This is a genomic window from Psychrobacter sp. AOP7-A1-24, from assembly GCF_052376235.1.
GTDB lineage: Bacteria > Pseudomonadota > Gammaproteobacteria > Pseudomonadales > Moraxellaceae > Psychrobacter.
In genome coordinates, this window is record NZ_JBQSVM010000003.1 from 57,672 (window position 1) to 115,342 (window position 57,671).

Annotated in this window: 49 protein-coding genes and 1 riboswitch (2 of these 50 cut by a window edge); of the genes, 36 read left to right on the forward strand and 13 right to left on the reverse strand. The window is 42.1% G+C overall.

What is annotated here, in order from left to right:
• The 6 genes from truB to pnp all read left to right on the forward strand — a co-directional run.
• Positions 1-326: the 3' end of a tRNA pseudouridine(55) synthase TruB gene (gene truB / locus ACT3QQ_RS02065; RefSeq protein WP_444526716.1), read on the forward strand. Its footprint begins 772 nt before the window's first position; 326 of the gene's 1,098 nt are visible here — the last part of the coding sequence; its start codon lies beyond the left edge, outside the window; it ends in the stop codon at positions 324-326.
• A gap of 387 nt (positions 327-713) precedes the next feature.
• Positions 714-1,238: a type 1 glutamine amidotransferase domain-containing protein gene (locus ACT3QQ_RS02070; RefSeq protein WP_444526717.1), complete on the forward strand. Its 525-nt coding sequence runs from the start codon at positions 714-716 to the stop codon at positions 1,236-1,238.
• Between the two features lie 80 nt (positions 1,239-1,318).
• The gene (locus tag ACT3QQ_RS02075) at positions 1,319-1,480 is read left to right on the forward strand and encodes a hypothetical protein (protein WP_444526718.1); all 162 of its coding nucleotides are present in this window, start codon (positions 1,319-1,321) and stop codon (positions 1,478-1,480) included.
• Positions 1,481-1,599: 119 nt separating this feature from the next.
• A complete protein-coding gene (locus ACT3QQ_RS02080) occupies positions 1,600-1,776 on the forward strand; it encodes a hypothetical protein (RefSeq protein WP_444519989.1) in 177 nt (58 codons plus the stop codon).
• 382 nt (positions 1,777-2,158) lie between these two features.
• A complete protein-coding gene (gene rpsO, locus ACT3QQ_RS02085; RefSeq protein ID WP_045443035.1) occupies positions 2,159-2,425 on the forward strand; it encodes a 30S ribosomal protein S15 in 267 nt (88 codons plus the stop codon).
• 689 nt (positions 2,426-3,114) lie between these two features.
• A complete protein-coding gene (pnp, locus tag ACT3QQ_RS02090) occupies positions 3,115-5,217 on the forward strand; it encodes a polyribonucleotide nucleotidyltransferase (protein WP_444526719.1) in 2,103 nt (700 codons plus the stop codon).
• A gap of 119 nt (positions 5,218-5,336) precedes the next feature.
• Here pnp and ACT3QQ_RS02095 read toward each other — a convergent pair whose 3' ends face one another.
• From ACT3QQ_RS02095 to ACT3QQ_RS02110, 4 genes are all read right to left on the reverse strand, one after another.
• Positions 5,337-5,900 (reverse strand): hypothetical protein, encoded by a 564-nt coding sequence (locus tag ACT3QQ_RS02095; RefSeq protein ID WP_444526720.1) that lies wholly within the window; start codon positions 5,898-5,900, stop codon positions 5,337-5,339.
• Positions 5,901-5,929: 29 nt separating this feature from the next.
• Complete coding sequence (locus ACT3QQ_RS02100; protein ID WP_444526721.1) at positions 5,930-6,478, reverse strand: hypothetical protein; 549 nt, start codon at positions 6,476-6,478, stop codon at positions 5,930-5,932.
• A 127-nt stretch (positions 6,479-6,605) separates the two neighbouring features.
• Entirely contained in the window at positions 6,606-6,863 is a 258-nt protein-coding gene (locus ACT3QQ_RS02105) for a YheV family putative metal-binding protein (RefSeq protein WP_444526722.1), read from the reverse strand.
• Positions 6,864-9,050 carry a M3 family metallopeptidase gene (locus ACT3QQ_RS02110; RefSeq protein WP_444526723.1) on the reverse strand — a complete coding sequence of 729 codons (2,187 nt, stop codon included), beginning with the start codon at positions 9,048-9,050 and terminating at the stop codon, positions 6,864-6,866.
• Positions 9,051-9,558: 508 nt separating this feature from the next.
• On the opposite strand from ACT3QQ_RS02110, the gene ACT3QQ_RS02115 reads away from it, so the two are divergent.
• From ACT3QQ_RS02115 to ACT3QQ_RS02130, 4 genes are all read left to right on the forward strand, one after another.
• On the forward strand, positions 9,559-10,671 hold the full coding sequence (locus ACT3QQ_RS02115; protein WP_444526724.1) for an AOC03_06830 family ribosome hibernation factor: 1,113 nt from the start codon (positions 9,559-9,561) through the stop codon (positions 10,669-10,671).
• A 193-nt stretch (positions 10,672-10,864) separates the two neighbouring features.
• Entirely contained in the window at positions 10,865-11,620 is a 756-nt protein-coding gene (locus tag ACT3QQ_RS02120; protein WP_444523578.1) for an endonuclease/exonuclease/phosphatase family protein, read from the forward strand.
• A 122-nt stretch (positions 11,621-11,742) separates the two neighbouring features.
• On the forward strand, positions 11,743-12,768 hold the full coding sequence (locus ACT3QQ_RS02125; RefSeq protein ID WP_444526725.1) for an NADP-dependent oxidoreductase: 1,026 nt from the start codon (positions 11,743-11,745) through the stop codon (positions 12,766-12,768).
• Between the two features lie 196 nt (positions 12,769-12,964).
• Entirely contained in the window at positions 12,965-13,807 is an 843-nt protein-coding gene (locus ACT3QQ_RS02130) for an EcsC family protein (protein WP_444526726.1), read from the forward strand.
• A gap of 63 nt (positions 13,808-13,870) precedes the next feature.
• On the opposite strand, the gene ACT3QQ_RS02135 is transcribed toward ACT3QQ_RS02130, so the two are convergent.
• The 3 genes from ACT3QQ_RS02135 to ACT3QQ_RS02145 form a co-directional block, all read right to left on the reverse strand.
• Positions 13,871-14,488: an alpha-ketoglutarate-dependent dioxygenase AlkB family protein gene (locus tag ACT3QQ_RS02135; protein ID WP_444526727.1), complete on the reverse strand. Its 618-nt coding sequence runs from the start codon at positions 14,486-14,488 to the stop codon at positions 13,871-13,873.
• Positions 14,489-14,508: 20 nt separating this feature from the next.
• Entirely contained in the window at positions 14,509-15,399 is an 891-nt protein-coding gene (locus ACT3QQ_RS02140) for an alpha/beta fold hydrolase (RefSeq protein WP_444526728.1), read from the reverse strand.
• 79 nt (positions 15,400-15,478) lie between these two features.
• A complete protein-coding gene (locus tag ACT3QQ_RS02145; RefSeq protein WP_444526729.1) occupies positions 15,479-17,395 on the reverse strand; it encodes an ABC transporter ATP-binding protein in 1,917 nt (638 codons plus the stop codon).
• 370 nt (positions 17,396-17,765) lie between these two features.
• Between ACT3QQ_RS02145 and ACT3QQ_RS02150 the strand changes: the two genes are divergently transcribed.
• Together ACT3QQ_RS02150 and ACT3QQ_RS02155 are read left to right on the forward strand one after the other, a co-directional pair.
• Entirely contained in the window at positions 17,766-18,614 is an 849-nt protein-coding gene (locus ACT3QQ_RS02150; RefSeq protein ID WP_444526730.1) for an EamA/RhaT family transporter, read from the forward strand.
• 175 nt (positions 18,615-18,789) lie between these two features.
• Positions 18,790-19,680 (forward strand): fructose bisphosphate aldolase, encoded by an 891-nt coding sequence (locus tag ACT3QQ_RS02155; RefSeq protein WP_444526731.1) that lies wholly within the window; start codon positions 18,790-18,792, stop codon positions 19,678-19,680.
• 95 nt (positions 19,681-19,775) lie between these two features.
• Here the strand turns inward: ACT3QQ_RS02155 and thiC are convergent, their stop codons facing one another.
• Positions 19,776-21,902: a phosphomethylpyrimidine synthase ThiC gene (thiC, locus tag ACT3QQ_RS02160; protein ID WP_444526732.1), complete on the reverse strand. Its 2,127-nt coding sequence runs from the start codon at positions 21,900-21,902 to the stop codon at positions 19,776-19,778.
• Between the two features lie 248 nt (positions 21,903-22,150).
• Positions 22,151-22,295, reverse strand: a riboswitch (TPP riboswitch).
• A 291-nt stretch (positions 22,296-22,586) separates the two neighbouring features.
• On the opposite strand from thiC, the gene pstS reads away from it, so the two are divergent.
• From pstS to phoU, 5 genes are all read left to right on the forward strand, one after another.
• On the forward strand, positions 22,587-23,753 hold the full coding sequence (gene pstS, locus ACT3QQ_RS02165) for a phosphate ABC transporter substrate-binding protein PstS (RefSeq protein WP_444526733.1): 1,167 nt from the start codon (positions 22,587-22,589) through the stop codon (positions 23,751-23,753).
• A 209-nt stretch (positions 23,754-23,962) separates the two neighbouring features.
• Positions 23,963-24,916, forward strand: a complete 954-nt coding sequence (pstC, locus tag ACT3QQ_RS02170) for a phosphate ABC transporter permease subunit PstC (protein ID WP_444519972.1) — start codon at positions 23,963-23,965, stop codon at positions 24,914-24,916.
• Between the two features lie 61 nt (positions 24,917-24,977).
• Positions 24,978-25,883 carry a phosphate ABC transporter permease PstA gene (gene pstA / locus ACT3QQ_RS02175; protein WP_444523567.1) on the forward strand — a complete coding sequence of 302 codons (906 nt, stop codon included), beginning with the start codon at positions 24,978-24,980 and terminating at the stop codon, positions 25,881-25,883.
• Between the two features lie 167 nt (positions 25,884-26,050).
• Complete coding sequence (gene pstB, locus ACT3QQ_RS02180; RefSeq protein WP_165597107.1) at positions 26,051-26,887, forward strand: phosphate ABC transporter ATP-binding protein PstB; 837 nt, start codon at positions 26,051-26,053, stop codon at positions 26,885-26,887.
• A 119-nt stretch (positions 26,888-27,006) separates the two neighbouring features.
• The gene (phoU, locus tag ACT3QQ_RS02185) at positions 27,007-27,789 is read left to right on the forward strand and encodes a phosphate signaling complex protein PhoU (RefSeq protein ID WP_444526734.1); all 783 of its coding nucleotides are present in this window, start codon (positions 27,007-27,009) and stop codon (positions 27,787-27,789) included.
• A 95-nt stretch (positions 27,790-27,884) separates the two neighbouring features.
• Here the strand turns inward: phoU and ACT3QQ_RS02190 are convergent, their stop codons facing one another.
• Together ACT3QQ_RS02190 and argH are read right to left on the reverse strand one after the other, a co-directional pair.
• On the reverse strand, positions 27,885-28,175 hold the full coding sequence (locus ACT3QQ_RS02190) for an oxidative damage protection protein (protein ID WP_057757820.1): 291 nt from the start codon (positions 28,173-28,175) through the stop codon (positions 27,885-27,887).
• A 316-nt stretch (positions 28,176-28,491) separates the two neighbouring features.
• Entirely contained in the window at positions 28,492-29,865 is a 1,374-nt protein-coding gene (gene argH / locus ACT3QQ_RS02195; protein WP_444526773.1) for an argininosuccinate lyase, read from the reverse strand.
• Positions 29,866-30,104: 239 nt separating this feature from the next.
• On the opposite strand from argH, the gene ACT3QQ_RS02200 reads away from it, so the two are divergent.
• The 6 genes from ACT3QQ_RS02200 to ACT3QQ_RS02225 all read left to right on the forward strand — a co-directional run bounded on the left by ACT3QQ_RS02200 (position 30,105) and on the right by ACT3QQ_RS02225 (position 36,213).
• On the forward strand, positions 30,105-31,130 hold the full coding sequence (locus ACT3QQ_RS02200; RefSeq protein ID WP_444526735.1) for a histidine kinase: 1,026 nt from the start codon (positions 30,105-30,107) through the stop codon (positions 31,128-31,130).
• Positions 31,131-31,458: 328 nt separating this feature from the next.
• Positions 31,459-32,196, forward strand: coding sequence for a LytR/AlgR family response regulator transcription factor (locus tag ACT3QQ_RS02205; RefSeq protein ID WP_444526736.1), 738 nt, complete (start codon positions 31,459-31,461; stop codon positions 32,194-32,196).
• A gap of 228 nt (positions 32,197-32,424) precedes the next feature.
• Complete coding sequence (hemC, locus tag ACT3QQ_RS02210; protein ID WP_444526737.1) at positions 32,425-33,459, forward strand: hydroxymethylbilane synthase; 1,035 nt, start codon at positions 32,425-32,427, stop codon at positions 33,457-33,459.
• A gap of 119 nt (positions 33,460-33,578) precedes the next feature.
• Positions 33,579-34,577 carry a uroporphyrinogen-III synthase gene (locus ACT3QQ_RS02215; RefSeq protein WP_444526774.1) on the forward strand — a complete coding sequence of 333 codons (999 nt, stop codon included), beginning with the start codon at positions 33,579-33,581 and terminating at the stop codon, positions 34,575-34,577.
• Between the two features lie 60 nt (positions 34,578-34,637).
• A complete protein-coding gene (locus tag ACT3QQ_RS02220; protein WP_444526738.1) occupies positions 34,638-35,669 on the forward strand; it encodes a hypothetical protein in 1,032 nt (343 codons plus the stop codon).
• A 52-nt stretch (positions 35,670-35,721) separates the two neighbouring features.
• Positions 35,722-36,213 carry an acyl-CoA thioesterase gene (locus ACT3QQ_RS02225; RefSeq protein ID WP_444526739.1) on the forward strand — a complete coding sequence of 164 codons (492 nt, stop codon included), beginning with the start codon at positions 35,722-35,724 and terminating at the stop codon, positions 36,211-36,213.
• Positions 36,214-36,355: 142 nt separating this feature from the next.
• Here ACT3QQ_RS02225 and ribBA read toward each other — a convergent pair whose 3' ends face one another.
• Positions 36,356-37,468 carry a bifunctional 3,4-dihydroxy-2-butanone-4-phosphate synthase/GTP cyclohydrolase II gene (gene ribBA, locus ACT3QQ_RS02230; RefSeq protein ID WP_444519963.1) on the reverse strand — a complete coding sequence of 371 codons (1,113 nt, stop codon included), beginning with the start codon at positions 37,466-37,468 and terminating at the stop codon, positions 36,356-36,358.
• Between the two features lie 324 nt (positions 37,469-37,792).
• Complete coding sequence (locus tag ACT3QQ_RS02235; RefSeq protein ID WP_444526740.1) at positions 37,793-39,082, reverse strand: replication-associated recombination protein A; 1,290 nt, start codon at positions 39,080-39,082, stop codon at positions 37,793-37,795.
• 422 nt (positions 39,083-39,504) lie between these two features.
• Between ACT3QQ_RS02235 and ACT3QQ_RS02240 the strand changes: the two genes are divergently transcribed.
• Positions 39,505-40,038, forward strand: coding sequence for a type IV secretion protein Rhs (locus ACT3QQ_RS02240; protein WP_444526741.1), 534 nt, complete (start codon positions 39,505-39,507; stop codon positions 40,036-40,038).
• Positions 40,039-40,230: 192 nt separating this feature from the next.
• Positions 40,231-41,172, forward strand: coding sequence for a hypothetical protein (locus ACT3QQ_RS02245; protein WP_444526742.1), 942 nt, complete (start codon positions 40,231-40,233; stop codon positions 41,170-41,172).
• A 140-nt stretch (positions 41,173-41,312) separates the two neighbouring features.
• On the opposite strand, the gene gltA is transcribed toward ACT3QQ_RS02245, so the two are convergent.
• On the reverse strand, positions 41,313-42,593 hold the full coding sequence (gene gltA, locus ACT3QQ_RS02250; protein WP_444523555.1) for a citrate synthase: 1,281 nt from the start codon (positions 42,591-42,593) through the stop codon (positions 41,313-41,315).
• A 1,018-nt stretch (positions 42,594-43,611) separates the two neighbouring features.
• Between gltA and sdhC the strand changes: the two genes are divergently transcribed.
• The 11 genes from sdhC to ACT3QQ_RS02305 form a co-directional block, all read left to right on the forward strand.
• Positions 43,612-43,998, forward strand: coding sequence for a succinate dehydrogenase, cytochrome b556 subunit (gene sdhC / locus ACT3QQ_RS02255; protein WP_444526743.1), 387 nt, complete (start codon positions 43,612-43,614; stop codon positions 43,996-43,998).
• Between the two features lie 2 nt (positions 43,999-44,000).
• Entirely contained in the window at positions 44,001-44,405 is a 405-nt protein-coding gene (gene sdhD, locus ACT3QQ_RS02260; RefSeq protein WP_444520101.1) for a succinate dehydrogenase, hydrophobic membrane anchor protein, read from the forward strand.
• Between the two features lie 351 nt (positions 44,406-44,756).
• On the forward strand, positions 44,757-46,607 hold the full coding sequence (gene sdhA, locus ACT3QQ_RS02265) for a succinate dehydrogenase flavoprotein subunit (protein ID WP_444526744.1): 1,851 nt from the start codon (positions 44,757-44,759) through the stop codon (positions 46,605-46,607).
• 224 nt (positions 46,608-46,831) lie between these two features.
• Positions 46,832-47,542: a succinate dehydrogenase iron-sulfur subunit gene (locus ACT3QQ_RS02270; RefSeq protein WP_444523554.1), complete on the forward strand. Its 711-nt coding sequence runs from the start codon at positions 46,832-46,834 to the stop codon at positions 47,540-47,542.
• A 930-nt stretch (positions 47,543-48,472) separates the two neighbouring features.
• Positions 48,473-51,352 carry a 2-oxoglutarate dehydrogenase E1 component gene (locus ACT3QQ_RS02275; protein WP_444526745.1) on the forward strand — a complete coding sequence of 960 codons (2,880 nt, stop codon included), beginning with the start codon at positions 48,473-48,475 and terminating at the stop codon, positions 51,350-51,352.
• 155 nt (positions 51,353-51,507) lie between these two features.
• The gene (gene odhB, locus ACT3QQ_RS02280) at positions 51,508-52,755 is read left to right on the forward strand and encodes a 2-oxoglutarate dehydrogenase complex dihydrolipoyllysine-residue succinyltransferase (protein ID WP_444523552.1); all 1,248 of its coding nucleotides are present in this window, start codon (positions 51,508-51,510) and stop codon (positions 52,753-52,755) included.
• 261 nt (positions 52,756-53,016) lie between these two features.
• Complete coding sequence (gene lpdA / locus ACT3QQ_RS02285; protein ID WP_444526746.1) at positions 53,017-54,471, forward strand: dihydrolipoyl dehydrogenase; 1,455 nt, start codon at positions 53,017-53,019, stop codon at positions 54,469-54,471.
• A gap of 158 nt (positions 54,472-54,629) precedes the next feature.
• The gene (sucC, locus tag ACT3QQ_RS02290; protein ID WP_444523550.1) at positions 54,630-55,796 is read left to right on the forward strand and encodes an ADP-forming succinate--CoA ligase subunit beta; all 1,167 of its coding nucleotides are present in this window, start codon (positions 54,630-54,632) and stop codon (positions 55,794-55,796) included.
• 151 nt (positions 55,797-55,947) lie between these two features.
• A complete protein-coding gene (gene sucD, locus ACT3QQ_RS02295) occupies positions 55,948-56,823 on the forward strand; it encodes a succinate--CoA ligase subunit alpha (RefSeq protein ID WP_444526747.1) in 876 nt (291 codons plus the stop codon).
• 181 nt (positions 56,824-57,004) lie between these two features.
• The gene (gene tagD, locus ACT3QQ_RS02300; protein ID WP_444526748.1) at positions 57,005-57,394 is read left to right on the forward strand and encodes a glycerol-3-phosphate cytidylyltransferase; all 390 of its coding nucleotides are present in this window, start codon (positions 57,005-57,007) and stop codon (positions 57,392-57,394) included.
• Between the two features lie 57 nt (positions 57,395-57,451).
• Positions 57,452-57,671, forward strand: partial view of a CDP-glycerol glycerophosphotransferase family protein gene (locus ACT3QQ_RS02305; RefSeq protein WP_444526749.1) — the beginning only. The gene runs 2,327 nt beyond the window's last position; the window shows 220 of its 2,547 coding nt (coding positions 1-220); the start codon lies at positions 57,452-57,454; the stop codon falls past the right edge of the window.

Genomic DNA, 57,671 nt, shown 5'->3' on the forward strand with positions numbered 1-57,671 from the left:
CTGAGCTAACTCTGACAGAGGAGCAATGCGCTCGTGTACATATGGGACAGCGTCTAAACGTATTTAACGAGCTAACAGTTAATCTTAAGGATTATATTGTTAGTATGGTTGCTAACCAACTGTCTAATAATAGTTCTAGTGATATCGACGATAACGCTATCACTAGTAGTGAAGTTGGAGCTGATACTGAGCCTGATGTACCTCAGCTACTAGAGCATGAAATACCTATTGATATACGTTTACTCAATGAGCAGGGAGAGTTCCTTGGTTTGGGGTCTGTGAGCTTAAATGGCCGTCTACAACCTAAGAAATTGATTCAGCGCTAATATGACGTTTTCATTAAAACTACTTAGATAGAGAAACTACCATCTAATATTCGTCTGATTTACTAACAGTTTACACTAATCACATATCCTCACATTTTATTGCAGGTTTCGCCTATAGTGAAACCTGCTTTTTTTGTAATCTAGATTTATCAGATAGGGAATGCTGAGCTAAAAATAAAACGGATAAAGATTATAAAAATAATAAAAAATTACTGCAAAAGTAAATAATTAAAAAATAGATGATTAAGAATAAAAACTAGTGCAAGCAGGACGTATTTTAATAACAATAAAACGGTTCAAAGGAAAATTTATTATCAAACAATAATAATATTAGCTCATAAAAATATACTAACTTATAAAAATCAACAGATAAGAAAAAGGAAAGTTATGAAAACGATCGCTTTTTTACTACATAACCACTTCGAACAAGCAGAGTACGAAGATGTTAATAATCAACTAAAAGATAAAGGCTATAAGACACTTCTCATAACAACAAATGATAAGAAAGAAGTGCAAGCCATGCAAGGAGACGTAGACAAGAGTGATACTTTCACTGCTGATATCTTATTAGAAGATGCGAATGTTTCTGACTACGATGCATTGGTCTTACCAGGTGGTACTGTAAATGCTGATACTATTCGTGGTAATGGAAAAGCACATCAAATTATCAACGCTATTTATGAAGCAGGAAAGCCATTAGCTGTTATATGTCATGCGCCTTGGGTTCTTATAAATACAGGTATTGCAAAAGGTAAAACTCTTACTGCTTATCCTACGTTGCAACTAGATTTAGAAAATGCTGGAGCAAACTACGTAGATAAGACTGTACAAGTAGATGGTAATCTTATTACCTCGCGTAACCCAGACGATATACCCAACTTTGTTGATGCCATAGATAAAGCATTGTCTTAAAATCTTATTTTCTAATTAATTTTAGTTAACTAATTATTATTAAATCTCAACTATTTATAATCATAACTAAGGAAAATACTATGTCAAACTCTAATCCAAATGATACTAAGCTTGAGCAACAACGTTCTGATTCAGCAGAAGCAGCGCTTAAAGGTCAAACTGAAGACAATTATAATGAAGATAGCGAAGCAGCAGCAGAACGTATCTCAGCTAACTTAGAAGACGCGAAAGAAGACAAATAAGTTTTTTATATGTCATCTATAGTAGGGTGGCATCGATACGTTTACAGTATAGTTTGCACGTTTTATTATCGATGAGTGCAACTACAGTTAGTCCACAAAATAATAATTCAGGAGCTAATATGAGTAATTCACCGAATAATATGGACGAGCAAGAAAAAGAGATTGAAAAGCTAGCAGAAGAAATCAATCCGAGTGAGCATACTGCCCCAGACAGTCTGGCGGAAGTGACTACTGCCGCGCCTCTTGAAGATGATGAACTAGGTGGCAATGCGAAAGAGTCTGACGCTAAAAAATAGTCTGCTTAGATAAGGTTTAGTGGGTAGTTATCTGCTGAATACTAGCTACTAAAGATTAAATCTAGCTTCATAAGTATTACGAAAAACTGCTGCTAGTTCAGCAGTTTTTTGTTATAATTACCCCCGCATTTAAATTAGGTTTTGAATGATGTGTTGTAATTAGCCCATTACTTTGGTTAAGTAGTGATATAGCTAAATGCAATGTATGTTTCAAAATATATTAAGTGGTTGTTAACTGAGCTTGTCGTACACTAGGTCAACTCTAGTAATGCAGGGTTGTCCTGAATGGCGTACAGGTTATTTTATTTATTATTCTATTGCTTTAATACTGACTCAAATTGCAGTCAGTTTTTTAAAGTTTTTAGCATTGCCGGAGATATTTATGCTAACTAATACCGATCGTGAACAAATCATCGCTCAATACCAACGCGGCGAAAATGACACTGGTTCTCCAGAAGTTCAAGTAGCTTTGTTGAGTGCTCGTATCAATGATTTGCAGAACCACTTTAAAGCACATAAAGCTGACCATCATAGCCGTCGCGGTCTTATCCGTATGGTTAACACGCGTCGTAAACTGCTTGATTACTTAAAAGGTAAAGACCTTGGTCGTTACACTACTCTAATCAGCCAGTTAGGTCTACGTCGCTAATCTAACGGCAATAGTACGAGTGGATGCTAAGTTTTTTAGTCAACCGTTTGGAACTTGTTTATTGATATCGATAAAATAGATTTTTCTAAAAACGGTGTGGAATAGTTTCACGCCGTTTTTTTATGCTTATTCGTTTTAGGTACTGTGCTCAAATAGTAAAAGTTATAGCTTCTTCCATATAATAGCTAAGAGGCATATTGGTATAAACTGTACTAACCAAGCTTTAAATACGGTATTCTTTGTCGATAATTGCGCTACTGTGCAATTAATTGGTCAATGGCTATAAATCACTGTAAAATAATGCCTTGTGAGTTTGATAGCGCATCTGCTACAGATATGGCTATTATTGATAGAATACTTATTGTTTAGCTTAGTAACCGGCGCAGATAGTTGATATTTGAAACCTAGAAAATAGCCTATAGGGTTTTTAGCATCGAAGTCTTTTGACTTAATGTCTTTTTGATAGTATTTATAGTAAAGCCAAAGTTGCACGACCGAATATACATAATAGTACGATGTCCAACTCAGACAAATATATGAGATAACCAAGTAACGTTATTGGCATTGGTTGAGATGATTTCTGACAGAAAGCATATTAATTGATAGCCATATACACAGAATTTTAATGACAGATATTAGCTTTTTTTGACGCTGATATCAGTTTTGTCAGTCAACATTAGGAAGATTATATGACAATGTTTAACACCATTAAGCGTGAATTCCAATATGGCAACCAGCAGGTTGTTATCGAGACAGGCCGTGTAGCCCGTCAAGCAAACTCTATTTTAGTCCATATGGGCGGCGTAACAGTATTAGTTGCAGCAGTCGTGAAGTCAGAAGCTAAAGAAGGTCAAAACTTCTTTCCGCTAACGGTTAATTATCAAGAAAAAATGTATGCAGCGGGTAAAATTCCAGGTGCTTACGGCAAACGTGAAGGCCGTGCGAGCGAATTTGAAACGTTAACTTCACGCTTGATTGACCGTCCGATTCGTCCGCTATTCCCAGAAGGCTACGTAAACGAAATTCAAATTACCGCGACTGTAGTATCTTCGGACAAAACTCAGTCAGCAGATATCGCCGCACTAATCGGTGCATCAGCAGCGTTGGCCATCTCTGACGCACCATTCAATGGTCCTGTTGCGGCTGCTCGTGTTGGTTTCATTAACGGTGAATACGTACTAAACCCAACGTCTGAACAGCTTGAAACCAGTGATCTTGATTTGGTTGTCGCTGGTACTAAATCTGCTGTATTGATGGTTGAATCTGAAGCGGCAGAGCTGTCAGAAGACCAGATGCTAGGTGCAGTATTATACGGTCATCAACAACAACAAATCGTTATTGATAACATCGTATCAATGGCGGAAGAAATCGGTACTGCGAAGCAGCAGTATTCTGCTCCTGAGCGTGACCAGTCACTTACTAGCAGCATGAAAGATCAGTTCGGTGAGCAAGTTGCTGACGCTTATACCATTACTGACAAGCAAGCACGTTATACTAAGCTTGATGAAATCAAGCAATCAATTATCGATGCACTTGCTGGTGATGCTGAATCAGAAAATTATGCTGATACCGTATCTGAGCTTAAAGAAATTTATAACGACCTTAAATATCGTACGGTTCGTGACAACATCTTGTCAGGTAAGCCGCGTATTGATGGCCGTGACCCTGAAACAGTTCGTGCGCTTGACGTACAAGTTGGTGTATTGCCATATACGCATGGTTCAGCATTGTTCACACGTGGTGAGACGCAGGCATTGGTTACGACTACATTGGGCAACAGCCGTGACGTTAATATGATTGACTCATTGGGTGGCACGATTCGTGATCATTTCATGTTGCATTACAACTTCCCACATTTCTCAGTAGGTGAAACAGGTCGTGAAGGTATTCCAAAACGTCGTGAAATCGGTCACGGTCGTCTAGCACGTCGTGGTGTACAAGCAATGCTTCCAGATAGCGAACGCTTCCCGTACGTTATCCGTGTGGTATCAGAGATTACTGAATCAAACGGTTCATCTTCTATGGCATCTGTTTGTGGTGCAAGCTTGGCATTGATGGATGCAGGCGTACCATTAAAAGCACCAGTCGCGGGTATCGCGATGGGTCTGGTTAAAGAAGGCGAGCGTTTTGCTGTATTGTCAGATATCTTAGGTGATGAAGATCATCTTGGTGATATGGACTTTAAAGTGGCTGGTTCTAAAGACGGTATCACTGCGCTACAGATGGATATCAAAATCGAAGGTATTACACCAGACATTATGGAGCAAGCGCTTAAGCAAGCCCATGCTGGTCGTATCCATATCTTAGAAGCAATGAACCAAGTATTGCCAGAGAGCCGTACTGAAATCAATGCTCATGCGCCTAACTATGCGGTTATCGAAATCAATCCAGATAAGATTCGTGATGTAATCGGTAAAGGTGGCGCGATGATTCGTCAGCTAACTGAAGAAACTGGTGCAGTGATCGATATCGATGATGGTGGTACGATTCGTATCTTTGGTGAAAACAAAGCAGCGACCAAAGCGGCAATCGGTAAAATCGAAGCTTTGACTGCTGAAGTTGAAGTGGGTAAGACCTATGAAGGTACAGTTGCTCGTATCGTTGATTTCGGTGCATTTGTAAATGTCTTGCCAAACACTGATGGCCTAGTACATATCTCACAAATCGCAGAAGAGCGCGTTGAGAATGTATCAGACTATTTAAAAGAAGGTCAGGTCGTCAAAGTACTCGTACAAGACGTTGACAACCGTGGTCGTATTAAACTGACTATGAAAGGTGTTGAGCAGAACTAATACTCAATATCTGATGTGGTTTAAGTAATAAAAAACCGCCTTGAAATGCTCTTTATGAGTATTCAAGGCGGTTTTTTTATGTGCTCAAAGAGACGATAACAGGCTAGCTAAAAAGTCACTTATAAATTAATGCTTTTGGGCAGATGTATGTCGATATGAAGTTTTGATAAGTCTTGTAAGTATTCAGTCAGTAATGGCAAAGTATCAGCATACCAGTCCAAAGGCAAGGTGTCTGCTGTATCACCCTGATTGGATACGATATCACGTGGTTTGCCTGAGATCAGCGGCCGTGCAAGTAATGCAACTCTGCGTATGCCTTGGTAACGTATGAGTGGCATCATTTGCTGTTGTAGATCAATCAAAGCAGCAGTCAGCCAACGCGTGCGCACTGGATGATAAGGGTGGTTTGATATTACGAGGTTAGCAATATAGCTTGGCTGGTTGCCGTTACTACTGATACCAAGACCAACTTGCTCACGTGTAAGCTTATTAAGTAAGCAGCTACCGACATTTAGACTACCATCGCGGCACGCACGATGATAGCGGCTGTAGTTGTCAGGAAATAGTGTTTTAGCTCGTGTGAGTACAGGATCTAAAACGACACCAGCAGTATTAACAGGAAAAACAAGCAGCTGTGCATTGCTATTTAAAATAGAGGTATGTGTAAGTTGCAAAACTGCCATCGTAAGCCTCTCTATAAGAAAGTACGCAGCTACTGAACCGTTGCTTTATTAGAGTCGTTTGCTTCTAGCTGAGCAATTTGTTGTTCGAGTAGTGCAATTTGTTCGGCCTTCATATCAGTCAATTGCTTATTCATAGCGACTTGTTCAGCGGCTAATTTTTCTTGTTCGGCCAGTCGCTGACGCTCATCTTCTAAACGATCAATCTCTTCTTTCGCCAAGCTATCACTTTCTGGTAGAGGCGCATCTAATATAGCAGTAGGATTTGGTATCACGTCACTGTCATTATTTGCTTCCTCAGAGTTTTCATCCATGAGCACACCATCGTTAATCACAGACTCATCTGCTATATTAGGTGTATTATCTGTGGTTAACTCTGTCGACGTTTGCTCAGTTGCTGGCACTGAAGCAGAGACATCTACAGGGAGTGTAGACTGGGTGTTAGATCTACCTACAATAAGGTAGGTAATGACAATAAGCAGCAATAAGGAGATAAGTACTGCCAACATTTTCTGATGTGATTTAGTCGGATTTTTATTGGAGGCGTGGGTTGATGAAGGCCGGATATTGTCTGGTTTCATATTATGATCGATTCATGTCAAGAATATAAGTAGCCATACTATAGCAAACTCAAAATAAAAAGCCTATCTATTGATAGATAGGCTTAATAGAGCGTTTAATCTGTTTGCGAGTATAAGTACCAGATAACTAAGACTTAAATTTCACGGTGCCACTGGTACCAGTTGCCATAGCATCACGCGCCATTTGATCCTCCAAATGGTTCTTTGCACTAATAGCATCAGGATCGGGACGATGCTCCGTGTGTCCGCATTGAGTACACTCAATATACTCATCTGGGGTAGGAGTGACGATATTAACTTGCACGACAGCGTCCATTTCCTGACATTTCGGACAACGTACTCCTGCTAAAAACCGGCGTTTAGGACTAGATGACTGATAACGCATTTAAATGACCTCGCGAGTCGTTTGAGTGTTTGCCGCATCAATATTTTCAAAACCGTTATGACGTAGTAAGGCGTCGATACTAGCGCTACGGCCACGGAAGTTTTCAAAATTGGTTTTCGCTGGGAAGCTTCCACCAACAGATAAGATAGACTCACGGAACGCTTTACCTGTTACCGGATTAAAAATACCTTCTTCTTCAAATTTGCTAAACGCGTCGGCTGACAACAGTTCTGCCCACTTGTATGAGTAATAGCCTGCAGCATAACCACCCGCGAAGATATGGCTAAAGCCATTAGCAAAGCGGTTATAGTCAGGTGTTTGCATGATAGAAATATCATTACGAACAGTATTGAGCGTCTCCAAAATGCCATCATAATTCAGCGCTGGTGTATGAGCATGAATCAGTAAATCAAACAGAGCAAATTCAATTTGACGTAGCGTTTGCATACCGCTTTGGAAGTTTTTCACTGCCAATAACGCATCAAGCTTGTCTTTAGGTAATGGCTCACCAGTCTCAACATGGCTGCTGATAAGGGCAATACTTTCAGCGTCCCAAGCCCAGTTCTCCATAAACTGGCTAGGAAGCTCGACGGCATCCCACTCGACGCCATTGACACCAGCGACATCGCCGACCGTCACTTGGGTTAATAGATGATGTAAGCCATGACCGAACTCATGGAATAGGGTCAGTACTTCATCATGCGTCAATAAACTAGGTTTGCCATCAAGTGCTGGCGTAAAATTACCAACCATAAAACAGACGGGTAGCTGCTGGTGATTTTTTTCCTCATAACTATAGCGAGATTGGAAACCGTTCATCCATGCACCGCCACGCTTACCACTGCGCGCAAACAGGTCGAAGTAGAAACCACCAAGCAAGCGATCGTCTGCATCGAATAATTGATAAAAACTCACATCATCATGCCAGCGAGATGTTGAATCACTTTCTGCATCTTTACGGCTTTGCTCTTGTACTTTGATACCGTATAGACGCTCAACGATAGTGAACAAACCATTAATTACTGTTGGTAATGGGAAGTATGGACGAATTTCCTCTTGCGATAAACTGAACTCACTTTGTTTTACCTTTTCGGCAATGTAGGCACTATCCCACGGTTGTAATTCGTCAATGCCATAATCGCTCGCGTATTTTTGTAGTTGTGCCAAATCTGCTTTGGCAGCAGGGGTCGCTTGTGCTGCTAGGTCACGTAAGAATGTTTCAACTTCCGAGACACTGTCTGCCATCTTGGTCGATAACGATACTTCGGCATAATTTGCAAAACCAAGCAACTTGGCTTTTTGCTCACGTAATGTGAGGATTTGACTCATGTTATCAGCGTTATTTAATGATTTGCCTTTTGCGTTGGTATGCGTATCAAATTCAGAGGCCCGCGTGACGTAGGCATTATAGAGCGTCTCACGCAGGCTACGATCATCCGCATGAGTCATAATCGCTAGATATACAGGAATATTTAAACTTGCCACATAATAAGGCGTTGGCAGTGCATCTACATTAGCTTGGCTAAGAGTACCGTGAGCAAGCTCACGCGTTTTGTACTGCTCGCCTGCATCTGCCAGTAGTGCCAAACCACTTTCTGTTAAGCCCTTTAACTGTGAGTCTTCTAAAGGCAAGGCAAATGCTTGCGTCGCATCTAAGATATTGTCCGAGAAAGTTGCAGACAAGGTAGATAGCTCACTTTGGGTGGCGGCAAATTTTTCTTGTTCAGCTTGAGGTAGAGCAACGCCTGATAGCTCAAAGCTACGCAATGCCAGTTCGATCGCACGTGAACGAGCAGGCTCTAGTGTGGCAAAGAAGTCCGCATCATTGACAATAGTTTGATAGCGATTAAACAAAGGTTGATGCTGGCCAACTCGCGTACCGTAAGCAGATAATTTTGGTAGCAGCTCATGATGAACATGGCGAGTCTCGTCGTTGCTCATTACACTATTGAGATGCGACAAAATACCCCAGCTACGATCTAATGCCAAATTGATATGATCAAACCTCACAACATCTGCTAAAGCTTGTTCAGCGCTTATTTTTTCAGCGCCATTCTTTTCTATTACTGTCAGTGTATCTAAAAAAGTATTGGCAGCATCAATAGCGTCAATCACTTGGCTCTGTAACTTATGTGGCGCAGTATCGGCAAAATCGACAAGGTGTAAATCTGAAGGAGAAAGTGTCATATAGGTATCCAATATCGATGAGTTATCATGAAGAAAAATGAGATAGGGCTGGCTACGATTAAAATATATAGTGTGTTCTTATTTTATATATAGATTATATAAAAGATGGGTTCGTTTAGTAAAAATACAACCTAAGCATTTTTATACGATTCGAATGATTAAAACAATATTAGCAATCTAAAAATAAATATCGAAATTCTGATACTTAGATGTAAGCGTTTAAAGATAGCTATCTGGATATATAGGTATGTTAGATAAAGCATCTCTTTAACAATATAGAGTATTCTATTTACAAAGCGCTATCATTTGCTTGCAAATTAACCCTACAGGGAGTGGGGTATAGCTGTTAGCATTAAGATAATGGAATCTGAAAATAATGCACCGACAAGGTGTAAGAAAAACACGGATAGAGATTTTTAAACTCAGATATTTTTAAACTTATAAAAAGTATATGAGTAGAGAAATATACAAAGTTGAAAATGAATGATAATAAAACAAGGAGCAATATATGAAAGCGACTCTTAAAAGTTTACGTGAGACAAAAGCTAACCCTGCAGTAAGTATCTTTGTTAAAACGCATCGTGAACATCCAGCCAACGAGCAGGATCCTATCGCTCTAAAAAATCAACTAAAAGTTGCCGAAGAGCGTTTGACCAATGAATACGATAAACGCACAGCGACCACCATTCTAGATAATATCCAAAATAAAATCAGTGAACTTAATCACAATTATAACCTCGATACCTTAGCCATATTCGCTAGTACAGATGACGTGAAAGTCGTTCGTATGCCAATCGATACAACAGAACGCGTTGTGATTTCAGATAGATTTGCTACTCGTGATTTGGTTCGTGATATGGCAAGTGCCGTTCATTACTACACCGTGGTCTTAACTCGCGATAATGCTCGTCTAATTGAGGCATCTAACGACCGTGTCGTGCGAGAATTTGATAAAGATGACGATGCACAAAACAACATGGAGAACATTCAGTTCCCTGTCGAAAACAACGGACTATACACAACAGGTGACGGTGGCTCAGATCGTTCATCAAATAACGAAAGCAGTCACTTGAAAGAATTCTTTAACCAAGTAGATAAGAGCGTCCAAGAACTGTGGGGCGAGCACAAGATGCCTCTTGTCATCGTTGGCGATGCAAAAAATATTGGTTACTACAAAGAAGTATGCGATCGTCCAGACAATGTCATCGCTACAGTGTCAAACGCTACCAATCTAGAAGACGGTAGTGCTCAACATATCGTAGATAGTGTGCAAGAAGCTGTGGAAGAATATCGTACATCACTACATAAAGCGGCATTGGGTGAAATTGACAAAGCCCGTGGTGCGAATATGCTGCAAACGGATTTACAGGAAGTATATCGTAGTGCTTTCCAAGGCGCTGGCGAAACGCTTTATGTACGCCGTGGCTATATACAGTCCGCCAAAATTGATGAAAAAGCGCAGACGTTGAGTCCTGCTAACGACGCTACTGCAGAAGGCATTACAGATGATGCAATCGGCGAAATCATTGAGCATGTTATTCACAATGGCGGTGAAGCTGTGTTTATGCCACAAGACGTCATGGGCGAAGATCAGCCAATTGCGCTAGTGACTCGCTATTAACTTGAAGATAACACCTATGCGCGATATTCATTTATGAATTAGCCATTAATAATACATAGGTGTAATATGAGAGCATTGGTTCAGTATGAGCCAGTGCTCTTTTTATGTCTGTCATTACCATCACTATGGGTGTTATCGTAGCTGAGCTATTGATCTTTACTCTATAAATAATGAGCGTACAACGAACCACATTATGACTACCACCTCTTTTGTTTTAACCAGCTACAACATACATAAAGGCATGTCACCGCTGAATCGCCAAGTAAAAATGCAGGGTATTGCTCAAGCATTAGAAACAGCTGGTGCTGATATATTGTGCTTACAGGAAGTGCAGGGGCAAAATCTCAAACGCAATCTGCAATACAACGAATATCCAGATCAGTCTCAACATGAATGGTTTGGTGAGTTTTTAGATTTGCAAAACAGTTATGGCAAGAATTCAGAATATGATAATGGGCATCACGGTAACGCGGTGTTGAGCCGCTTCCCGCTGGATCCGAAACACAACGTAAATATTACTGTAAATCGTCTTGAACAGCGTGGTGTTTTACATTGTGAGGTGCAACCTTGGGGTTGGGAGAGACCGGTGGTCGTCCTGTGCGCCCATCTTAATCTTTTTGAGCGGGACCGTATCAAGCAGTATCAAGCGATTAGTGACTATGTTCGAAATGAGATTGCACCGGATCAGCCACTTATTTTGGCAGGTGATTTCAATGATTGGAAAAAAATGTCTTGTGACAAACTGGCCACCGAGTTAGGTATGATAGAAGCATTTAAGCACTGTTACGGTAAGCTATTACCGACTTTTCCTGCCAAGTTACCTGTACTCAGTTTAGATCGTATCTATGTGCGCAATTTAACCGTCAAAGATGCTTGGGTACATACTGGAAAGCCTTGGTCATCGTTATCGGATCATCTGCCTATTAGCGCAGAGCTTGTGTTACCTTAGCAAAGTATTACTAGCTTTGTACTTGTCATAAAATCACCGACTGGGCAGGGTATTCATGTATCATCTCAACATATAATAGACAATAAGCAAAACCCAAAAACCACTTATAAGGACATTCTACTATGACAACGTCGTCTATCAACTCTACTGCTTCGCAAACCCAAGTACCAAACACCCAGCATGCCGCACTCATTCGCGAGTTTGGTGAACCTGAAGTCATGCAATACCAAGATAATGTCTCCATCCCTGAGCTACAAGATGACCAAGTGTTGGTAAAAATCGCCTATGCTGGTATTAACCCAGTCGATTATAAAACTCGTCAAGGTAAAGGCTGGGTTGCGGAAAATATCCGCAAAGACAAGTTTGATAATGATCAGCCAGCTATTCTGGGATTCGATGTAGCAGGCGAAGTAGTCAGTAGCAATAGCGACGAGTTTGCTATTGGGGATAGAGTAGCGGCCTTGACCTTTAGCGGTGGCGGTTATGCACAATATGTGGCAGTAAATGCCAAGTTGCTTGCGAAAGTACCAGAAAATGTCACCTTAGAGCAGGCAGGTGCGCTACCTTGTATCGGTCAAACTGCCGTACAGTTTGCAGATTTTGCGGACATCAAAGCTGGTGAGCATGTGGTCATTAATGCACCTGCAGGCGGTGTTGGTCATTTATTAATCCAATTACTCATGAATAAAGTGGTACAAGATAATATCAAAGTGACAGTAATTTGCTCACCAGAAAAGTATGCCAAGCTTGATGAGTTAATCGACGTCTCTAAACTAGCGGGTTGGGTAGATTATACCAAAGGTGAAGACTTCCCTAATCTGCAAGCCGATATATTGCTAGATTTAGTCGGTAATGAAGCAGGTGTTCGTGCGCTTAGCGTGCTTAAGTCAGGTGCTCGGGTGAATGTATTACCAACTATCTGGGTGGATAAGATCAAAGAAGCGGGTGAGCAAAAGAACCTAGAAGTATCAGGCTACAAGGCACAGCGTAGTGGTCAAGATATGGCCCGAGTTTTACAGCAAGTGGCTAATGGTAAGCTAACTTTAAAAATTCAAAAAACTTATCCACTCTCAGACGTAGTGGCGGCCCATCATGAATTACAAAAAGGTGATGCGTTCGGCAAAATCGTCTTAGACGCCGCTAAATAAACATCTATACGGATTGATCTGTAGGTAGTGTTCAGTTCATTTTATGAGCTGCGAGGTAGATGTTGAACTAAACTAAAACTGTGCTCTAACAAATCATACAAAAGTTTTATTTTCGACAACAGAACAGCCCTGCAGCTGTCTTTTACTTATCATAGGATAGAGTACGTATGATAACTATAATGACAAAGGAAACTATATGAACGCTAATAAAAAAACAGACGACCATATGGCTTATGAAGCACAAGTCCGTGAAGATATAGAAGGGTGGAAAAATCCTGATAAAAGCATACTGGATAAAGCGCTTTCTGTGATCAATACGCCAATCGTTGAGGCAGGTGATGCGCTGATGAATGCGCCGCAGTTTGGCGAAGCATTAAAGCAGGCAACGGAACAGTCTATTACGACGCTGAGTGATGCAGCTAATTGGACATTAAACACGAAGGATGTCATTGAGGCTTATCATAATGAGTCCGATACTGTAGGGGCCTCTATCACAACGTTATCTGATATCGAGCGCTTACCGATTGCAGTGGTTGATAAGCAGGTCAAACACTTTAAAAGCAAATATGTGGCAATGACCAGTGCCCAAGGGGTTACGACAGGGGTAGTAGGTTGGGCAGGGATTCCTGCTGATGTGGTGGCTTTAATTACTACTAACCTTCGGGCAATTGGAGAGTATGCGACCTATTATGGGTTTGAGATCAATAACGAAGGGGAGCAGCTGTTTGCTATGTCTCTACTAGCGGTAGCGACGTCTAATTCTGCTGAAGAACGCCAAGCGGCGTTAGATGACACTTATGCGATGGTCAAGGATCCAGAGACGTTAGCCTTCAATAAAGTCAATGAAGAAGTGATGTCACGTGTCTTGCGTCAAACAGCAACCAAAGTTGCTACCAATATCGTTAAGACAAAAGCCGCGCAAATCATTCCGGCCGTAGGTGCAGTAGTTGCTGGTGGTGTTAACGCCAGTTATACCGCCAGTGTCTGTGAGGCCGCTTACCAGTGCTACCGCGAGCGCTTTTTAGATCGTCAAGCTTAAGATTTGAAAGTAGCACAATGGTCCACAAGAATATAGATAGAGTTTTAGTAGAGAGGATAGCTATTAGACATTGAGCATGCGCCGAAACGTCAAACTGATACGGCCTGTTGCGATCTGTTTTGTTTTGGTGATAGTGTGCTTCCAAAATCTTTGTGTGTCGCCATGCATTACAACGAGCTGTCCAGACTCAAGATAAAGTTCGACTTTATCTTGAGTTTTTTTATGTTTAAAAACAAATTTTCGTGTTGCACCAAGTGATAAGGACGCTATGATTGGTTGATGACCGAGCTCTTTTTCGTCATCGGCATGATAGCCCATACCGTCAGCACCAGTAGGATAGTAGTTAAGCAGGCAAGTATTAAAGTCGACAATAACATCGATTTCTGCTAAAGCTTGTTCAATTTTTTGTTTCACGTGAAACACTGCATCTGACCATGGAACGGTTTGCCGCACGTGTCCCGAATATTGGTAATTAGCATTTTCGTTTCCTATCCAGACAACTTGCCGAGTGGTTATATGTGTTTTGCCAAACAATGTCACAATATCTGACTGCCAAGGCAGCTCGTTTAGTAAAGTATCATAAAGAGTAGTGGCATCATCGATAAGCACTCCTAGATCGTTCACTTTACCATCATAGGGTATTAGGTTATCCGTGGGGGCAGGGGCAAAGAGATCAGTCATAAATCAGTCGTTTTACATTCTTATTTGCTACTTTGGTAGTGCTCGTTGACGATTTGAGCGCATAGTTCAGGCGCTTCCATTGGCAGTAGATGACCATAATCTGATAGAGAAATAAGACTGCTATCTGGGACAAACTTTTGCCATTGCTTTCGTACTTTATTATTGATGAATAAAGTAGGCTTACCCGTAATCAAGGTATAGGGACAGCGTAGTTTTTTGAGCGCAGCATCGATATGAGGTGCGCCAAAATAATTGGCCAGCTCTTGTTCTGGTACAAACATAAGCGTATAGCTATCATCTGTATTTTTGCTCAGGCTTTGTTCTGCAAATATTTGCAAGTGCTCGTCACTGATACGTTTATAAGCGCGCTGCGCACGTAGGCTCTTATAATAACTACGAATGCTCGGCCAAGTAGATTGTTTAGTTAACGTACTTTTGAAAGGCTCGCGATTCAGTAGAACAGAGCGTGGCAAAAGGTTATATAAGGTAGCTTGGCTTTTGGTAAATGTGACAGGTTCAATCAGGTATAACTGTGAAAATAACTCTGGACATTTGGCAGCTGCCATTGCCGTAGCCGTTGCGCCTTGCGAGTGTCCTATACCTACGACAGGCTTGTCTTGCGTCTTTTCCAAAAACTCAATCAGCATATCAGCATCTTGCTCGCGCGTGAGGCGTTGGCTTTGCGGCTTATCATACCAGTAGCCACGTAGAGCAAGGGAGCTGATATCAAATTCAGTGGCTAGTTCGCTCAGTAATGGTGTGTAGGAGCCAACGGTAAAACTATTGCCACTATAAAAATGTGCTGGTGCGCGAGAAGTAGAGTTTGAATCTAACGGCTGATTAAACCGGCTAAGGTCATAGTAGCGTGCCTGTTTTCCGCCAATATTAATGCGCTTTGTGAATGCTTCCATAAAATAAACATTTCCTTGTGGCTTATTTTGAGTGACTCTTTCTTGTAGTTTCGCTTCTTATGATTGTTCTTCGTGAGTCTTAGTTATCTTCACCTAAAAAGCCACCGCTTTGACGTTGCCACAGTCGAGCATAGACGCCATCTAGCGACAATAGTTCATCATGGCTACCTTGCTCGATGATACGGCCTTGATGCATGACAACCAATCTATCTAGTGCAGCAATAGTAGAGAGTCGATGGGCAATAGCAATAACGGTTTTGCCAGTCATAATGTCATTTAAGCTCTCAGTAATGGCATATTCAATCTCAGAGTCTAGCGCACTGGTCGCTTCATCTAAGAGCAGTATCGGTGCATTTTTTAGCATAACACGTGAGATAGCGATACGTTGACGTTGACCGCCAGATAGTTTGACTCCGCGTTCACCCACTTGGGTATCAAGTCCTGTATTACCTTTATCGTCGTACAAGTCTTTGACGAAATCCCACGCCTGAGCTTGTTTGGCCGCGAATATAATCTCTTCATCAGTAGCGTCAGGACGACCATAAGCAATGTTTTCACGTACGGTACGATGTAGTAATGAGGTATCTTGAGTCACCATACCAATCTGTTGGCGCAATGATTCTTGCGTGACCGCATCAATCGCTTGACCGTCAATCAGAATTTTACCGCTATCTACGTCAAAGAAGCGCAATAGCAAGTTGACCAAAGTTGATTTACCCGCACCTGAACGCCCAACCAGACCAATTTTTTCACCCGGCTTAATATCTAAATGGAAGCTGTCTAATAGTTTGATGTATGAGTCAGGAGTATGCTTAGCGATGCTGGTACCATCAACAGTGTTATCAGTTTGTCCATTGTTTTCTTCGTCATTCTCATAACTGAAGTCAACATGGTCAAACACGATGCGACCATCCGTGACAGCTAGCGCTGGCGCGTCAGGTTTGTCAACGATCGTCTGCGGTGCTGACAATGTACGCATACCATCTTGAACTGTACCGATACTCTCGAACAAACTGGCTGTCTGCCACATAATCCAACGCGTCAAGCCATTTAGACGTAATGCCATGGCAGTTGCAGCAGCAATGGCACCAACACCAACGGCGCCTTGTTGCCATAAGTATAGTCCAATCCCTGCCGTACTACTGACCAAGATTACACTGATAAGATGGGTCGATACTTCTAAATAGCTGACCCAGCGCATTTGTGCATGTACCGTACCTAGGAATTGTCCCATCGCGTTTTTAGCGTAGCCCAGCTCACGACGCGAATGGCTAAATAGCTTGACGGTCATGATATTGGCATAAGCATCAGTAATCCGTCCTGTCATCAAGGCACGAGCGTCAGCCTGCACAATCGCTGTATCCTTGAGCTTAGGAATAAAGTACCAAATGGTGAGTGCAACCAGCACAAGCCAAACGACAAAAGGAATGAGTAACAAACTGTCTAAATTAAATAAAATCACCCCTGAAGTGATAAAGTAGACAGAGACATACATAAACATATCGGTGACAGTCATCACGGTATCGCGTACTGCCAATGCTGTCTGCATTACCTTCGCTGAGACACGACCCGAAAATTCATCTTGATAGAACTGCATGGACTGCCCAAGCATCCGCTGATGAAACCGCCAGCGCATCTGCATAGGAAAGACGCCTTGCAAGGTCTGAAAATGGATAAACGATGATAAAGCAATCCATAATGGGCTCACTATCATGACAGCCAACATGATAAGTAGCATGTCACCTTTTTCTACCCATAAGCTTTGCGGTGTATAAACGCCCAACCAGTCGACGATATTACCTATCCAAGCAAACAGCATAGCCTCGTAGATACCGATACCAGCAGACAAAATCATAAAGGCTAGCAGCCAGCCGCGTAAGCCGTTGGTACATGCCCACAAAAATTTCAGCATGCCATCGCGAGGTGATGGCAATGGCATAGGTGTGTCTGGAAAGGCAGGTAGGCGGTTTTCAAAAAAACGAAATAAAGCATTCATAGGCAGTAATAAAACATCAATAGCAGTACGTCAAGATGAACGAGAGGACTCGTTATCTAGAATCTTTACTTTTGTGATTGGGATTAGGTGCTATTTTAGCAAAATTACTAATCATACCTGCATGCTAATTGTAATTTACTTAAGAATAGCTATGTTTTAAAGGCTTTAGCTATAACCATAATAAATAGATTGCCGTCAAAGAAATATTTTGTTACATTCTACATCCAAACTTATTCACGAGTTTAAATATTGCTTTTATAGGTATGATTTTATTGCAAAAATTAGCTGATTAGCAGATATTTTACTTAATACATTTTATCAATTTGCGAACAGTAATAAATCAACGTTGAAGCTCAAAAGGTAACAGTTAATGATGTACTTAATAATTGCGGTGCTATGTAGTGTCGCCGTCTCAGTACTTTTGAAAATATTGCGCCAGAAAAGTATAGATATTCGTCAGACCATCGTGGCAGGCTATCCTGTGGCTTTTTTACTGACTTGGGTGTTACTAAAACCTGACGTAGGTGCTATTCATGCGCTTGATAGCGCTTGGGGCATCATCATCGCGCTTGGGATACTATTACCTGCCGTATTTATCATTCTCGGACGGGCTATTGAAGCGGTGGGGATGGTAGCAACCGACGCCTCTCAGCGCTTATCACTCATTATTCCAATCATAGCGGCTTTCTTGCTATTTGGTGAGGTGCTGACTGGTACTCGTATATTTGGACTGGCGTTAGGCTTTTTGGCATTAGGTGCGCTTGTCTATCGACCACAGCATAATGATATTACTCGGCAAGCAAAGCATACGCCACTATGGTTATTTGGGGTATGGTCAGGCTACGGCATTATTGATATTTTATTTAAACAAGTTGCCAAACAGGGTGCGGCCTTTCCGCTGACTCTATTAGTCAGCTTTGGCGTAGCAGGGTTACTGCTGCTAATCTATTTACTTGCCACACGGGTACGTTGGCAAAAAGAAGCGCTTATGACAGGTCTGCTGCTCGGCGCACTAAACATGGTCAATATTTACGCCTATGTACGGGCACACCAAGTGTTGCATGATTCTCCTAGTATCGTTTTCACTGGTATGAATGTCGGTGTTATTGCAGTAGCGACCTTGATTGGGGTCGGTGTATTCAAAGAGCAGCTAAACCGTGTCAATATAGTAGGATTAGTATTGGCAGTCTGCTGTGTAGGGGTACTGTTTTTGGCGTAATGCACTCTGTCCAAACGTGTTGTTTTCATAATTTTCATGCTTATTGTCACGTATCCTATATAGGCATACAAATCATCCTATGATAAGGTTATCTACAAATAACACGGCTTGTATGGAATAAAAAAGCTTAGTTTATAATATTTAACTTAACCAATAAAAATAGGATGCAGGCTCAATGGAATATGGTAAGCAATTACAGCGTATAAAAAGCAGTTCAGGTTTTATTGCTGCTCTTGATCAAAGTGGCGGCAGCACACCAAAAGCGTTAGAGACTTATGGTGTCAATAGCGACGCTTATGATAATGATGAGGCCATGTTTGATTTGGTTCATGAAATGCGTGCTCGTATTATGACTTGCGACTGTTTTGATAGTGAGCGTGTACTTGGTGCAATTTTATTTGAAGACACCATGGAGCGCGAAGTCAATGGCAAGTCGACGGCCAATTACCTATGGGAAGATAAAAATATCGTACCATTCTTAAAGGTAGATAAAGGTCTGGCTGAGCAAATGAGCGGCGTGCAAGTTATGAAGCCAATGCCAAATTTAGATCTACTATTAGACAAAGCAAAAAATTACCCTGTATTCGGTACTAAAATGCGCTCAGTCATCTATGAGCCAAACGTCGATGGTATCGAGCTTGTGGTACAGCAGCAGTTTGATGTGGCTAAGCAGATTATCTCAAAAGGCCTGATGCCTATTGTTGAGCCAGAGGTCAATATTGATAGCGCTCAAAAGCATGAGTGCGAGCTATTGCTAAAAGCAGATATTTTGCAAAATCTGGAACGCTTGAATGACGAACATCAAGTGATGCTTAAGCTGACATTGCCAGAAGAAGCAGGGCTTTATCAGGAGCTGATTGACCATCCAAAAGTACTCAAAGTCGTGGCGCTATCGGGTGGTTATAGTCGCAGCGATGCTTGTGCCAAGCTCAAACAAAACCCAGGTATGATTGCGAGCTTCTCGCGCGCCTTTACTGAAGGCTTGAGTAAGCAACAAAGCGATAGCGAGTTTGCTGAGACAATTAATACCTCTATCGAAGAGATTTATCAGGCGTCGAAAGTTTAATAGAATGGTATCAACCGAAAATAAAAAGCCCGAACCTGACTGTCAGGCTCGGGCTTTTCTTTGGTAGGACTATTGTTTAATAGAGCTATAAAACTCTACACCTCTTTATATAACTGACGTCCTTCGTTATTATATTTCTTAGTCATTTCAGCCATGCCTTGGCGAATTTCCTCAGCAGTGGCTTCACCAACTTGTCCGACAAGCTCTGTATCTACCTCTTTGATTAGGTGACCAGCCTCGGTTAAATCGCCCGTTTGCGGCGTTACTTTTTGGTTGGCAGCATCTTTATCCAGCCCTGCTGCATATTCACGCACGTTTTGAGTGATTTTCATTGAGCAAAACTTCGGACCACACATAGAGCAAAAATGTGCCGATTTGTGTGCATCTTTCGGCAACGTTTCATCGTGATATTCACGTGCAGTATCAGGATCAAGCGCCAGATTGAACTGATCATCCCAGCGGAACTCAAAACGTGCTTTAGATAGGGCGTTGTCACGAGCCTGTGCTCCTGGATGACCTTTGGCAAGATCAGCAGCGTGCGCAGCAATCTTATAGGTGATGATGCCATCTTTGACGTCTTTTTTATTCGGTAGACCCAAGTGTTCTTTTGGTGTGACATAGCACAGCATCGCTGTACCAAACCAACCAATCATCGCTGCACCAATAGCGCTCGTGATATGGTCATAGCCTGGGGCGATGTCTGTCGTTAATGGCCCTAGAGTATAGAAAGGCGCATCAGCACACAGCTCAAGTTGTAAGTCCATGTTTTCTTTGATGCGGTTCATCGCGACGTGTCCAGGGCCTTCTATCATTACCTGTACATCGTGCTCCCATGCCACTTTGGTTAATTCACCAAGCGTACGTAGCTCACCGAACTGTGCTTCATCATTGGCATCTTGTAAACAACCAGGACGCAAGCCGTCACCCAAGCTAAAGGCCACATCGTACTGTTTCATAATCTCGCAGATGTCTTCGAAATGCGTGTATAAAAAGCTTTCTTTATGATGGGCTAGACACCATTGCGCCATGATAGAGCCACCGCGAGAAACGATACCTGTCAGACGTTTTGCGGTCAGTGGTACATAGCGTAATAGTACGCCAGCATGAATAGTAAAGTAATCTACGCCTTGTTCTGCTTGCTCGATTAACGTATCACGGAATATCTCCCACGTTAGATCTTCAGCAACGCCATCGACTTTTTCTAGAGCCTGATAAATAGGTACCGTACCAATCGGCACAGGTGAGTTACGGATTAGCCATTCACGGGTTTCATGAATGTGATTACCTGTCGATAAATCCATAATGGTATCCGCACCCCAACGCGTGGCCCACGTCATTTTGGACACTTCTTCATCGATAGACGAACCCAACGCTGAGTTACCAATATTGGCGTTGATCTTCACCAAGAAATTGCGCCCGATGATCATCGGCTCAGATTCAGGGTGGTTGATGTTGTTTGGGATAATCGCGCGTCCAGCCGCCACTTCATCACGAACGAATTCAGGAGTAATGATTTGAGGCGTATTGGCGCCGAAGCTTTCGCCATCGTGTTGACGCATATCGGTCAGTTCATGCTGCTTTTGCGTTTCACGGATAGCGATATATTCCATCTCGGGGGTGATAATGCCCCGACGCGCGTAGTACATTTGTGTGACGTTGCCAGCTTTTCCATCGACATTTTTGGCACGGCTTGGTTTGTCGATATGAGCGAATCTAAGGTTGGCGGTGGTAATGTCACGGGCACGAGCTTGTCCGTAAGAGCTAGACAGTCCGCTTAATTGCTCGGTATCACCGCGTTCATTTATCCAGCTTTCACGTAGTTTTGGTAGACCTTTAGTCAAGTCAATTTCGACATTAGGATCGGTATATACACCTGAGGTGTCATACACATAAAATGGCGGATTATGCTCACCGTCTTTATCTCCAGCACCGCCAACAGGCGTATCAGCCAAGCTAATTTCACGCATCGGTACTTGGATGTCAGGTCTTGAGCCTTCGATATAGACTTTTCTTGAGGCAGGTAAAATACGGTGCAAGTCGCGCGCATCTTCTTCAAATCGTGCGTCACTTGCGGCACGGTGGGCAGGGGTTTTTAGCGCATCTGCTTTTTTATCTGCTTTGACGTTGTTTGTGTCAGCAGCGTTTGAAGCAAGCGTTGTGTTGTCGGCTGGATTATGCGTTTGGGCTTTCGGTGCAATTGAGGTGGTGTCTACAATAGTCATATGCTGTCCTAGCGTGTTGGTTTTTGAATAAAATCAACACCGCCAGTATCTGCGGGGGTAGGCATCCATTATCTAGACAAGTTTATATCATGAACACACAACTTCGACCAAAAATTATCGTCGCGCATGGTGGTCATCAAATATTGGACGCAGCTTGATATCCTCTCTTCTTGTCTGATTATGCATCACGCATATTAAGACAGTAGTGACGATAAAAATGTATTTCTACGCGCCCTTTGTCATAAATAACAAAGTGCTTAAGACTTCCCTGCGTCGGTACTAACCGCATCAGGTTCGGCGGGTGATCTCTCAGCGAATGTATCAAGGCAGCTACTTTAATAAAGCAAGTTTAATAAAGTGAGCCGAAAATACACCGCACCCCGAGTCTGTCAGTGTTGTAAATCAGTTTTTATACTAACAAAATTCTGTACCAACGGCTAATAGTATTTGGATGTGAATATCCTATGTCACACACGCGGATCAATATTTTCGTGAATAATTTTCTGATGTTAATAGGTGATGATGCTCAGTACTATTAGGCTGTAGACAAATTGTTCAAATATTATGTAAAACGAATGAAGGATTCTAGGAGTTGTCATTAAAGTGTCATAAAGATTTGGCAAGATAACACGCATATCACAAGCAATGCTTTTTTATACCGTTGTTAAACTTCAGGAGTCTTACATGCGTTATTCGTTATTAGCAGTGGCCGTTAGTTGTACATTAATGCTTACGGCGTGTAATCAGGCAACAGATACGACAGAGCCAACTGCTGACACTAGCAGTAGCGCTGTGACAGCAGCTGAAACAACCTCTCAAACAGCATCTTCTGCTACGTCAGATTTTAAATCTGCTGAAAACATCGCTATGAACATTACAGGTGCAGGTGCGTCGTTCCCGCAGCCTATCTACGCGAAATGGTCGTATGACTACAATGCTGCGACTGGCGGCCAAGTTAACTATCAATCGATTGGTTCATCTGGCGGTATCAAACAAATTCAATCAAAAACAGTAGATTTCGGTGCTTCTGATGCACCGATGACGCCTGAAGAGTTAGACGAAGCAGGTTTGATTCAGTTCCCAACAGTCATCGGTGGCGTGGTACCAATCGTCAATATTGATGGCGTTGAGCCAGGTGCACTAAAGCTGGACGGTACAACGTTGGCCGATATCTATTTGGGTAAAATAAGTAACTGGAATGACCCTGCCATTCAAGCCATGAACCCAGACTTGACCTTGCCAGACGCAGCAATCACAACGGTATTCCGCTCAGATGGTTCAGGCACGACTTTCAACTTCACTGATTATCTTGCCAAGGTTTCACCAGACTGGAAAGACACCGTTGGCGTTGATAAAACCGTCAAATGGCCGACCTCTGCTACTGGTGCAGGTGGTAAAGGTAATGAAGGCGTTTCAAGCTACGTAAACCGCATGAAAAACTCTATCGGCTATGTTGAGTATGCTTACGCTAAGCAAAACAAAATGTCACATACTGCGCTAGAGAATGCAGCTGGCAACATCGTACAGCCATCTGCTGAGACATTTGCTGCGGCAGGTGATATTGATTGGTCACAACAAGAAGGCTTCTATAAGGTCATCACCAACTCTGAGACTGACCAAGCATGGCCAATCGCTGCTGCGACCTTTATCTTGGTACATAAGCAACCAGAAAATCCTCAGCAAGTCGCTGGCGTGTTGAACTTCTTTGACTGGGCTTATAGCCAAGGTGATGATGATGCTATGGCATTAGACTACGTACCATTTTCTGACACGGCAGTAGCCTTGTTCAAAGAGAAGTGGAATGAAGTCCAAGGTAGTGATGGACAACCTGTCTACAAGCCAGCTCAGTAATTTGTTTCTGCTAAATACTATTTAGCATCCGACAAGTTACCCTCTCGAATAACTATTCTCCGGTAGTTGTTTGAGAGGTTTTAACACAGCAAATTTGTTGAATACATCTCGATAAAGATATTTACTCATACCGTTTAAGTTTGTTGTGTTAAAACCTGAGATACATCTTTTTAATATTTCGATTCATCCCATTCAATGCTGAGACACTTATGACAGACTTAAGGTCCCAACTGGCTAAACAAAAACGTTACGACGCTTTATTTGTGAATTCTACCAAAGCGTTTGCCATACTCGTCCTCCTATCTCTAGGGGGCATTTTGGTGTCTCTGATTATTGGAGCATGGCCAAGTATTCAAGAGTTTGGTTTGGGATTTTATACCAGTAATAATTGGGATACAGTTGCCAATGAATACGGTGCATTAGCGCCTATTTACGGTACCTTAATCACTTCATTTATCGCCATCGTTATTGCTGTTCCAGTCAGTTTCGGTATTGCCATATTTTTAACCGAGATGTGTCCTAAGTTCCTCAAAAAACCACTTGGTATCGCCATTGAGTTATTGGCTGGTATCCCATCTATCATCTATGGTATGTGGGGATTGTTTGTATTTGCGCCATTCTTTGGTGATCACATTCAGCCGTGGTTCATTGAGCATATCGGCCCTTTACCTATTGTCGGTAAGCTTTTTGCAGGTGCGCCTATGGGATTGGGTATGTTTACTGCGTCCCTAGTGCTTGCCATTATGATCATACCGTTCATCGCTGCCACTATGCGTGATGTTTTCTCTGTTGTACCAGATTTACTTAAAGAGTCAGCATATGGTATGGGCGCGACGACTTGGGAAGTTATGTTCAAAATTATCCTGCCTTATACCAAAGCTGGTGTTGTTGGCGGTGTGATTTTGGGACTTGGTCGTGCATTGGGTGAGACGATGGCAGTGACTTTCTTGATTGGTAATGCGTTTAATATCAGTCCAAGCCTATTTACTTCTGGTGTGACGATTACCTCGGCCTTGGCCAATGAATTTGCTGAAGCGTCGAGTGAGTTACATCTAGCATCTTTATTACATTTGGGCTTAATCTTATTTGTCATCACCTTCATCGTGCTGTCTTTAGCAAAACTGATGCTCATGCGTATGGATCACAAAGCAGGTAACCGATAAGTCTGTCACTGATTTATTGAACCTTGATAGATATTGATAAAAGATATGGGAAATAAACATTATGCCTGCTAACAATGCGATCAATGCACCACTACCAACTAAGCCAAACGGTGCTACCCGCTACAACCAAAGTCTTTACAACAAGCGTCGCTTGACGAACAAGTTAGGTTTAGGCTTTGCTATGACAGCGATGGTTTTCGGACTGTTCTGGTTGTCATGGATTTTGGTAACTTTGTTTGTTGAAGGCTTCCAAGGCATGGTGCAACTACCAATCTTTACCGCTGATACGCCACCACCGATGAGTGCTGGCGGCTTACGTAATGCCATTGTTGGTTCGGTGATGCTCGCATTTTCAGGACTGTTTATTGGTGCGCCTATTGGTCTTATGACAGGTATTTACTTATCTGAGTTTTCTAGAGGCAGTACGCTTGGCAATGTCACTCGCTTCTTAAACGATATTCTATTATCAGCACCATCAATTGTCATCGGTCTGTTTATCTATGCACTGATGGTAAAAGGTCAAAGTTTCTCTGGTTGGGCAGGCGCGTTGGCATTGGCATTGATTGTTATTCCAGTAGTCGTGCGTACGACAGAAAATATGCTGAATCTAGTGCCTAATAGTCTACGTGAAGCAGCCTATGCGCTAGGAACTCCTAAATGGAAACTGGTCACACAAGTCACGGTAAAAGCGGCTAGAGCAGGACTGACCACAGGTGTGCTATTGGCATTTGCTCGAATCACTGGTGAGACAGCACCATTACTGTTTACCGCACTAAATAACCAATATTTCAGTACAGATATGGGTCAGCCTATTGCCAACTTACCCAATACCATCTACCAGTTTGCGATGAGTCCTTACGACAACTGGCATACATTGGCTTGGGCGGCAGCATTGCTCATCACGGCGTCTGTCCTAGTATTGAATATTTTGGCAAGATTTATCGGTGGTAGAGGTCAGCCCAAGTAAGAGCTGAGAGCAGACCGTAGCACGCTACACGCTAAGCATTTACTTAAACTTATACGAAATTAATTAAGCTAGGTTGAAACATTATGAATGATGTCCTAAGCAACGTCCGTACGAACACGACTGCTGATAACTTTGATACGGCAACAGGTAGCCTATTAAATAGACCCATGTCTACTAGCGCACAAGCTCAGCAACCAAACACTGCTGATTTTAATAAGCAAACGATTCAAGATATTCCCAAGAACATGCCTGCGGCAAAAATGGAAGTTCGAGATCTAAACTTCTATTACGATGACTTTCAGGCATTAAAAAATATTAATATCGATATTGCCGATAAAAAAGTGACCGCTTTTATTGGTCCTTCAGGTTGTGGTAAGTCTACGTTATTGCGTACCTTCAACCGTATGTATGATCTATATCCTGGTATGCGTGCAGAAGGCAGTATCAATCTAGATGGCAAAAATATCTTGGGTAAAGACATTGATGTGAACTTGCTACGTGCACAAGTTGGTATGGTTTTCCAGAAACCAACGCCATTTCCGATGTCAATTTATGATAATGTCGCCTTTGGTGTACGACTGTATGAAAAATTAAGCAAGGCCGAGCTGGATCATCGCGTAGAGTGGGCACTGAAAAAGTCAGCGCTATGGCCAGAAGTGAAAGACAAGCTAAAAGCGTCGGGACTGTCGTTATCAGGTGGTCAGCAGCAACGTCTGTGTATCGCACGCAGTGTCGCGACTAAGCCTGAAGTACTGTTGCTTGATGAGCCGACATCAGCACTGGACCCTATCTCAACCGGTGCTATCGAAGATTTGATCGAAGATCTGAAAAACGACTACACCATTGCTATTGTCACTCACAATATGCAGCAAGCCGCACGCGTATCTGATTACACGGTGTATATGTATTTGGGCGATATGATTGAGATGGGTGAGACCGATCAGATATTTACCAAACCTACCCAAACCGCGACGGAAGACTATATTACAGGTCGTTATGGCTAACGTTGATTGAGATTGAAATCGGTAAGAGTAGAAAAAGCTGACTAGCATGTCATGAGCCGACTTTCTAAATTCACAAGCACATCGCGCTATTAAAAAATGTATTTCAGGGAATACCTCTCATGCAAAGTGATAAGCATATCTCCAAAAGTTTTGACCAAGATCTTGATGAAGCCATCCGTTTATTTTTATACATGGGTGATAGTGCTGCTAACCAAGTAGCTAAAGCCATTCACGCTCTTATCGATAAAGACGAAACTCTAGCACAAGAGGTCATCGATATGGACTTCGATATCAATCGAATGGAGGTCGAACTCGACGAGCATATTTTACTATTGGTCGCCAAACGTCAGCCAACTGCCAGTGATTTGCGCTTAGTTATGTCAATCAGTAAAGGTGTGGTTGATTTGGAACGTATCGGCGATGAAGCGGTAAAAATAGCACGAATGGCTAGTAAAATAGCGGCAGAAGGCAAGTCAGCATATGGTTACGCTGAAGTTCAGCATTTGAGCAATCAAGTTCGCCTGATGCTCAACAACGCATTAGAAGCCTTTAGCCAATCGAATGCTGAACAAGCATTTGAGGTCATGCGCAATGACAGTGTGGTTAATAACGAATACCAATCTGCTATTCGTGCTTTAATGACATATATCATGGAAGACTCCAGACAAGTCTCAAAAGTCATCAATATCATGTGGATTCTGCGTTCGCTTGAGCGTATCGGTGACCATGCACAAAACGTCGCAGAGCTAGTGATCAACTATATCAGTGGACAAGATGTGCGTCATTCAGACTATGCCATGGTCGAAAAAGCGGTACAGGAAGCCAATGACCGCTTGGCTGCTCGTCAAGTTGGCACACTGTCAGCCAGTGAGCTTGAAACGTCAGATAGTGATGAAAGCTGATAGGAAGAACTATACTTTTTATCTTAAAAAAACGCGCTATAGTAAGCGCGTTTTTTTATAACTACTAAATGTGGCTGTCAAAAAGCGCATAAATACTAGCTTTCTGGTGTCCAGCCTTGCGCGCGCTCATAGTCTTCATTGTCCAAGAATTTATCACGCTGCTCTGTTAAAAACTTTTTGGCGGCAGGATCCATCATACTTAGATGATTTTCATTAATGAGCATGGTTTGATGTTCAAGCCATTCTTTCCACGCCTTTTCAGATACTGTCTCTTGCAGCTCTTGACCTTTCTTATTGGGGAAGGGTGGGTGCGGCATCTTTGGCAGGTCTTGCTTATATTTGCGACAAAACACAGTATTTGCTTGAGGGTTAAAAGTCTCAGTCATAAGGCATTCCTTATTTATTATATTAGGTGGTTAAATCAAACATCATATGAGTCTATGATAACGGTCTTGGTAGATTTAGCAAAGGGTACTAATGTATAACGTTAAGCCTCTATTTATTTGTCATAAATTATTTGGTGATTGATATTTAGCAAATACTGTCTGCATTTAAAGTTTTTATCTAGGTTTTCAAAGTTGGCGAGATTTTGAAAACGACATTGGCTAAACCAATAGAAGTCATAGCGCAAATAAAAACACCCGCATAAATAGCGGGTGTTAAATGTATATTGGTAAGTGAGCTTTTATTAAAAAGTACTGATTAGGCAAACGCTTTTAAGCGAGCACGGCCATTGACTACTGCTTGCTTGACTTGGTTTGGCGCAGTGCCCCCCAAATGGTCACGCGCTGCTAATGAGCCTTCTAGCGTTAGATACTCAAAAACATCCTCACCAATGGCATCGCTAAATTGCTGTAGCTGTGCCAATGACAAATCACTTAAATCAACACCTTCGCTGATACCTAAAGCAACAGCGTTACCAACGACTTCATGGGCGTCACGGAATGCTACGCCTTGACGTACTAGGTAATCTGCCAAGTCAGTTGCGGTTGCGTAGCCTTTCATCGTAGCCGCACGCATACTTTCCTTGTTTGGCGTAATGTTTGGTAGCATATCAGCAAACGCTAATAGCGAACCTGTCAATGTATCAACGCAATCAAACAAAGGCTCTTTGTCTTCTTGGTTGTCTTTGTTATAGGCGAGTGGCTGGCTTTTCATCAAGCTAAGCAAGGTCGTCAGCTGACCAAAGACACGTGCTGCTTTACCGCGTACCAACTCAGGTACATCAGGATTTTTCTTTTGCGGCATGATCGATGAGCCAGTACAGAAGCGATCTGGTATCTGCACAAAATTAAATTGTGCTGACATCCAAAGAATAATCTCTTCACTCATGCGTGACATATGCATCATGAGGATAGACGCTGCTGAAGTAAATTCAATCGCAAAGTCACGATCTGAAACGGCATCAAGTGAGTTTTGGCAAATCCCTTCAAAACCTAGTAATTCAGCAGTGATGGTACGATCGATTGGGAAAGTCGTACCAGCAAGCGCTGCGCTACCAAGTGGCATTTGGTTGATGCGGCGACGTGCATCGACAAGGCGCTCAGTATCACGATATAACATTTCAAACCATGCCATCACATGGTGGCCAAAGCTGACAGGCTGTGCCGTTTGTAAATGTGTAAAGCCTGGCATAATAGTATCAGTATGCTGGTCAGCCAAATCAAGTAATCCACTCTGTAAGCGAACTAATAACTCAATAATATTATCAGTTTCTTCACGTAACCATAGGCGAATATCTGTGGCTACCTGATCGTTACGGCTACGACCAGTGTGTAGCTTTTTGCCAACGGCGCCTATGATATCAGTTAGACGTGATTCTACATTCATGTGCACATCTTCAAGAGCGATTGACCAGTTAAACTCACCCGCTTCAATCTCGCGCAATACTTGCTGAAGGCCATCAATAATAGTGGCAACTTCCTCAGCAGTTAAAATGTCACATTCTTTCAGCATCGTTGCGTGAGCAATGGATCCCTGAATATCGTGACGGGCAAAGCGTTGATCAAAGCCTACGGAGGCAGTAAAGGCGGCAACAAAGCTATCTGTCGCTTCACTAAATCGTCCGCCCCACATTTGTTGGCCTTGGCTACTAGCAGGTGCCGCCTGTGTTGTGGTACTTGTTATAGAAGCATCTGTGCTAAAATCAGAGCCAGATGAACTTTTACTTGATTCAGGATTACTAGGTTTTGAAGAATTGGCGTTCATATCGGTACAAGACAAGTCAAAAGAATAAGAACTCGAGTATAGCAAATGATGAGGTTGCCTTACTAGCCACACGCTTAGAGTTTTTTATTCCTAAACTTATGGAAATCATGAGGCCTTGGCAGTGGCTGACATATATCTTTTTTTGGTCCTTGTTCCTAACGGTAATGGAGCGCCATAGTCTAGCAACATGGTCAGACTTCATGGTTCAGTTTGTACGTAGTTTCACTCAAAACGCTCTGACGGTTATCCCATCACTGTATTTAGTTGATTACCTACGCCCTGTCTTTAAAAATGCCAGTATTCTTAGCGTAAGTATGCGGATTGTACTATTACTGATGTTTGCAGCAGCAGCCTCTATGGCATTAGTAACATTAACTATGATTAATTTCGGTTGGCTAGCATATGATGGACGCACGTTTGTAGTAAGTATAGTACTCAATACTGTGTTGGCTGGCGGTTTTACGACTGTATTTCTATTATATTTTTTGCGCAGCTATCGTGAATTGAATGCGCTCAAGTTATCCTTTGAATATAAATTGACTGCACAAAATGACCTAATAAAAGCGCGTACAGCTCCGCATTTTTTCTTTAATACGATCAATACACTTGTATCCCTGATTGAATCGAACCCGCCAAAAGCTGCTGCCTTACTGCAACATGTTTCTGCACTATTCCGCGCTAGTTTTAGTGGTACACGCGAGATTAGTTTTGAAGAAGAGATTAGCCTTTGTGAGCATTATTTAGCAATTGAATCCAGTCGACTGGCAGACAAACTAGAAGTCAATTGGACGTTACCTGATGAAGATATCATGTATGACATGGTTATCACTGCGCTAACACTACAGAGTGTGCTAGAGAAAATACTGCTCAATGTGGTAGAGATGACTACAGAAACCATCTGTATCAATATCGAAGTCACATGGGAACGGCACCGAGTCAAAATATTGATTGATGTTGCGCTTCCCAAAAAGACATTAATTATCAATCATGACTTGCGCCAACATATGAACTTCTATATTCAAGCTGATCGTTTGCGCGCCCATTTTGGTCAAAGTGCTGATATCCAAAGTTCGGTAGCCAGTACCCAAATCATCACCATTATCGACTATCCTCTACAAGATGTTGGCTTATAGCTTACTTTTTCTTGTTAGTCTTATTGCTTATTTCCTCTCTTGAGAATCTGTATGGCATACTTATTGCATCATTACACATAGGCATCGTAGTCTATTTTTAACAAATACTAGTTACGAATAAGTAATATCACGACTACCGTGAAACACAATTACACCATATAAAACCTACCTATGTTAGGAGTATATTATCGGCTGTAAAAATCGGTCGTTTTCACCAAAACTTTATTAAAAATTTAGATTTTAGATTCTAAGTGATTGATAATGAGTGCTAATATAGCCGAAATGCTATTGAATAAAATATTAAGTATGTCCTTGGAAGGGAGTTTGCATGCGTATCGTAGTTTGTGATGATGAGCCCCTAGCGCGCGAGCGTTTGGTGAGAATTGTACAGGAGTCAGGCCATGAGGTAGTTGCTCAGGCCACAACAGGTGCAGAAGCCATCATTGCTGTAAAGACCCAGCAGCCAGATATCATATTATTAGATATTCGTATGCCTGAGATGGATGGAGTACATTGTGCTCAAGAGCTTGCCAAGCTTGAACATCCACCAGCGATTATATTTGTGACAGCATACGACCATTATGCGATTGCAGCACTAAAAGCTAATGCAATTGGCTATTTATTAAAGCCTGCAAATAAAGATGAGCTATTAGAGGCATTAAACAAAGCAAGGAGTCTGAACGCTGCTCAATTGAATGAAATTCGCAAGCTTGAAGATCCGACAGCACGTCCGATACGTGAACATATTGCTGCTCGTACACATCGTGGAGTTGAGCTGATTAAGATAAAAGATATCTATTATTTTGCAGCAGATCAAAAATACGTCAAAGTGCGTCACAAAGACGGTATGGTATTGATTGATGAGACATTAAAAGAGCTAGAGCAAGAGTTTGATGACCGTCTGTTCCGAGTACATCGCAATGCCATTATCAACCTGAGTTATTTAGACTTCTTAGAAACGTTAGACGCAGGCCAGTATCAGATACGTTTCAAAGGTATTGATGAGACGCTAGCGGTCAGCCGTCGTCATTTACCTGCCTTACGCGATAAAATCCAAAGCATGTAATAGGCTGTTCTGATAGCGCCCAATCATCCCATATCATCAAACCCTTATTTGTGCTTAAATAGGGGTATTTTTTTGCGTCAGCATTTACTATTAATAGTCTAAGTTGGCTATTCTTGGGCAAATTTGTCCTATCGAGCAATATCGATTTTGATCAGTATAAATATGAACAATACTGACATTGGGACTACAGACATTATAGTATGAGTATCGAACTTATTGAGGCCTTTTATGAGCAATCTACAGCAACCTGTTTTGACTACTTTAAATATCGCTACACGTCAAAGTCCGCTAGCCTTGTGGCAGGCTGAGCATATTCGTGATCGCTTATTAGTGTTATATCCTAATCTGACGGTTAATTTACTAAAAATTGTCACTAAGGGTGACAAGATTTTGGACACACCTTTGGCCAAAATCGGCGGTAAAGGGTTGTTTGTAAAAGAGCTTGAGCAAGCACTGTATGAAAAACAAGCAGATATCGCAGTGCATTCACTGAAAGATGTACCCATGCAGCTTCCTGAAGGTCTCACATTAGGCGTTTATTGTAAACGTGCCTCGCCAACAGATGCGTTTGTATCCAATACTTATAATAGTATTGATGAGCTACCACAAGGTGCAATCGTTGGGACATCAAGTTTACGTCGTCAATGTCAAATCAAAGCCTACCGCCCTGATCTACAAATCAAAACGTTGCGCGGCAATGTTGGTACTCGTTTGGGCAAACTAGATGCTGGTGAGTACGATGCCATTATTTTGGCAACTAGCGGCTTGCAACGTATTGAGCTGGACGAGAGAATACGCGGTGAGCTAGATATCACAGCCTGCTTGCCTGCAGTTGGACAAGGCGCATTAGCGATCGAATGCCGTGAAGGTGATGAAGAAATACTCAAGTTACTTGCACCACTTAATGATGATAAAGCTCGTATTAGACTTATTGCTGAACGTGCCTTGAACCGTCATTTAGAAGGTGGTTGTCAAGTGCCGATTGCCGCTTATGCGGTTCTGCAGACGGCAGAAGAAACCAGTGTTAATAATGATAGCAATGGTGAGAACGGTAATAACGACAGTGGTAATGTGTTGTGGCTACGAGGTCGAGTGGGTCAGGCTGATGGTAGCGCGCTATTGAAAGCGGATAAAAGAGTTACGTTGGTTGGGACACAAAATGAGCAAGAGGCTCAAGCCAACCAACTGGGTATCGATGTCGCAGAAATGCTACTTGCTGATGGTGCAGGAGATATTTTGTCAGCGATTTATCATCCTGAATAGTGTAAGCACTTTCGCTATAGGTGTAATCAACCGCAAGATAGGCTGATCCAAGCATCAGCCATTTTTGTATGCTTGAGATTTTTTCATTAGTTTTTTGTCATGGTATACCTATGTCATCAATGCCAACTCAATCTACATACCCAACTTCTCATAAGAATTATTCTAATGATAAGTCAAAAGTCATGCCGAAAATTGTCATCAATACTCGCCCAGTAGAGCGAGCAGCACCGTTGACCCAGCATTTGCAGGTGGCAGGATTGACAGTGGTTGAAATGCCAATGTTGACGCTACAGCCATGTCCAACAACTGATATCGATATCGCATTAATGCGACAGTGGTTGGCAGGAGAGTACAAGGCACTTGTTATCGTTAGTCCAACTGCGGCGGCTGCAGGGCTAACTTTTTGGCAGTCACTTAAACATGAACATAAAGAACATGAGTACAAAGCGAAAGACAGTAATGGCAAGTATACGCAGCAATCATCAGAAGGCTTATCACTATCTAGTCCTCTGATTGCGGTTGGTGAAGCAACAGCGGCAGAGTTCAGTCAGGTAAATATAGATACAACAGACTATCAAATACTTCAGCCTGGGACGGCCAATAACGAAGGCATGCTAGCAATGCCTGAAATCGATAGCTTACAAGCAGGTGATAAATTGCTAATCTGGCGCGGGCTTGGTGGACGACGTCTATTGGTTGATACATTACATGCGCGCGGTGTACAGGTTGATAGTATTGCTTGGTACGAGCGTACGATGCCTATCGATGCAATGGCTCAATATCAGCAGTGGCAGCGAACGTATCTGACTCATAATACTACGTCAGATACCGCTCTATCACAGCAGACAAAGCCCATTGTCGTAATCAGTAGTGCGGCAGCTTTTGAGCATTGGTCAAATATTGTTGATGACAAACAGTCAAAAACAGTGGAAAAAGAGCACATTGCTAATGAAGCGGTTGATACAGCACAGCGTCTACCGCTTACGTTGAAAGACTTTTCTTACGTTGTACTGGGTGAACGTTTGGCCAGTATGGTTGCAGCACAGCAGTTAAGTTACTGGCGAGTAGAGGATTTATCGCCAGATACGATTCTCTCAGCCATCAATTCTGAAATATAATATCTTAAACCTCTCATTTGCTGTAAATATGTTTATCTATACCAATGACGGTACTGTCTTATGTCAATGAATTCTGAGTCCTTATCTAAGGATCCTTCTACTGTTCAGCAGCGCCGGCAGGCAAATATTTTGCTGCTACGGATGCAATGGTTAATTATCTTAGTGCTGATCGCTGCTTTGTTGTGGCTATATATTAGCCAACAGCGCTTCCAGCATAGTGTCAATGATCGCTTGCAGAGTAATGAGCAAGTAATTAGTAGACTAAACGAAATGGATGATCGTCTATTTGCCATGAGTCAGCAGACGCTGCCAGAGCCTAGAGTTAAAGCCAGTAGCCAAGCTCAAAATCAGTTAGACCTATTGCGTATACAAATTAAAGCTGCTGATAGGCTATTGGTAGATAGTGATGACAATGCAGCGATTGAGTTATTGCGAGGTCTGCATTGGCAGTTGTCGCAAAGTAGTAATGAGATTGCACCTGCGTTAACCATCGTTATTAAGCAAAGTTTGCTCAAAGATATTGAGCGTCTGCAAGCACACAGCTCACAGCCAAGCCCATGGCAAATACAAAATCTTGCGATTCAAAATATTCAGGAGTTTTTGCACAGTCATGAGCGTCTGGGCAGCTATGAAGGCACCGACTTACAGCGTCGAGAGCTGGTAGATGCAGCTACTGAGAATAAACAGCTCAAATTAAGCAATGCTACTGATACCTCAGCGACTAGCGACACAAATTTAACGCGTCGGCAGCTCACTATTCATGAAGCCATCATGACGTTGAATTTAGCAAGCCAAGCCAGCAACATGCGTAAGCAAGATCAACTTGTTAGCTATTTAACGCAAGCACGCAAACAGTTAAAAACATTGGTGCCTAAAGCATCAGCTAGCGACAATAAAAAGTCAGCACAGGCTGGTGCGATGGGAATTGTACAAGCTGATAAAAAGCCAATCGATAGTGAAAATAATCTTGAGACAATGAAAGCACCAAGTGACATACCAGAGGTAATTATATGGCTAAATCAGCTGATTGTTCATGCGCCAAAACCAACGCCGTTGTTAACGACAGAAATCCTAGATAAGCCGCAACGCTAACGAAAGCTAGTCACAATAGTTAATACAGAAAATATAAAACGTAAGGTAAGTAATGACCCATTCTAATGAAAGCTCAACATCTATATCTAATGTAATAAAGGGACACCGCCCTGAGTTATTAGCTCATTATCCTGTTATTCATCATCAGCCGATACAGTGGGGCGAGATGGATGCCTTCAATCACCTAAACAATGTGGTTTACTATCGTTACGCTGAGTCAGCACGCATAAGTTATTTGCAAGCGCTAGGTATGTTTGACGGCAGTATGGTCACTGTCTTAGCCCAGTCAAGTTGCCAGTATTTACGTCCAGTCACTTATACTGATACGTTGTTATTAGGAGTTCGTTGTAAGCGTTTAGGCAATACGAGTATGGCGATGGAGTATAGTTATTATAGTACCGCGCAAGAGACCGTTGTTGCTACAGCAGAGGCCGTGGTAGTACGTCTAGATAGTGATGGAAAAGGTAAGCTGCCGTGGACGGCAGAAGAGCGCCAACAACTGCTAGCACTAGAAGCTGAGTTTGGTCACACACCTGAGCTTTAGGTTAGTTTCTATATAAATCACTTGTTCATTCCTTCAAAAAAGCTATTTTGAATTAAAAGTCGAAAACAAAAAAAGGCACGCTAATATGATGTTAGCGTGCCTTTTTTAAAACTCATTATTCAGCTAGTTTCGTCAGCAGTTTTTAGTCTTGCTGCGGAGCATGAACAAAATCAACCACGTTTAGATCAAAACCTGACAATGCAAAAAACTTCATTGGTGATGATAACAAGCGCATATCACGAACACCTAAATGGCGTAAGATCTGTGCGCCCACACCCACGCTACGATATGGCTGTTGCGTGATGGTTGATTGCGACTCATTGTCAGTGGCTTTATCCAAAGCATCTCCCAAATCAACAGGCTGATTGCTACCAATCCATACCAACACGCCGCGATCTGAGGCACTAATTTCTTCTAGTGCCGACTGCACACTCCAGCCACTACGACCAGTCATATCATTTTTAGCGGCGAATAAGTCGCGCAATGGATGGAAACCGTGTACACGTACGGTACTGACACCTTCGCTCACATCACCTTTCACTAAGGCTAAGTGTGTTTCTTCTGCACCAAACTCACGGAAACGATGTAGTGTAAAAGTGCCATGTTCGGTTTCAAAAGGACGTGACTCGACTTCTTCTACGGTTTGTTCGTTTGCAATACGGTAGTTGATAAGGTCAGCAATCGTACCTATTTTGATATCATGCTCTTTTGCAAATACTTCAAGATCGTCACGGCGTGCCATGGTGCCATCTGCATTAATAATTTCTACAATCACCGCTGCAGGCTCTAAACCTGCCAAACGTGCTAAGTCGCAACCTGCTTCTGTGTGGCCTGCACGGTGTAGAACGCCACCATTTTGTGCCATGATTGGAAAAATATGTCCAGGCTGGACAATGTCTTCAGGCTTTGCGGACGAAGATACTGCCGCTTGAATAGTACGTGCGCGATCAGCCGCAGAAATACCCGTGGTAACGCCTTCAGCTGCTTCGATAGAGACAGTAAAGTTGGTACTAAACTTTGCTTCGTTACGATCTGACATTAGCGGCAGTGCCAATTGCTGACAACGCGCTTGTGATAAGGTCAAACAAACCAAGCCGCGTGCATGAGTAATCATAAAGTTAATATCATCAGGGCGCACATGCGTCGCTGCCATGATGATATCGCCTTCGTTTTCGCGGTCTTCATCATCCATCAAGATGACCATTTTTCCAGCACGAATGTCTTCGATAATCTCAGGAATTGCATTTAAACTCATAGTAAATCTCAATGTTTTATTATTTATAAATAGGCGTAATTCGGAATCTAGGGTTCTATCTGCTTATTGTAGCAGTAGATAATACAAAGCGCTGTTACGGTCAAGCAAAGCGCGCCATAAGCAATAACAGTTGATATAAAAGTGACTCACTTTATTGCTTGTATAGTTCATTATGAGGTCATTTTAACGCTTTTCAGCGCAACGTGCTGCGCCATCTTCCCACTATATCGTTCAGTCTGTCAAAAATAGTCATAAATATTATCAATGAACATTAAAACTGACCACAAATCTATGTGCTATCTTTTTTATTGATCTATATCACAGTTAATCATTACTGGCTGCTTGGCTCTTTAGCCACTGTATAAATTGTTTACTGTGCTGCTCGCGCTGATTATCTGCAAACTCATAGAAGCTGGTACCAACCAAATTATCTGGCAAGTAGCTTTGAGGATAGTAATGGTTAGGATAATCGTGCGGATAAGCATAACCCTGACCGTAGCCTTGACTACGCATCAATTTGGTCACGCCATTGCGCAGATGTAACGGTACAGGTGAAGCGTCTTTTTCGGCCAACGCCATTGCTGCATTGATCGCTTTGTAAGTGCTATTACTTTTGGCGCTGGTCGCTAGATATACTACAACTTGTCCTAAAATTATACGCGCTTCTGGCATACCGATGGATTGCACGCTCCGTAATGCTGCGTCAGCTAAGAGCAAGGCATTAGGGTTGGCGTTACCGATATCTTCACTGGCCAAAATAACTAAACGCCGCGCAATAAAATCAGCAGGCTCACCGCCTACGAGCATACGCGCCATCCAATACAATGCTGCATCAGGGTCTGAACCACGGACTGACTTTATCATCGCTGAGACGATATCGTAATGTTGCTCACCGTCTTTGTCATATCTTACCAAAGCAGTCTGTGCCACTCGGCTAACCAATTCATCATCAATAATCACTGGCGACTGCTTGGCGTCAGCCGTTTGAATCGCTAGTTCTAATAAGTTTAGCGCCTTTCGTGCATCACCATGAGCCAGCTGACTGATGGTATCTTTTGCTTGTAAATCGACAGTTAACTTTTTGAGTATATTGTCTTCTGAGAGGGCTCGTTGCAGCACAGTGCCTATCTGCTCAGGGATTAACGGCTCTAAACGATATACTTGGCAACGTGATAGCAGAGCATTGTTGACGCTAAATGATGGGTTCTCCGTGGTGGCACCAATCAAAGTAATATCACCAGATTCTACGGCACCTAATAGTGCATCCTGCTGTGCTTTATTGAAGCGATGAATCTCATCAATAAAAACCACAGGTGACTCAAATGCTAATGAATCCTTACTATCTAGAACTTCACGCAGCTGTTTGACGCCAGTATTTAATGCAGAGAGCGCATGAAAAGGTCGATTGACCGCATCAGCTAATAGCATCGCAATGGTTGTTTTGCCAATACCTGCTTCACCGTGCAGGATAATAGATGGTAAATGCCCTTGCTCTACCAAACGCCTTAGCGGTGCGCCAGCTGCTAACAAGTGCTCTTGACCAATAATATCAGTAAGAGAAGTAGGGCGCATACGCTGAGCAAGTGGGATATCGGCATGGAAGTTAGGTGGCATAAGACTCTCTATCGAAAAATGAAAAAGCTATCTACGGGCTATGATGGTAGCAATGGCAAGGCTTTTATAGCTAAATACAGATAACATCCTACTACGCTACCTTTGTCATTTTCGTTGAACTTCGATACTCATATGTGTTTGGCATGATTTTCGCAGCAGTTTAACGATAGCAATGAATATTAGACATCAATAGTAGAAGTAGGCTAATTTATAAGCATGGTACTTGTTATGAATCATACACGCTAGGCTAGCGCAAAAATATGTTAATGAAAGCTAACTAAGCGTATAGCTTGTGTCCTGAATACTTTAGTTTTCATCATTTACCTATATTAATGGCCCTATCGTATTGATTGGGAAAGTTAGCCAATTGTCACTATTAACTGTTAGAAATGGCCTATCAAATATAAGGTATTACATTAACGATGTTTAAACCGACTTTTAAACGCTTATTTAATCGTTATCTACGTAGTGATATAGGGAAGCAGCAGTCACGCTATTTGACAGTTGGCGAGATAGCATTGGCGAAATCGGTATTTGGTAACAATATCAAACTCGATGAAGTACAGTTGAAGACAGCGTGGTGGGTACTAAAACATTATGCCGTTAGTCCCAATGGAAATATTTACTTTAATTCAGTCGATTGGATTGCCGATTTTAGTAAAGCCCCACTGAGCAAACAAAGCTGGCTTATACACGAGTTAACGCATGTATGGCAGTTACAGCAAGGCTTAAAAGTTGTGCGCGGTGCTCTTATTAATCGAAAATATGACTACGTGTTAGAAACAGGTAAGTCATTTTTTAAATATGGTATTGAACAACAGGCACGCATGGTACAAGACTATTTTTTACGTCGTCAACGTGATCAGAACTGCCAAGAGTGGGAAGCTTGTATCCCATTTTTGACAGTACAGCCTATTGTTAAGGCGACAAATATGGATAATCCATCAGTCACTTAATTATCCAAGTTGAGCATAGTGTCTGCTGTGATAAACCATAACCGTAATATAAAGCAATTGAAATATAGGTCAGCTAAATAAATATATTGGACGATTTAACAGTCAGTTGTGTCGCTAAAAATCAAAGAATAATAAACCGCCATTGTAATCTACCCTTTAACAATTTTGCTTTACCAAAGGATATGCACTCTCATGTTTAAATTTTTATCAGTAAAGTCTAACGTCGATACTCGCTATCCACCGACGCTGCTTGTAGCCGCACTGTCAGGAGTATTGTTTTTGACAGGCTGTCAGCAGTCTGAGACACCGCCTGTACCTGATGACAGTCAAACCAGTGAACAAACAAGCGTAGAAGACACTAAGCCCATGCCAAAAAGCGACTCAGCTGCTGCGCGTATAGAACAGTTTCAGCCAATATATGTCACACAAGCGCAGAGCTTACAGAGACGTTTGCAAGCAGAGTATGAATCATTGCAAGCGGCAGACGCGTCAGACAGTGAAGAGCTTTTACTACTGAATACTACTGATGACAACAGTCAAAGTACAGATGCTAATAATGAAGTGACGGTCGATGACACTTCGTCTATCGCAAGTACTGCTGCTACCAGTTCTGAAACGGGAGAGTTACCGGGTAATCCAGCAAATAACACGACAGACAATAGTACGAATGCAGATGCAGAGGTTGATGCTAATACCAGCACTGAAGTCGGTGAGCGCGATTTAACGGTATTAAAACGCATCAGTCTTGAACCGCGTAAACCTGTTATGTTGACCGAAGAGCAGATTATAGAACGTTATCAGCAGACGATGGATGCTTTATATCAACCGGTGACAACACCGCTTAGCGCAGAGGATTCTGATACGTTAATCAATATGGCGACATTGGTTCCGCAGCTATTTGAGCACGCAGAGATTGCTGGCAGAGTAAGTGCAAAAAGTCCAGCGCTGGCTCGTCTAATCATTCAGCATCAGGTATGGGAGCAAATAGAAGCCCAGCAAGTGATTGATATGCAGCAAATGAAGCAGAAGCAGCAACAAGAGTTCGAAGCACTGATGGCTAAGTTCAATGAAACCATCGAAGGCTATGATGAACAGATTGCCAAATATGAGCAGACGTTAGAAGAGTTTCAGTAACTGACGATACTTTTATGAACTGAACTCTTACGAATTTATTTAATCACTTCCTATAAAGCAGTTAATATCCGATAAGGAGAGTTAAGAGAATAAAAAATCCCGCACGATGGCGGGATTTTTTGGATAAAAATTATTTGTGCTTACTTGCGATCTTCAACTTTTACAAAATCGCGGCGCGTTTCGCCAGTGTATAACTGACGTGGGCGACCGATTTTGAACGGTGCACTGTGCATCTCTAACCAATGGCTGATCCAACCTGAAGTACGAGCCAATGCAAAGATTACGGTAAACATTGACGTTGGGATACCAATGGCTTTCAAGATAATACCAGAGTAAAAATCAACGTTTGGATATAGGTTACGCTCGATGAAGAACGGATCTTCTAAAGCGATTTTTTCTAGTGCCATTGCCAATTCAAGCTTAGGATCGTTGATACCTAGTGCTTCTAGAACTTCATCACAAGTCTCTTTCATTACTTGAGCGCGTGGATCGAAGTTTTTATAAACACGGTGACCAAAGCCCATTAGCTTCACTTCACGACTCTTCACTTTTTCCATGAATTCAGGCACGTTCTCAACGGTACCGATTTCGTCTAACATCTCAAGAACAGCTTCGTTCGCGCCGCCATGTGATGGTCCCCAAAGGGCTGCGATACCAGCAGCGATACATGCATAAGGGTTTGCACCAGTAGAACCAGCTAAACGTACCGTTGACGTAGAAGCGTTTTGCTCATGATCAGCGTGCAATGTAAAGATTTTGTCCATTGCGCGAGTGATAACGTCGTTTTTCTCATAGTCTACATCAGCAGGCGTTGCAAACATCATGTATAAGAAGTTTTCTGCGTAATTGAAGTCGTTACGCGGATACATGAACGGTTCGCCTTGTGAGTATTTATAACTCATCGCAGCAAGCGTAGGCATCTTAGCAATTAGGCGAATAGCAGTGATTTCACGATGTTCTTCATTGCTTACGTCTAGGTCTTCATGATAGAACGCTGATAAGGCACCAACGACACCAACCATAATAGCCATTGGATGCGCATCACGGCGGAAGCCTTCAAAGAACTTACGCAATTGATCATGAACAGCCGTATGCTTGCGGATTTTTTCGAAAAAGTCTGTTTTTTGCTCAGCAGTAGGTAGGTCACCATGTAGAAGCGCATAAGCGACTTCTAGGTATTCAGCGTTGTTTGCTAGCTCGTCGATAGGGTAGCCGCGGTGTAATAACTCGCCTTTGCCACCATCAATATAAGTAATTTTTGATTCAACAGGAGCAGTTACCTTAAAACCAGGATCATAAGACCAAAATCCTGAGTCTTGTAAAGCAGCAATGTCGATAACTGGGCGGCCTAAAGTACCTTTAATAATAGGAAGTCCGTATTCTTCACCATTGACGGTTAGTTTGGCATTAGTATCAGCCATAAATTGCTCTCCATTGATTTGACTTGTTAGAATAAATTACTACAGACGCATACCCTCGCGTCATTGTCGATTGAATGGTAAAAGTGCATTCAACTCATTTAGTACGCAGGGTATATTAGCAGCAATTCTTAATGATTTGAAAAAACTTTTATAGACAACGTGTCCAATTGGCGTGGTGTGGCGGTGGTTGTTCGCTGTAATTTTTGTATCAAAATATGTCTGTCAGGTTATTTTGCTTAAAATTCCTCTCTTATTGAGAAAGTTTATAGCAGTATTTTTAAGCTAATATTTTAGATTTTTGAATATATTTTAAGGACAAAAGTCATAAATAATGACACCAAGAACTGGCAGACCATACCTAGTAAACGGATTAGAGTTTGTCATAATAATGACTATTGAAGCCAGTGTTATTTTTACTCATTCATTTATTGATTAAATATGTATATATTCTTACTGAATGGATAAATTTGTAATTATTGCTCAGGCATTTTATAATTGTAGGAATTAACTGGCACTGGCTTTGCGCAAATTAATAAATGACCATGATATAGTGTCGCTCAGAGCGTCTTCTATTTATGCTTATTTTACGATTGTCTGGTGTTACGATAGACCAAACCGCATTCTATGGTTTGAATTTTCTTCTTAACCAATCTTTTTCATCTGTTTGGTACAGTATTTTAAGTGCTTAACACAAGGTCTGTCCTGATATAGAAGACATAGTAACGTTGTCTTGTTGTTCATACGACCTCTAAAATAGACTGGTTAGTCGATGTTACTCATGTTTATTCTCTTTGTTGTATAATAGATAGGTTGTTTGATAGGCCTGTCGATTCGACAAGCGACATTGAACAGTCTATCAATACCTTTGTATACATGATCCTTTCTTCATGTTTAGCGCAAACTAAACGAAGTCAGCTAGCTCTTCCTTACTTTATTCGTCTCGTGTGTTGCTCAATGCTTAATTGACACTATTTATGTCAGGCGTTGATAGCAGATACAGGAGTATAACCGCAAAAGGATGCCCGCTGTGAAAAGCAACCGACCTATTGATCTGCCTATAAGCCAAGTGATTAGCGTTAATCGCTCACCGATCGCGATCGCCTCTATCTTGCATCGTATCTCTGGCATTATTTTATTTTTATTGATTCCTGTCATGTTATGGCTACTACAGAACTCATTGGCATCGCCTGAGAGTTTTGCGACCGTATTTGACAACGTACTTGTGCGCTTTTTGGCATGGATATTTGTTGCCGCTATTGCATATCATTTTGTGATGGGTATCAAACATTTATTTGCTGATATGGGCATGAATGAAGAGCTGAAATCTGGCCGCACTGCGTCTGTGGTTAGTTTTGTGATTGCAGCGATTTTAGTTGTCGCGTCATTTGTATGGGTGATGTTCTAATGATAAAAAATGATTCAGGAATCAAAAGTGCTACTGGTCTGACAGGTTCAGGCTCACGTGATTGGATTGTCCAACGTATTAGTGCCGTCGTTTTAGCCGTATATAGTGTGGTATTGCTGGGCTTCTTTTTGACCCATGGTGATGTTACCTATCTCGAATGGTCATCATTTATGACCAGCCTACCGATGCGTCTATTCAGCTTGGTTGCAGTACTTGCACTAGCAGGCCATGCTTGGGTTGGTATGTGGACAGTTTTCACTGACTATATTACATCTGGCAAAATGGGCGAAAGTGCGCCAAAATTACGTCTGATATTACAGACTTTGATGATTATCGCTATTTTAGTATTTCTATTTTGGGGCATCATGATTTTTTGGGGTAACGGCTTCGGTATCGCTGCCGTTTAACCATCTCATAAAAAGCTCTGATATCTATATATAACGACGAATGCATTCAACGGGTACATTAGTTGCAAAGTATTTTAAAGTCATTCGTTGATAGCCAAGAATAGTCATAGCATTGGGCAGTTTTTGACTTAAGCGGTCATTTAAAGACAGCTAATCAATTTGAAAGTAAATGAAACTGGCCTAATATAACGATAGATATGCAAATTAAGTGGCCAAAGGTTGTTTGCGTCATCAGGTTAGATAATTGCATTTAATGGCTGAATAAATATGACATTTAGCCCTGCAATCAAATGATGCTTTATACACCTTTTTATTTAATTCTAAGCATTAACAGGCATTAGGAAAACCATAATGGCAACTAGACAAGATAATACCATTAGTAATATCAAGACCCTAAACTACGATGCAGTTATCGTTGGTGGCGGCGGCTCAGGTATGCGTGCTTCATTGCATTTAGCGGAAGCGGGCATGAAGGTTGCAGTTCTGACCAAAGTATTCCCAACGCGCTCACACACTGTTGCCGCTCAGGGCGGTATTGGTGCAAGTTTAGGTAACATGAGTAATGACAACTGGCACTTTCACTTTTATGATACCGTCAAAGGATCAGATTGGTTAGGTGACCAAGACGCTATCGAATATATGTGCCGTGAAGCGCCGAAAGTTGTGTATGAGCTTGAGCACATGGGTATGCCGTTCGACCGTAACGAAGATGGTACGATTTATCAGCGTCCATTCGGTGGTCACACGTCTAACTATGGCGAAAAAGCAGTACAACGTGCTTGTGCCGCAGCTGACCGTACAGGTCATGCGTTACTACATACGTTATATCAGAAAAACCTAGAGCAGGGCACTGAGTTCTTTATCGAGTGGATCGCGCTTGATTTGATCAAAGACGAAGCTGGTAACATCAACGGCGTCGTCGCGCTTGAGCAAGAGACGGGTACTATTGCTGTATTCCAGTCACCAATCACTGTCTTAGCAACAGGTGGTGCTGGTCGTATCTTTGCCGCTTCTACCAATGCTTATATTAATACCGGCGACGGTATTGGCATGGCAGTACGTGCTGGTATTCCATTGCAAGACATGGAGTTCTGGCAGTTCCACCCAACGGGTGTCCATGGTGCAGGTGTACTATTGACTGAAGGTTGCCGCGGTGAAGGCGCTATCTTGCGTAACAAAGATGGCGAAGCATTCATGGAACGTTATGCGCCAACTGTGAAGGATTTGGCACCACGTGATCTAGTATCACGTTCAATGGACCAAGAAATCAAAGAAGGTCGCGGCTGTGGGCCTAACGCTGACCATATCGTAATGGATATGACGCATCTAGGCGTTGAAACCATCATGAAGCGTCTACCATCAGTATTTGAGATTGGTAAAAACTTCGCCAACGTTGACATCACTAAAGAACCAATTCCAGTAATCCCAACTATTCACTACATGATGGGTGGTATACCAACGACTATTCATGGTCAAGTGATTGTGCCAGATCTAGAGTCTGGTACTGATGAAGACGGCCTATATGCAAAAGGCAATGTCGTTAAAGGTCTTTATGCAATCGGCGAATGTGCGTGTGTAAGTGTACATGGTGCTAACCGTCTAGGTACAAACTCGCTACTAGATCTATTGGTATTTGGTCGTGCAGCTGGTAAGCACATCGTTGATGAGTTCCATCATGCAGATCATAACTACAAGCCACTTGATCCTCGCGTACTTGATTTCACAGTGCAGCGTTTAGACAAGTTGCAACAGTCTACTGAAGGCTACAATGCGCAAGATGTGGCTGATGAGATTCGTGCTACTATGCAAAAACACGCCAGTGTATTCCGTACACAGGCAATGATGGACGAAGGCGTTGAGAAGATTTTAGCGCTAGGTGATAAGATCGAAAAAATCCATCTTGGTGATAAGTCTCAAGTGTTTAACACAGCACGTATTGAAGCATTCGAAGTTGCTAACTTGTACGAAGTAGCAAAAGCAACAATGATATCAGCTGCTACCCGTCACGAAAGTCGCGGCGCGCACAGTGTATCTGACTATGATCGTCCAGAAGATGATGATTACGCACCTAACGGCCGTAATGACCATGATTGGATGAAGCATACTTTATGGTACTCTGAAGGCAATCGCATTATTTATAAGCCAGTACGTAAAGTGCCATTAACTGTTGATTATATTGAGCCAAAAGTTCGCGTCTACTAATTTTAGACCACGTACTTTGTGCATAATCGATATATAGCAGCAGTGTTAACGTTTTATCCCTTATTAATTTTATTAAAAAGGTGACCGCCAGCTACATGCTTATGCCAGCGCTAGTACGCTATTAATCAGTATCCGATATTAGTTATCAATACTGGTTAATAGTTAGCGCAGACATGTTGCAATCTTTGTATGCCCGCCATCACCTACGTGTGGAGTTTAGCATTATGAGCCGAGGTACTCGCACCATCGAAATCTATCGCTACGATCCTGATGTGGACGCAGCGCCGCGTATGCAAACTTATACGATTGAGCTACTTGAATCTGATCGTATGTTGCTTGACGTATTATTACGCCTAAAGAAAGAAGATGAAACGCTTACTTTCCGTCGCTCTTGCCGCGAAGGTATTTGTGGTTCTGACGGTATGAACATAAATGGTAAGAATGGTCTAGCATGTCTAATCAACATGAACACGCTACCAGAAAAAGTAACGGTTCGTCCGTTACCTGGTTTGCCAGTAGTTCGTGACTTGGTTGTTGATATGAACCAGTTCTATGAGCAATATGAGAAAGTACACCCGTACTTAATCAACGATCAGCCAGCACCGCCGACTGAACGTTTACAGTCACCTGAACAGCGTGAAAAACTAAACGGTCTATACGAATGTATTCTATGTGCTTGCTGTTCAACCAGCTGCCCATCTTTTTGGTGGAACCCTGATAAGTTCTTAGGCCCATCAGCATTGTTACATGCTTATCGTTTCGTCGCTGATAGTCGTGACGGTGATACTCAAGCGCGTTTGGCTCGCTTAGATGACCCGTTTAGCTTGTTCCGCTGCCGCGGTATTATGAACTGTGTATCAGTTTGTCCAAAAGGTTTGAACCCAACCAAAGCTATTGGTCACCTACGTAGCATGTTGATTGATCAGGCTGGTTAAACAGAATTAATTGCCCTTTGTAGTTATCATACGTAAAACACCACCTATTCATTAGGTGGTGTTTTTTGTTAGCTAAAAAGTTAATATATAAACTCGCTACTGTCGCCAGCGCAATTTCTAAGTAAGAATATTTACGAATATGACAAGTTAAAAGACAGGTAATAAGTAATTTAAGGGTAAAACTGTATGGTCAATACGTTGGTCGTATGTAAGAGGACATAATATATAAACAATCAACCTATATAATCAAATATAGACGTAGTCGAATTTTGGTACAATGATATTGTTTATTTAATGATACGATTGAATCGTCTTTTTTAGCCATCGATATTTGTTGTTCAAGCATATCATGGCATTATCAGGCTAAAATACTATGCGTAGGATGATTATACGTTTATAATTGATGGTAGATATTCATTACATAAATACTTAGTATTGAACAAACAAACTATGTCGTAAAAACAGGGCATGATAGTCTATACAGCAATGTATGTCTGTCTGAAAAAGCTGGATTTATCAGCCAATATCAAGACTTATAAAGCAGTTTAGTAATGATAGCCAATTTATAAGTTAGCTGAAAATGTAATTATTTATTAATAGCTTAACATTAGTAGATATGTTGGTTATGGCTCAAAGAAGTATATATAAATTAATGTTGTGAAACGAGCCAGATGAGAAAACTGAGCGTTCACAAATAATTTTATTTCTTGACGGGTATTGCAATAAGACTTGCTGCCACTATTTAGCATCACTTGTTCTTGTAGACAATGACAGTAGTATTTTATGGTAATGGCAATACTTAAGGATAGAAGTGTTTTATCGAATAGTATTTAACAGGATATGACACATTGTCTAACTGCCTGAGCATACAACGACTGACACAATAATAAGCACGATTCCATTCATTTATCTATCAAATAGACGATTATTATGAATAGTATAACCAAAGAAAAATCCGACCAAGCACATACCGAACTGGCTGCAGATAACGCCATCTATATAGAAGCTCTCTACGAGCAATACCTCACAGACCCTGATAGTGTCGATACTGACTGGCAAACGTACTTTGAACAGTACAAGTCTCAAAACGATGCTCAGCATAATGCTATCAAAGATCAATTCTTGCTACTTGCTCGTAATCAAACGGCAAATAAGAGTAGTGGTACTGATAACAACACCAATAGCGGTTCCGTCGATTGCGACCCTAAGCAAATGGGTGTGCAGCAGCTAATTTCAGCATACCGTCGTCGCGGTCATCGCCGTGCTAAGCTTGATCCTTTAGATCTGCATCCACGTGCAGAAGTAGAAGATTTGACGCTTGCTTATCACAACTTGTCAGAAGCTGATCTCGATACTGTATTCCCAACCAATGATTTAGTTATCGGTAAAGATGAAGCAACATTGCGTGAAATTATTGAGATCATGGAGCGTGTTTACTGCGGTCACATTGGTGTCGAGTACATGCACGTTACCACCAGTACAGAAAAGCGCTGGATGGAAGAATACTTAGAGACCAATCTAGGCTATATCAAATTTGATAAAGAAAAGCGTCTATCTATTCTTGAGCGATTAACTGCTGCTGAAGGTTTAGAGAAATACCTTGCTCGTAAATACACGGGCGTAAAGCGTTTTGGTTTGGAAGGTGGTGAAAGCTTCATTCCGGCTATCAATGAAATCATCCAACGTGCTGGCGGTTATGGTACAAAAGAGATGGTCATCGGTATGGCGCACCGTGGACGCTTGAACCTACTGGTTAATATTTTGGGTAAAAACCCTGCAGACTTATTTGATGAGTTTGATGGCAAAGTACAGCCAGAAAAAGGCTCAGGTGATGTTAAATACCACAATGGTTTCTCATCTAATGTGATGACACCAGGCGGCGAAGCGCATTTGGCTTTAGCATTTAACCCATCGCATCTTGAGATTGTCGCGCCGGTACTACAAGGTTCAGTACGTGCTCGTCAAGTACGCCGCAATGATCAACCTTCATTAGATAACACTGGTGGCAACTCAGTACTTCCTATCGTTATCCATGGTGATGCCGCTTTTGCTGGTCAAGGCGTGGTTCAAGAAACTTTCCAGATGTCACAAACACGTGCTTACACCACTGGTGGTACTGTGCATGTCGTGATCAATAACCAAGTTGGCTTTACGACTAGCCGTCAAGAAGATGTTCGTTCAACTGAATACTGTACTGACGTTGCTAAGATGGTTCATGCTCCTATCCTACATGTGAACGGTGATGATCCTGAAGCGGTGGTATTCGCTGCTCAGTTAGCATTAGATTATCGCCATAAATTTGATAAAGACATCATTATTGACTTGTTCTGTTATCGCCGTAATGGTCATAACGAAGCCGATGAGCCTTCTGCAACTCAGCCATTGATGTATGCAATTATCAAAAAACTTCCTACCACCCGCACCCTTTATGCAAAGAAACTTATTGCAGAAGGTATCTTGAACTCGGAAGAAGAAAAACAATACGAAGATGATTATCGTGAGTCGTTAGACCGTGGTGATTATGTTGTTAGTTCACTGGTTAAAGAGCCCAACGAGCAGTTGTTTGTAGATTGGAAACCTTATCTAGGTCATGACTTGGTTGATGAGTGGGATACCAGTGTTGATATTGAGAAGCTCAAAGGTTATGGACGCCGTATGGCTGAAATGCCAGAAGGCTATAAGCTACAGCGTCAGGTTCAAAAAGTAGTAGACCAGCGTTTAGCGATGCAGACTGGTGAAGAACCGCTCAACTGGGGTGCAGCTGAGACATTGGCTTATGCGTCACTAGTTGATAACGACGACGTATTAGTACGTATTACTGGTGAAGATGTTGGCCGTGGTACTTTCTCGCATCGTCATAGTGAAATCTACAACGTAAACGATGGCAGTATGTATGTGCCGTTAGCTCACATGAGCGAGAAACAAGCGCGCTTTGCGACTTATAATTCGCTACTATCAGAAGAGGCAGTGTTAGCCTTTGAATATGGCTATGCAACCACAGTACCGAATGCATTGATCGTTTGGGAAGCACAGTTTGGTGATTTCGTTAACGGTGCTCAGGTTGTTATTGACCAGTTTATCTCAAGCGGCGAGACCAAATGGCAACGTGTTTGTGGTTTGACTATGTTGTTACCGCATGGTTTCGAAGGTCAGGGCCCTGAGCATTCTTCTGCACGTCTAGAGCGTTTCTTACAGCTATGTGCTGAAGACAATATGCAGGTGATCACGCCAACGACTCCAGCGCAAATCTATCATGCCTTACGTCGTCAAGCGATACGCCCTATTCGTAAGCCATTGATCGTTATGTCACCGAAGAGCTTGTTACGTCATAAATTAGCAACTTCAAATCTGGAAGAGCTTGCCAATGGTAAGTTTGAAACCGTAATTTCAGAGATGGACGATCACAACGCTGATAAAATAACTCGTATGGTGGTATGTGGTGGCAAGGTTTATTACGATTTGCTTGAGCAGCGCCGTGCATTAGGTCTTGAGCATGTGGCTATTGTTCGTATTGAACAGTTGTATCCATTGCCAGAGAAGCGCTTAATCGCTGAAATCGAGAAATACAGCAATCTAACGGAAATCGTATGGACGCAAGAAGAGCCATTGAACCAAGGTGCTTGGTATTACTTGGCACCGCACATGTTCCGTATTGTTGTACCGCATCCAACCAAAGCAAAAGTCATGGAGCCAGTTGCACGTCCACCTAGTGCGGCACCTGCAACAGGATCACCAAAACTGCACGCTCAACAACAGCAAGCACTCATTGCTGGTGGTCTTGGCATAAGTGTTGATGAACTAGCTCAGTAATACTTTATCTAATCAAAATTTTATAGAAGATAAATGAATCAGGCGATGACAGTCAGTGTTTTTTAATAAAATATAAGCGAAGTTATTAGAATATTACCGACTGTCTATCACGACTTAATAATAAGTATGAATATCCAAATCTAAGGAGTATATCGATGGCTGATATCAAAGCCCCCGTTTTTCCAGAATCGGTTGCCGATGGCACAATCGTTGAGTGGCATGTTGCTGAAGGTCAACAAGTTAATCGTGATGACCTATTGGCTGAAATTGAAACTGATAAAGTTGTATTAGAAGTTGTCGCACCTGATGATGGTGTATTGACCAAAATCGTAAAGCAAGTTGACGATACTGTATTGTCTGACGAACTGATTGCTGAATTTGAAGCTGGTGCAAGTGCTGACGCTAGCGCAGAAGAAGCGCCAGCAGCAGATTCAGATCAATCAGCTGCGCCAGCTCAAGAAAAACAAGCTGCTGATGGTGGTGAACCTGTTCAAGCAACAGATAAGAAAGGCGAAGCTGATCATAAAGATCAAAGCCCAGCCGTTCGTAAAGCAGCAAAAGAGTCAGGTGTAGATCCTAAAGAAGTTGAAGGTAGTGGCCGCGGCGGTCGTGTAACCAAAACTGATATGGCTAACCCAACATTGAAATCAGACAGCAGCATCAAGTCTGACAGTGGTCGTCCTGTTGCTGAATCAATGGGTGAGCGTACTGAAAAACGTGTTCCAATGACTCGTCTTCGTAAGCGTGTTGCTGAGCGTCTATTATCAGCATCACAAGACACAGCGATGTTGACGACGTTTAACGAAGTGAACATGAAGCCATTGATGGACATGCGCGCTAAGTACAAAGAGAAGTTTGAAAAACGTCATGGCGTACGTTTAGGCTTTATGTCGTTGTTCGTAAAAGCAGCAACAGAAGCATTGAAACGTTTCCCAGCAGTGAACGCTTCTCTAGATGGCGATGACATTGTTTATCATGGTTTTTATGATATTGGTGTAGCAGTATCTTCAGATCGCGGCTTGGTTGTTCCAGTACTACGTGATACTGATCGCATGAGTATGGCTGATGTTGAAGGCACTATCCGTGAGTTTGGTAGCAAAGCACAGCAAGGTAAACTTGGTCTCGAAGACATGACTGGCGGTACGTTCACTATTTCTAATGGTGGTGTATTTGGTTCATTGATGTCAACACCTATCTTGAACCCACCACAAACTGCTATTCTAGGTATGCACGCTATCAATGATCGCCCAATGGCTGTCGATGGTAAAGTTGAAATCTTACCAATGATGTACCTAGCGCTATCTTACGACCATCGTATGATCGATGGCAAAGAAGCAGTACAATTCTTAGTAACTATCAAAGAATTGGTCGAAGACCCAGCAATGCTACTACTAGACCTGTAAGCTTCTAAGCTTGTATTGGCAACCGCTGATACAAGCTTTTTAACTTTGGTATAGATAATGATTTTTACTAATCAGCGATTACCTAGTGCGCTGATAACTGTATTTAAATGAATTTAATAATGGTGACTTGCTATCGATTATCGATAATGAAGTCTTCGTCACTGATACAGTGTATTAACTGTTCGGTGTAGATGCCGCTGGTCTAACAGCGAAATAACAACCAATTTAAATGACACAGACAATTAAAAATAGGAACGTACTATGAAAGACAATTATGATTTAGTCGTCATTGGCGGCGGTCCTGGTGGTTACGAAGCAGCTATTCGTGCAGGCCAGCTCGGTATGAGTGTTGCTTGTATTGAAAAGCGCGTTTATAAAGGCGAGCCAGCACTTGGCGGTACTTGCTTAAACGTTGGTTGTATCCCATCAAAAGCCCTACTTGATAGCTCACATCGTTATGAAGCGACTAAGCATGACCTTAACGAGCACGGTATCAGTACTGGTGACGTTGCTATCGACATCGAGCAAATGATTGCTCGCAAAGAAGGTATTGTCAAGCAGCTAACTGGCGGCGTTGCAGCATTGCTAAAAGGCAATGGTGTTGACTGGCTACAAGGCTGGGGTACTCTAGTTGACGGTAAGGGCGCTGACAAAAAAGTCAAATTTACTGCGTTAGAAGACGAAAGCGAAACGACCATTACTGCTAAGAATGTCATTCTTGCGGCAGGTTCAGTGCCTATCGAGATTCCTGTTGCCAAAACTGACGGTGATCGCATTGTTGATTCAACTGGTGCACTTGATTTCACTGAAGTACCTAAGCGTCTAGGCGTTATCGGTGCTGGCGTTATCGGTCTTGAGCTTGGTTCAGTATGGCGTCGCTTGGGTGCAGAAGTAGTTGTGTATGAAGCGCTTCCTAGTTTCCTAGCTGCTGCTGACAAAGATATTTCAAAAGAAGCTGGCAAAATGCTGAAGAAGCAAGGTCTTGATATCCGTGTCGATACCAAAGTAACCAACGCTGAAGTTCAAGGTGACCAAGTTGTCGTCACTAGCGAAAACAAAGGCGAGTCGAGTGAAGAGAGCTTTGATAAGCTAATCGTTTGTGTTGGCCGCCGTGCTTATTCTGAGAAGCTACTTGGCGAAGACAGCGGTATCACGTTGACTGAACGTGGCCTTATCGATGTCAATGATCAATGTAAAACCAATCTTGATGGCGTTTATGCTATCGGTGATTTGGTCCGTGGTCCTATGCTTGCGCATAAAGCGATGGAAGAGGGCATGATGGCTGTTGAGCGTATTCACGGCGAAAAACCTCAAGTTAACTATGATACCATCATCAATGTCATTTATACTCACCCAGAAATCGCATGGGTAGGTTTGACTGAGCAAGAAGCTGAAGAAGCTGGCTATGAAGTTAAAACAGGTTCTTTCAACTTAGCTGCTAACGGCCGTGCATTGGCACAGAGTGAAGCACAAGGTTCTGTGAAAGTCGTTGCTGATGCTAAAACAGATCGTCTGTTAGGTATGCACGCTATCTCTGCTGGTGCTGGTGATATTGTCCATCAAGGTATGATCGCGATGGAGTTTGTCTCTAGTGTCGAAGACTTGCAGTTGATGACGTTTGCTCACCCAACTATTTCAGAAGCAGTACATGAAGCTGCTTTGTCTGCAGATGGCCGTGCTATTCACGCTATCCAGCGTAAAAAGCGTAAGAAATAAGTCGTTGCTAATTTAGTTGTTATCGATTTACAACCTGATTGGGGTGTCGCTATTTTGGTGATGCCACAATCATGAGTGCGTCAGACGTATGATTAATATGTATATGTGCGCACTTGATTTCACTTTTTATTAATTGTAAAAAATAAAGGATACAATCAATGAATTTACATGAGTATCAAGCAAAAGAGCTATTAAAAAGCTACGGTTTGCCAATTCAAGAAGGCATCATTGCTCATAACGGCGAAGAAGCTGCTGCAGCTTTTGATAAAACCCCAACTGACATTGCGGTAATTAAAGCGCAAGTACATGCTGGTGGTCGCGGTAAAGCCGGTGGTGTAAAGCTGGTTAAAACTCGTGAAGAAGCTAAGCAAGTTGCTGAAGAGCTGATCGGTACTAACCTAGTAACGTTCCAAACTGATGCTGATGGCCAGCCAGTAAACTTCGTATTGGTTGCAGAAGACATGTACCCAGTACAAACTGAGCTATATCTTGGCGCAGTCGTTGATCGTGCAACTCGTCGTGTCACTTTCATGGCATCTACCGAAGGTGGTGTAGATATCGAAGAAGTAGCACACAGCACGCCAGAAAAAATCTTTAAAGTAAATGTTGATCCTTTAGTTGGTTTGATGCCTTTCCAAGCGCGCGACGTTGCGTTCAAACTTGGTCTAGAAGGCAAGCAAATCAATCAATTCGTTAAATTGATGACTGGCGCTTATAAAGCATTCGTTGAAAACGATTTTGCCCTAATGGAAATCAACCCATTGGCCGTTCGTGAAAATGGCGAAATCGTTTGTGTTGACGGCAAAATCGGTATCGATTCAAACGCTCTGTATCGTCTGCCAAAAATCGCAGCACTACAAGACAAGACTCAAGAAAACGAGCGTGAGCTTAAAGCGGCTGAATTTGACCTAAACTATGTTGCGCTAGAAGGTAACATCGGTTGTATGGTTAACGGTGCTGGTCTTGCAATGGCGACCATGGACATCATCAAACTATATGGTGGTAAACCTGCTAACTTCCTAGACGTTGGCGGCGGTGCAACTAAAGATCGCGTTGTTGAAGCGTTCAAAATTATCCTAGAAGACAGCAGCGTTGAAGGTGTTCTAATCAACATCTTCGGCGGTATCGTACGTTGTGACATGATTGCAGAAGCTATTATCGCTGCTATCAAAGAAGTTGACGTACAAGTACCAGTAGTTGTTCGCTTAGAAGGTAACAACGCTGAGAAAGGCGCACAAATTTTAGAAGAGTCTGGTCTGAAATTGATTTCAGCTCAAGGCCTTTCAAATGCGGCTCAAAAAATTGTCGATGCTGTAAAAGCTTAATAGATTTAAGGCATCGCCCTTTAAATATAAGCGTTTAAGCATAGTAGTCAACTCGTAATAGTGGTTTTGTAGCACAGACAGATTATTAGAATTTGTTAATAACAGTTATAGAACCCACTATTACAAGACAACCGAATACAAGGAATAAATAATGAGTGTATTAATCGATAAAGATACCAAAGTATTGGTACAAGGTTTCACTGGTAAAAATGGTACGTTCCATTCTGAGCAAGCGATCGAATACGGTACAAAAGTTGTTGGTGGTGTAACGCCAGGTAAAGGCGGTCAAACTCACCTAGGCCTACCAGTATTTAATACTATGAGCGAGGCTATGGAAGCGACTCAAGCGGACGCTTCTGTTATCTATGTACCTGCACCATTTGTACTAGATTCTATCGTTGAAGCAATCGATGCTGGCGTTAAACTGATCGTAGTGATCACTGAAGGCGTACCGACTATCGATATGCTAAAAGCAAAACGCTATCTTGAAGAAGCTGGCGATGTGCGTTTGGTTGGTCCTAACTGCCCAGGCGTTATCACGCCAGGTGAATGTAAAATTGGCATCATGCCAGGCCATATCCATCAGCCAGGTAAAGTGGGTATCATTTCACGCTCTGGTACGTTGACTTATGAAGCTGTAGCTCAAACTACTAAGCTTGGTTTTGGTCAGTCAACGTGTATCGGTATCGGTGGTGATCCTATCCCTGGTATGAACCAGATTGACGCATTGAAGCTATTTGAAGCTGATCCACAAACTGAAGCTATCATCTTGATCGGTGAAATCGGTGGTACTGCTGAAGAAGAAGCTGCTGCTTACATCAAAGACCATGTAACTAAGCCAGTTGTTGGTTATATCGCTGGTGTTACTGCTCCAGAAGGTAAGCGTATGGGTCATGCTGGCGCTATCATCTCTGGTGGTCAAGGTACTGCTGAAGAGAAATTCAAAGCGTTTGAAGATGCTGGTATCGCGTACACACGTGACCCATCTAAACTTGGTGACAAACTACAAGAAGTTACTGGTTGGTAAAACAGACATTAGTCTACAGCTAAACTACTAAAACTACATTGAAATATTATAAAAACACCCCTACAATGGGGTGTTTTTTGTTTTATAAAAAGCTATTTAATTGTAATTATTATTCTATTTCTTATAGTACTTCTTTTAAGTAGTTTTTAGCTTTAAACTCAGATATTAAGGTTTCTTAGGAATGATTAAAGTTTTAACGTATGGTACTTTTGATCTTTTACATCATGGGCATATTCGACTTTTAGAGCGTTCTAGATCGTTAGGCGATCATTTAACGGTAGCAGTATCAACTGACCAGTTTAATCTAGGCAAAGGCAAAATCTGTGCTTATACTTACGAGGAACGAGTACATATCTTAAGAGCTATTCGATATGTAGATAATGTAATTCCTGAAACAGATTGGGAGCAGAAAATTGATGATGTGAAAAATCACGACATTGATATTTTTGTGATAGGTGATGACTGGGAAGGCGAGTTTGATTTTCTCAAAGATTATTGTAAGGTATTGTATTTGCCTAGAACGCCTGATATATCTACTACACAAGTTAAAGAAATGTTATCAAATAAGTAAAGCTGATAAGATATAATTTTTAATACATTTACATAATATTTTTCCAAAGGTAAAGCTATGTCCAAGCTGTTAAAGTTAAAAAATAACCCTAAAGTATTTTTTAAAGATTCATACGAAAAACGTAGTATACAGCTAAGGAAAATAGCTAATATTTTAACAAATCAGGAAGTTGTAAGAAAGAGTAGTGTCCAAAAACCTTCGAAAACTAAAAGTATAAAGAAAATTCCCCAGAAGGTTGTTAAGAAGCCTGTAGCTAGTGGTTACAGGTACTATTTAG

Excerpts from the sequence above, each read along its gene's own strand:
- sucD (WP_444526747.1), top strand. The coding sequence starts at position 55,948 with ATGAGTGTATTAATCGATAAAGATACCAAAGTATTGGTACAAGGTTTC.
- ACT3QQ_RS02135 (WP_444526727.1), bottom strand. The coding sequence starts at position 14,488 with ATGACTGATCTCTTTGCCCCTGCCCCCACGGATAACCTAATACCCTAT.
- ACT3QQ_RS02130 (WP_444526726.1), top strand. The coding sequence starts at position 12,965 with ATGAACGCTAATAAAAAAACAGACGACCATATGGCTTATGAAGCACAA.
- pstA (WP_444523567.1), top strand. The coding sequence starts at position 24,978 with ATGCCTGCTAACAATGCGATCAATGCACCACTACCAACTAAGCCAAAC.
- ACT3QQ_RS02215 (WP_444526774.1), top strand. The coding sequence starts at position 33,579 with ATGCCAACTCAATCTACATACCCAACTTCTCATAAGAATTATTCTAAT.
- thiC (WP_444526732.1), bottom strand. The coding sequence starts at position 21,902 with ATGACTATTGTAGACACCACCTCAATTGCACCGAAAGCCCAAACGCAT.
- ACT3QQ_RS02245 (WP_444526742.1), top strand. The coding sequence starts at position 40,231 with ATGTTTAAATTTTTATCAGTAAAGTCTAACGTCGATACTCGCTATCCA.
- pstB (WP_165597107.1), top strand. The coding sequence starts at position 26,051 with ATGTCTACTAGCGCACAAGCTCAGCAACCAAACACTGCTGATTTTAAT.
- ribBA (WP_444519963.1), bottom strand. The coding sequence starts at position 37,468 with ATGAGTTTAAATGCAATTCCTGAGATTATCGAAGACATTCGTGCTGGA.
- ACT3QQ_RS02275 (WP_444526745.1), top strand. The coding sequence starts at position 48,473 with ATGAATAGTATAACCAAAGAAAAATCCGACCAAGCACATACCGAACTG.
- ACT3QQ_RS02155 (WP_444526731.1), top strand. The coding sequence starts at position 18,790 with ATGGAATATGGTAAGCAATTACAGCGTATAAAAAGCAGTTCAGGTTTT.
- ACT3QQ_RS02240 (WP_444526741.1), top strand. The coding sequence starts at position 39,505 with ATGTTTAAACCGACTTTTAAACGCTTATTTAATCGTTATCTACGTAGT.
- hemC (WP_444526737.1), top strand. The coding sequence starts at position 32,425 with ATGAGCAATCTACAGCAACCTGTTTTGACTACTTTAAATATCGCTACA.
- ACT3QQ_RS02120 (WP_444523578.1), top strand. The coding sequence starts at position 10,865 with ATGACTACCACCTCTTTTGTTTTAACCAGCTACAACATACATAAAGGC.
- argH (WP_444526773.1), bottom strand. The coding sequence starts at position 29,865 with ATGTGGGGCGGACGATTTAGTGAAGCGACAGATAGCTTTGTTGCCGCC.
- pnp (WP_444526719.1), top strand. The coding sequence starts at position 3,115 with ATGACAATGTTTAACACCATTAAGCGTGAATTCCAATATGGCAACCAG.
- sucC (WP_444523550.1), top strand. The coding sequence starts at position 54,630 with ATGAATTTACATGAGTATCAAGCAAAAGAGCTATTAAAAAGCTACGGT.
- ACT3QQ_RS02080 (WP_444519989.1), top strand. The coding sequence starts at position 1,600 with ATGAGTAATTCACCGAATAATATGGACGAGCAAGAAAAAGAGATTGAA.
- sdhC (WP_444526743.1), top strand. The coding sequence starts at position 43,612 with ATGCCCGCTGTGAAAAGCAACCGACCTATTGATCTGCCTATAAGCCAA.
- ACT3QQ_RS02075 (WP_444526718.1), top strand. The coding sequence starts at position 1,319 with ATGTCAAACTCTAATCCAAATGATACTAAGCTTGAGCAACAACGTTCT.
- ACT3QQ_RS02145 (WP_444526729.1), bottom strand. The coding sequence starts at position 17,395 with ATGAATGCTTTATTTCGTTTTTTTGAAAACCGCCTACCTGCCTTTCCA.
- ACT3QQ_RS02220 (WP_444526738.1), top strand. The coding sequence starts at position 34,638 with ATGTCAATGAATTCTGAGTCCTTATCTAAGGATCCTTCTACTGTTCAG.
- pstS (WP_444526733.1), top strand. The coding sequence starts at position 22,587 with ATGCGTTATTCGTTATTAGCAGTGGCCGTTAGTTGTACATTAATGCTT.
- ACT3QQ_RS02235 (WP_444526740.1), bottom strand. The coding sequence starts at position 39,082 with ATGCCACCTAACTTCCATGCCGATATCCCACTTGCTCAGCGTATGCGC.
- ACT3QQ_RS02070 (WP_444526717.1), top strand. The coding sequence starts at position 714 with ATGAAAACGATCGCTTTTTTACTACATAACCACTTCGAACAAGCAGAG.
- lpdA (WP_444526746.1), top strand. The coding sequence starts at position 53,017 with ATGAAAGACAATTATGATTTAGTCGTCATTGGCGGCGGTCCTGGTGGT.
- ACT3QQ_RS02190 (WP_057757820.1), bottom strand. The coding sequence starts at position 28,175 with ATGACTGAGACTTTTAACCCTCAAGCAAATACTGTGTTTTGTCGCAAA.
- ACT3QQ_RS02150 (WP_444526730.1), top strand. The coding sequence starts at position 17,766 with ATGATGTACTTAATAATTGCGGTGCTATGTAGTGTCGCCGTCTCAGTA.
- rpsO (WP_045443035.1), top strand. The coding sequence starts at position 2,159 with ATGCTAACTAATACCGATCGTGAACAAATCATCGCTCAATACCAACGC.
- sdhA (WP_444526744.1), top strand. The coding sequence starts at position 44,757 with ATGGCAACTAGACAAGATAATACCATTAGTAATATCAAGACCCTAAAC.
- ACT3QQ_RS02115 (WP_444526724.1), top strand. The coding sequence starts at position 9,559 with ATGAAAGCGACTCTTAAAAGTTTACGTGAGACAAAAGCTAACCCTGCA.
- ACT3QQ_RS02125 (WP_444526725.1), top strand. The coding sequence starts at position 11,743 with ATGACAACGTCGTCTATCAACTCTACTGCTTCGCAAACCCAAGTACCA.
- odhB (WP_444523552.1), top strand. The coding sequence starts at position 51,508 with ATGGCTGATATCAAAGCCCCCGTTTTTCCAGAATCGGTTGCCGATGGC.
- ACT3QQ_RS02140 (WP_444526728.1), bottom strand. The coding sequence starts at position 15,399 with ATGGAAGCATTCACAAAGCGCATTAATATTGGCGGAAAACAGGCACGC.
- ACT3QQ_RS02200 (WP_444526735.1), top strand. The coding sequence starts at position 30,105 with ATGAGGCCTTGGCAGTGGCTGACATATATCTTTTTTTGGTCCTTGTTC.
- ACT3QQ_RS02100 (WP_444526721.1), bottom strand. The coding sequence starts at position 6,478 with ATGAAACCAGACAATATCCGGCCTTCATCAACCCACGCCTCCAATAAA.
- ACT3QQ_RS02110 (WP_444526723.1), bottom strand. The coding sequence starts at position 9,050 with ATGACACTTTCTCCTTCAGATTTACACCTTGTCGATTTTGCCGATACT.
- ACT3QQ_RS02205 (WP_444526736.1), top strand. The coding sequence starts at position 31,459 with ATGCGTATCGTAGTTTGTGATGATGAGCCCCTAGCGCGCGAGCGTTTG.
- ACT3QQ_RS02225 (WP_444526739.1), top strand. The coding sequence starts at position 35,722 with ATGACCCATTCTAATGAAAGCTCAACATCTATATCTAATGTAATAAAG.
- phoU (WP_444526734.1), top strand. The coding sequence starts at position 27,007 with ATGCAAAGTGATAAGCATATCTCCAAAAGTTTTGACCAAGATCTTGAT.
- ACT3QQ_RS02270 (WP_444523554.1), top strand. The coding sequence starts at position 46,832 with ATGAGCCGAGGTACTCGCACCATCGAAATCTATCGCTACGATCCTGAT.
- pstC (WP_444519972.1), top strand. The coding sequence starts at position 23,963 with ATGACAGACTTAAGGTCCCAACTGGCTAAACAAAAACGTTACGACGCT.
- ACT3QQ_RS02105 (WP_444526722.1), bottom strand. The coding sequence starts at position 6,863 with ATGCGTTATCAGTCATCTAGTCCTAAACGCCGGTTTTTAGCAGGAGTA.
- tagD (WP_444526748.1), top strand. The coding sequence starts at position 57,005 with ATGATTAAAGTTTTAACGTATGGTACTTTTGATCTTTTACATCATGGG.
- ACT3QQ_RS02095 (WP_444526720.1), bottom strand. The coding sequence starts at position 5,900 with ATGGCAGTTTTGCAACTTACACATACCTCTATTTTAAATAGCAATGCA.
- gltA (WP_444523555.1), bottom strand. The coding sequence starts at position 42,593 with ATGGCTGATACTAATGCCAAACTAACCGTCAATGGTGAAGAATACGGA.